Here is a 57,552-nt window from a genome sequence, read left to right as displayed (position 1 = left end):
CGAAGTTCGACGAGCATCCTGCCGTTCACAAAATCCTCGCGGACAGTCAGAACAGGCCCGGCGCGTTTGGCGTTGCAATGGATAAGCTGTCACCGCAGACGATAGCGGAGATAAAGACCGGCAAGGTTCATAGAGTTTTGCCAGGAGGTTCGCATGACTGATCAAAAACAGATCGATTCAGCCGACCGCACGCCGTTGAGGGTGCTGGATGGAATGATCGCCTCGCTCAAGCCGTATAAGCATGACGAATGCATTCCGTGTGGTGCTGTGATTAAAATGGGCTTCTTTTTTGACGCGTTCGGCCGTCACCGCGACCACGACGATCCATCAACGTCCCGCTATTCGAACATCTGCCGCCTTTGGGAAGCGCATCGCGATAACCTTGATACGCGTCGCAAAGACATGCCCAATCAGTTTTGGTACCCCTTCTACTACTCCGGCCTCGGCACCGAACTGAACAAAGACGCTGCGAACAGCGACATCATCTCTGCAGCCGCCAAAACCGCAACCGCTGTCGGCAAATCAACGATCCAATCGGCAAAAAGCACAGCGCAGAAGGTGGTGGGCGTCGACAAGCTGCTCGACCTGAAGAAGGTGCCCGCGACGACCGCGAAGAAAGCGGCAATCGAGGCCTTGGACGAGATGTCGTTTCGCCCTGTTGTCAAGGCCTATGCCGACGTCATCGCCGAGGCTAAGAAGACACCTGCCAAGCTTGGCCGCGTATTGACGCTGGCCCGGGAAGACCGCTGGGTCACGCGCGGTAAAGCCGCGGTTAGGGCCACGCTGTTCGAGCTGAAGAAGAACCCGCTGAAAGCAGGTTGGGCAGTAGCGAAAGGCGTATTCGTCGGGGTCGCGATGGATTCCATTCCACAAGTACGCGACAACGCCGCGGTCTCCCGTCTATTTGGTACGGGTGTTGAAGACCGTTTGCGCGCGGCGTTGACCCAGTTCGAAAAGGCCTACCGCGACGCGAAGACGAAAATGTCAAAGGTGCAACGCATCGAGGTCTCGGTGTTTGGCGCCGATAGGGGGAGCGTGCTGGCGCGCGTCTTCGTGAATGAACTGGTGCGCAAGTACAAGCGGCGCCGCGACGACGATCTGGCGATCGAAGGCGACATGATAGAGATCAGGTTCCTCAGGCTGCTGGACGATGTGTCTTCTATCATGGCCGAGAACAAGCTGCTGGAGTTCATGCCGCTCGTCAGCATGGTCAAGCAGAATTACGGCGACCGACCACTCACTGTGCCGCAGGCGGTGCAAAAGTGCGTGCACTTTGCGGCCGCGCACGAATTGCGCTTTTATCAGCGGCTCGACAGTCTTGAGAAGACTCGTGGTGAACAGTATTTATATCCCGGCACCAGCGAAGACATCACCGGGGGTGCTCCCGCGGGGTCGATGGGCTTTCGTGCCGAGCTTCAGCGCGTCGCCTTGCGCGATATGCTGAACGAAGCACTGATGGCGGGCGCGGCAGTCGATATGATGGAATACTTATTCAAGTACAAAGGCCCTGCGTTCACAAAATTCACCCTCGCGTCCCCCATCTCCGACGGCAATACAACCTACAAGATCCCTGACCTGATCAACGCATACCGCGTCCTTGTACCGCGAGAGCAGGGCCTCAAATTCCAGCCGCACATGCAGGTTTTCCTGCGCTGGCTGGCAGCGCGGTACAAAGATCCTACGTTCCGCGCCACACTCACTTCTGTTCCCGATCAGAAGCTCGCCGCCTGGCGCGCATTGCTGGCCGAGCGTGAAGAGACCGCGCGGAAACTCCGCATGGAGCACGAGCGGCTGGCGAGCCTGCCAGCAAACGAGCGCGAGCGGCCCGCGAATCGCGCCATGTTCGACAGTCTTGTCGCGCACTACAAGGATCTGGAAGCGCGCCGACAACGTGATCTACTACCGACGGACGAAGCTATATCGAGGCCGGTCGTCCATGTATGGGAGCGCCTTGAGCGGGAGTCGGCGGAACTCCTCGAACGCATGGCGAAGCAGCCGGAACTCGAGGCGCGACTCAAGCGCATCCAGGCCCGGGAGGTGGGCGCGGATCTTCCCTACGACGCCGACGTTACGGGGGGCTGCGGAAGGAATCGTCCGGCATGAAATGTTGACGCCCGAGCAGGTCGCGCTCGTTGGTGCGTGGCAGGAGGGCCTGAGCGGTAAGAACCCGCTGCCGCCGGCGGTCATGACGCTTTTCGACCTGCTAGTGCATGACACCATGTTGACGAGTTGGCACGACCATATCTTGTCCCCCACGTTGTACTTTCAGACGCGGGCCACGGATATCTTTGCAAAGACCGACTTCAAGAAAGAGGCGAAGCATCGCGCCGAGGACGAGCGCAATGCGCAGCGCGTGGATCGAATGCCGACGAACGACGCGCGGGCAACTGGAACGTTTTGAATGATGATTGCCGGTGCGCGGTAACAGCCCCTTCACGGCATAGGGCCCGTTGGCACGAGCGTAGCGGGGCGTCGGGCCTCCGGGTCCCGCTATGCTGGTCTGCTACCAGGATTCACGATCCCCCGACGTGATACCCATCACTCAGCGTCTTCAAAAACGCAATGATGTCCTGAATATCCGCCTCGCTCATCGCAGGCTGATCGCCTGACTTGCGATCGAAAGGCGCATCCGAAGCATCCACGTTCGCGTGATACTGCGCGGGCAGATCGTTGTACTTCTGCACCTTGCCCGACGCATCGCGAGGATAGATTTTTTCCGGCGATGTATTGCGCAGATTGTAGAAGTCCATCACCTGCTTCAGATCGTGATACACGCCATTGTGGAAGAACACCTTGCGGTTCGCGACGTTGCGCAACGTCGGCGTGAGGAACATGCCGCAATACTGCGTTTCCTTTGCGAGGTCCTGACGAAACGGCCCACATACCCCCATATCGAAGAACTTCGGGTTCCTGTTTGCAGGAATGGCCGGATTGCGCGGCACGCCAAGCGCCTCGTATTGCGTATCGGTGAACACCGGCGGCAAGCCATCTTTGCTCGGCTGACTCAGATGACAGCCCGCACAGTTGGCCTTGTCCTTGTCGTTGAACAATTGCAGGCCGTGCAGCTCGGCATGCGTGAGGCGGGCTTTGCCTTCGAGCCAGTAGTCATACTTGCTGGTGAAGGCGTGAAATGACGGATCCTCGATCTGATAACGCCCTACTGCGAACATCGCTTCGGAGATCAGCAGGCTAGGGTTGGCCGCAATCGCCGGCCCGAACATCTGTTTGAACTGGTCGATGTACTTCGTGTGCGAGAGCTTCTGCGCGACGTCTTCCGGTGTCTTGTTGGCCATTTCGACCGGATTCGTCAACGGTCCAATTGCCTGGTCCTGCAAAGTATCGGCGCGGCCGTCCCAGAAGAGTCCGCCTTGCGGCACCATCGCCGGCGCGGCCGGCGCGGCGAGCGCAGTCTTTTGCGCGCGCTGCACGCCCGCGGCTTGCGAAGCCAGTTGCGTCAGGTCCACCGGCACGTCGGTGTCGCCCTGGTCGGGGCCAATGCTGAACGGCGCCTGACGGTACAGATAAGTGAGAGACGGCGGCGGACGATAACCGGCTTCGCTCATATGCGCGCCGCCGATCTGAACTGGAAACGCATTATCCGGCGCATACGAACGGTTCGGCGAGTGGCACGACGCGCATGACTGCGTGCCCGAAGCGGATAACGACTGGTCGAAGAATATCTCCTTGCCAAGCAGTGCAACTGCACTCAACGGCGCGCGCGCGGGACGCATCAGATGCACCGGCTGCGGATTCGCGCCGGTGATCTCTTCGACAACTGCGCCAAGCGCCGCCGGCATGCGCTCGGGATAGACAAGTGCATAAGCACCGAACGCAACGGCCGCGCTGACGATGCACGCAGCGGCCCACGCAACGACTCCACGCAATGAGTGGCGAGCGAGAACAGCAGCCGGTTCGCCGCCGGCTTGAAGTGTCGGCGGCACGGCGGCGTCTGAAGATTGGTTCATGACGATGGTGACGAAATAGTTCTTCGGAGGCGATGAAAAAACGAATCGAGCCAGCACACATGACTGGCTCGACGACCGGGTACGTTTCACGGTGAGCCGCGCGCTCCGTCAGGCAAGCGCGTTGGTCGGCGATGCGGGCAATGAGCGTCGCCCGCATCGTATCGACAAGCACGGTCGATGAGGGCCAACCATGAAGGCATGGCTCAGTCCCGCGCCGGACTCAGATAGCAGGCGCCGCCGACAGCTTGGTGCCGAGGTTCTGATCCAGATACAGCGGCGGATTGTTGCCCGAGCCAGCAAAGTCGAACATGTTCATCATGCTGCCCGCGCTTGCATCGAACGAACCACCGCCAAGGCGTTGACCGCCGAGCCAATTGTCCTCGATGAAGCGGACCACCGAGGCCTGCGTAATCGGCGTGTCGTCCACGAAGTTCGCCTTCGCCCACGGCGACACCACGATAAACGGCGTACGCGTGCCAGGACCACAACGGCCGTTCACTGCGCCGCCGTTCACGCCTTGCGGCTGCACCGCGCCCGCTGCCGTACATTGCCCCGCCGCGCTCAGGTTGTCGCTGCCCGCAACCGTCTTGCCGCCTGCCGATTGTGCAGTCGTCGAGTCAAACGACGAACTCGTCGGCGCTTTATAGCGGTGGTCGTACCAGCCGTCGGAATCGTCATAGGCGATGATCACAGCCGTGTTCTTCCAGTCGGGCTGCTGCTGCAGGAAGTTGATGACCTTCGTGACGAACGCCTGTTCGTCGATCGGATCCGAGTTGCCCGGGTGTCCGTCCTCTACAGCCGGCGCCTTCAGGAAGCTGACCGACGGATAGTTGCCCGCCTTCACCGCGGCGAAGAAATCGTCGGTGTCGTACTGGTGGTGAACCGGCGTTGCAGTGTTATCCAGCGGATCCGTGGCGCCGATCACAGCCGTCGACGAAGGACGCGTATGCGCGAGGTTCGCCGTGCTCGCGTAGTACTGGAACCACGCGTGGTGCTGCACGTAGTCGGTCTTCGTTGCGTTGAGGACCTGCGAGAACGTGGAGCGCGCACAACCGGTCGTGCCGTTCGCGTTGACCGTCTGCAGATTGAAGCCGCCCATGAAGCCGCCCCACGTGATGTTCTTTGCGTTGAGCAGGTCGCCGATATTCTTGTTGTTCGACGACATGGTGCCCGTCACCGTGCTGCCCGCCGCGATCGTGCAGACGTCGCCCGTAGGGTCGAGGTCGCCAATCATCGTAAAGCCGCCGGCCGAATCCGGAATCGCGTTGACTGACGTGCCGCCCGAAACGACCACACCGTTGTTCTGGCCGGAAACGACTTCGAGCGCGCCCGGTGTCGACGGACCGTACGTGTCGGTGTACGCGTTCTGATTCATCGCAAAGTGCTGCGCATAGTTCCACAGTGCGGTGACGGTGTTGCCGTCGAAGTAGCCGAGCACCTGGCCTTTCGTCGCGAATGCGCCGGTGCTGCCGGCGATCGTCGAGCCTGCGGCCGTAAAGAGCGGGAACGAGTCCATCGCACCGTTGTTGTACGCGAGCTGTTCGGCGGCGTACGCGTGATTCTGGCTCGACGTGTTCGCCTGCGAGCGATCGAGGCGGAACGGCAGCAAGTCCGCCGCGGGTAGCCCAAGGCCTGCAATCGTCACCGCGCCGACCGTGCGGCCCGCCGTATTCGGCGACGTGGAAAGCGCGTTCGGGTTCGTCGCGATCAGGTTGTTATTCGTGAGGTTATTCACCGTCGGCGTGCCCGCGGCTGCCGTGAATTGCGGCTCGCCGACCGGGTTCGACGCTTGCGGATAAGTCGCGAAGTAGTGGTCGAACGAGACGTTCTCGCCGAAGATCACGACGACGTGCTTGATCGGGGTGGCGGTTGCAAGTTGGTCCTGCGCGGTCACCGTTGCCGCTGGCGACGACGCAGTCGAATTGACGCTGTGATTGCCGCAGGCGGCGAGCGTGAGCAACGCGGCAAACGGGATAGGTAACAGGGTTCTGCGGAACATATGACAGGCTCCAGATTCGACGTCGCCGTTCAGCGTTTCCATTGATGCACGTGTGGAGTTCGCTGGGGATGTTGTTTATTGGAAATGGTGTTGTGCCTGTCGACACCGGCATGCGGCAAGCCGACAGGCTGCGCGCATTGAAGCACCCGATGATTAAGTTTTAAGGGCGCGCATATTACGTCTGCTCTCGATGGACATTCAATTACATAACCGTTGCTGACGCCGAGCTAACAGTCGTGCGGCGAACGGAACACAAGACTGCTTGCGCAAGCCCTGCGGCACGACGAATGCTGCGAGAAGCGAACGCACTTCGCGCGGCAGGGCGCCTTTGGGCCAGTGTGCCGCGACACGTTACCTTTCCGAGGACTTTGCCATGACAGTAAAGCTCAAACCGGTTGCGCAGCAGGTCATCGTCATTACAGGTGCGACGAGCGGAATCGGTCTTGCGACCGCGCGCCTTGCCGCCAGCAGGGGAGCACGGCTGGTGCTGGTCGCGCGCGACGAGGAAGCGCTACGCACGCTCGCCACCCAACTCGCAGACCAGGGCGCGCTCGTTGAGTATGCAGTCGCCGACGTCAGCAATGCCGGGCAATTGCAGGCAGCGGCGGAAAAGGCGATCGCGCGTTTCGGCGGGTTCGACACGTGGGTCAACAACGCGGGCGCTTCGATCTTTGGACGTTGCGCCGACGTGCCCATCGACGAACAGAAGGAGTTGTTCGAGACGAACTTCTGGGGCGTGGTGCAGGGCTCGATGATTGCGCTCGCGCACCTGAAGCAGCGCGGCGGTGCGCTCGTCAACCTGGGCAGCGAACTGTCCGATATCGCCTTGCCGCTGCAAGCCGCTTACGTCGCTTCGAAGCATGCAGTGAAGGGATACACCGACGCCTTGCGCATGGAATTGATCGAAGAGCGCGCGCCGGTTTCTGTCACGCTGATCAAACCGTCCGGCATTCATACGCAGTTCGTCGAGCACGCTCGTAATCATCTCGACGTGCAGCCCAAATTGCCGCCTCCGGTCTATGCACCGGACATCGTCGCGAGGGCGATTCTGCATGCGGCGAGCACGCCGGTTCGCGATCTATACGTGGGCGGCGCATCGGCAGCCATGGTGACGTTCGCGCGTCGGGCGCCGAATCTGTATGACCGTGTGATGAGCCGCTTCGGCATAGCATCGCAACGCACCGACGAACCGCCGCGCACCCCAGCCGGCAATCATGGTGCCGACGGCGCATTGCGCGAGCGTTCGGGACAAAAGCGCAAAGTGCTGGAATCGAGCCTGTATACGCAGGCTTCGATGCATCCGCGGCAAACCGCATTGCTTGCCGCCGGCGCGGCTGCGGTATGGATGCTTGCGCGTTACGCGAGGTCCGCGCATGCCGGACGCGCGTAAGCGGCGTGCGGCACCTGTGATTCACATAGCGGGACAAAAGGGGAGCGCCGCACTGGCACCAAAGCAGTGCTGATGCAGTGCAGGCGCAATCCTTCGTCGTCCGATGCAATCGGGCAGAACGCCGTTCAACCCGCTAGTTCAACTGTTGAGTGCTCAGCCTCCGCCGCCGTTCGGAGTGGCTACAGTCAGCTTGTTGGACACCGATTTGACACCAGCGACGTTCTTTGCCACGTCCTCGGCCTGCGGAATCTGGGCGCCGTCGGGCACCGATCCCGTCAACGTGACCGCGCCGCCGCGAGCGCGAACGTATACGTTCGACACGTCGAAACCCTGAGTTCTGGACAACGCCTTGCGCACGTCGAGACCGAGTTTGCGGTCCGCTTTTTTCACTGTTTTCGTGCGAGAAGTGCTCGACGCCGTCGTGCCCGAGCCGGTGGCATCGCTCGTTTGCGCATAAGCGCTTGACGCAGTCGCAAGACACAGTGCAATGCCGAGCGCCTTCAGAAGATTGACTGTTTTCACGTTTTCTCCGTCCTTGAAAAGTTAATGTCGCTTCGTTGCATGCAAAAAAACCCACGCCTGTGAGCGGTTTTCTACTCACTGGGAGCATCCTGTGTTATCGAAAAGAGCCTTGCGTTGGCGCTCCCGGCGCGCTTAAACAATAGTCCAGCACACGCGCTCATGCTGGAAAAGCTGACTATGGCGCGAACTGGTGTACATCTGGCAGCAAGATGCGCTCACACGTGCGAATCGCATACGCCACTTCGCCGCGCACGAGCGCGAGCCGGCTGCATCAATCGTCGCAATTGGACGCAGCAGTACGCGATACGCAGTTTGGCATTAAGCTCTGAATGCGAGCCGTGCATGGCATCGCGCGGCATCCGCGGCAGTGAACGATGCGTTGGGAACAACCCTGAACACGATTGCCAACTTAAGAGGAGTTAGCCATGAAGCGCATTGCCATCAAAGAGATCATACTCCGCCTTGCAGCATCCGCTCTGATAGCGGGAGGTATGCCGCTCGCCGCCGCGCAAACCACGACCGACACTGGCGCGCAAACTGCTCAACCCGGTGCGACGGACACCGCCAAGCCGACCAAGGCCGAGCGCAAAGCGGCGCGCAAACAGGCGCGCGCAAAGAAGAATGCCGAGCTCAAGAAGCTCGAAGACGCGGGCTATCAGCCATCGCGCAACGATCCTAACTATCCCAACGATCTGCAGAAAGCGCAGAAAAAGGCCGGCATCGGCACGGGCGCGAGCCAGTAAGCATTAACCCGTAGTCCTGGCAGCCGTGCGGTGCGATGGTGCATGCCGCACGGCGCAAACTTACGTCGCCACGGTGAGCGTCGGCCGGCGCCGCTCGCGTCGTTCAATGGCGGCATTCATTCATCGGATGGTCCGTCACATCCCCAGCCGGCGGGGACTTCACGTCATCGCCGCTGCGCCGGATGCAGGTTGGCGCGGGCCGGTACGCGGCTCATTCGAACTGCTGCGGCGCGGCATTGCTGCGTACTTTCCACACATCGCGCATTTGCCGCCAAAAAGCCTTCATTTGGCTTGGAACGACATCGCGCGCCACTGCGGCGAATACCGTCCAAACGCCTGACCAGCAAGGCTTTCCACGTCGCGCGACAATGCGCATGCGACATGGGTGTCGTATTTCCACATGTGCTTGTCGCAAATAGTCGGCTAGGCGTACTTTTTTCTGGCAACTATGTATGCACAGCGCGGACGCACGTCCGCCACGCAGCTTTGCATGGGATCAGAGCATGTGCTTCGCACTGACTCTGGCCGACATAGGAGAGCATTCAATGAATTCCCCGAAGGTCGTGGTTGAAGGGCTGTGCAAGGTGTTCGGCACCAACCCGAAACAGGCGCTCGGCATGCTGGCAGGAGGCGCTACGAAAGAAGAAGTGTTCGCGCGCACCGGCCAGATTGTCGGCGTTCACAACGTATCTTTCGAAGTGAAGGAAGGCGAGATCTTCGTGCTCATGGGCCTGTCCGGCTCGGGCAAGTCGACACTGATTCGCCTCATCAACCGGCTGGTGGAGCCGTCGGCGGGCAAGGTGCTGATCGACGGGCGCGACGTGGCCAGCGTGCCGCGCAGCGAATTGACGGCGCTGCGCCGCAAGGACATGAGCATGGTGTTCCAGTCCTTCGCGCTGATGCCGCAACGCACGGTGCTCTCCAACGCGGCCTTCGGGCTCGAGGTCGCGGGCGTGGGCCGCAAGGAGCGCGAAGCGCGCGCGATGACCGTGCTCGAGCAGGTTGGCCTCGCGCCGTTCGCGCAAAAGCTTCCCGCGCAACTGTCGGGCGGCATGCAGCAGCGCGTGGGTCTCGCTCGGGCGCTTGCTGTGAACCCCTCGCTGATGATCATGGACGAAGCGTTCTCCGCGCTCGATCCGCTCAAGCGCAAGGAAATGCAGAACGTGCTGCTCGATCTGCAACGCGAGCAGCAGCGCACGATCCTGTTCGTGTCGCACGATCTGGAAGAAGCCATGCGTATCGGCACGCGCATCGCGATCATGGAAGGCGGCAAGGTGGTGCAGATCGGCACGCCACAGGAGATCATCACAAACCCCGCCGACGACTATGTGCGCGCGTTCTTCGAAGGCATTGACACGAGCCGCTATCTGACGGCCGGCGATCTGATGCAGACCGATGCCGTACCGCTGATGCATTCGCATTCGCCGCAGATCGACGTGTCGAGCGTGGCGGCCACGCTGAACGGCAGCGCCGAATACGCGTTCGTGCTCGACGGCGAGCGCAAGATTCGCGGCTTCGTGTGCCGCGACGAAACGGGCAACGCGTCCGCGAAACTGAATTACGTCGAGTGCATCCGACGCACCACGCCGCTAGACGATGTGGTCCAACGCGTGGTCGCGAGCCGCGCGCCCTTGCCGGTCGTCGAAGCGGACGGCTCCTACTGTGGTTCGGTCAACAAGACGAACGTGCTGCACGTTCTCACGCGCCATCGAGGTTCCCATGTCTGAAATCATTCCACTTGGCGCCTGGGTCGATCACGGCGTTCACTATCTGCTCGACCACGACGCAAAAACGTTCGATTCCATCGGCAAGATCATCGAGAACTTCGCGGCCATCGTCGAGCATGGTCTGCAAGCCGTGCCGATGTGGGCGCTGATGGCGTTCTTCGTCGGCATCGGTTTGTGGCGGGTGGGCTGGCGTTTCGCGCTCTTCACACTGCTCGCAATGCTGCTGATTTACGGCACCGGCTTCTGGGATCAGATGGTCATCACGCTCGGTCTCACGCTGTCATCCACTTTCATCAGTCTCGTGCTTGGCGTACCGCTCGGCATCTGGACCGCAAAGAGCCGTACCGTCGAAATGATGGTGCGCCCCGTGCTCGATCTGATGCAGACCATGCCGGCATTCGTCTATCTGATTCCGGCCGCAATGCTGTTCGGTCTTGGCCGCGTGCCCGGCATTCTGTCCACCGTGATCTTCGCAATGCCGCCCGCGGTGCGTCTCACTTCGCTCGGCATCAAGCACGTGAACCGCGAAATCGTCGAAGCAGGGCAGGCGTTCGGCTGCACGCCGTGGCAACTGCTCTACAAGGTGCAGTTTCCCAATGCGCTGCCGTCCATCATGACGGGTGTGAACCAGACCATCATGATGGCGTTGTCGATGGTGATCATTGCGTCGATGGTGGGCGCGGGCGGACTCGGCAACGACGTGCTCGCCAGTATTCAGCGGCTCGACATCGGGCTCGGCTTCGAAAGCGGACTCTCGGTCGTGATGCTCGCGATCATTCTGGACCGCATCACGGAGAGCTTTGGCCGCTCGCCCGGCATGGCACGCGCGCCGCTCTTCTCGGGCTTGCGCAATCTGATGAAGGTGCGCCGCGCGCCGACGGCGCAGCACAGCTGAGCCGCCTATGAAGCGCGACGCGATCACCCAGGTCGAGGCCCCGTCCGATTCCCCGCTCTCGCGGCTCGCGCACGTCGGCTTCCTGACGCTGCCGAACTTTTCGATGATCGCGTTCACGAGCGCGGTCGAGGTACTGCGCATGGCCAACTACGTGGGCCGTGCGGAGCACTACAAGTGGTCGGTCATCACGCCCGACGGCGAGCCGGCGCGGGCCAGCAACGGCATCACGGTGAGGCCCACCACGACGCTCGCGCAAGCCGGCATGCCGGACGTGCTGATCGTCTGCGCCGGCTGGCATGTGCGCGATTACGTGAACGACACGGTAATCGCGTTGCTGCGCGACGTAGCGGCTCAGGACATACCGCTTGGCGGCATCTGCACAGGGCCGTATGCGCTGCTCGCGGCGGGCTTGCTCGACGGGTATCGCTGCACCGTGCATTGGGAAGACATGTCGCCGCTGCACAAGACCTACCCGGACGTGCGCTTTGCGGATGAACTCTTCGTGATAGACCGCGATCGCATGACGTGCACAGGCGGCACCGCGCCGCTCGATCTGATGCTGAACCTTGTCGGCATGCGCCTTGGCCACGCGGTCGCAGCGCAAGTGTCCGAGCAGTTCATCGTGGAGAGAATTCGCGGCTCGACGGACTACCAGCATATTCCCGTCGATGCGCGTGTCGGCTTCACGCGCGCGGAACTCATCGAGGTCGTGCGGCTGATGGAGGCGAATATCGAAGAGCCGTTGTCGCTCGACGAACTCGCGCGGCTCGTGCATCTGTCGCAACGACACTTGCAGCGCATGTTCAAGATGTTCCTGAGCGTATCGCCGACGCACTATTACCTGACGCTGCGCCTGCGCCGCGCGCGTGAACTGCTGCGTAACACCGACGCTTCCATTGCGCGCGTCACAGCCGTTTGCGGGTTTCATTCGCCATGCCATTTCAGCAAGGCGTATCGCGCGCAGTTCGGTCATGCACCGAGCGTGGAGCGGCGGTTGTCCGCATGACAGAACGCACCAAAGCAACAACTTACCCTGAGACCCTGAGGAACCGCCATGAAACGTTTGTGGGCTGCGTCGTTGTGCGCGTTGTCTGTGTTGTCCGTTACTTCTGTCCTTGCTGCGGAACCGGCCGCGTGCCGCGACGTCCGCTTTGCCGACGTCGGCTGGTCTGATATTGCGGCCACCACCGGGCTCGCGTCGACGATACTCGAGGGACTCGGCTACAAGCCGACCAAGACGATCGCTTCAGTACCCATCACTTTTGCTGGTGTAAAAAGCAAGCAGATCGACGTGTTCCTCGGTTACTGGTCGCCGACCATGGACCCGATGATCGATCCGTTCAAGAAGGCGGGCCAGGTGAATGTGCTGCCCACGCCGAATCTGACGGGCGCGAAGTACACGCTGGCGGTGCCGGATTATGCGTACCAGGCGGGCATCAAGACGTTTGCCGACATCTCGAAGAACTACGACAAGCTCGGCGGCAAGATCTATGGCATCGAGCCGGGTAACGACGGCAATGCGCTCATCAAGAAGATGATCGACAGCAACCAGTACGGGCTCGGCAAGTTCAAACTGGTGGAGTCGAGCGAGGCGGGCATGCTGGTCGAAGTTAACCGCGCCATCCGCGATAAAAAGCCGATCGTGTTCCTCGGCTGGGAACCGCATCCGATGAACGTGCAGATGAAGATCGACTACCTTTCCGGCGGCGACGACGTATTCGGCCCTAACTACGGTGAAGCGAAAGTCATGACAGTTACGCCAACCGATTATTCGACGCGCTGCCCGAACGTCGCTAAGCTCGTGTCGAATCTGCATTTCACGACCGACATCGAGAACCACGTGATGGTGCCGATCATGAACAAGACGGACCCGAACAAGGCAGCGCGTGAGTGGCTGAAGGCCAACCCCGCGGTACTTGACCAGTGGCTCGCGGGCGTCAAGACATTCGACGGCAAGGACGGCTTGCCGGCAGTGAAGGCGTATGTAGCAGGCAAGTGATGGATGAGTTTTCGCGCCGCGTCGCCCGGCGCGAAAACTCGCGCGGCGGCATTCAACTGATTCAACTCATGAGCCGCATCATGATGCAAAGCCAGTGATTCAACCCATGAATCACGGGATCGAATTAAAAAAATCGCAAATAAGGCTACAAATAAAGTCGCGAACAGCAGCCCTTGAATCAAGGCATCAAATCGCCTGGGCCCGCCCCGGGAACGTCTCGTCGTAATCCGCACCGTATTCCGCTTCAGCTGCCGTGCCGCGCTGCTCGCGATACATCATCGGCGGCAAGCCGAATTGCTTGCGGAATTCGCGGCCCAGATGCGACGCATCGGAAAAGCCGCAGCTCGACGCAATGTCGGCCACTGTCTTGTCCGAACTCGTCAACAGCCACGCGGCGGTGCGCAGACGCACCTGCTTGGCGTAAGCCTGCGGCGCCTTGCCGGTTTCGGCCTTGAAAAGCCGCTCCAGTTGACGCGGCGACAGGTCCAGCTTGCGCGCCAGTTCCTCGAGAGAGAGCGAGCGTCCCACGTGCTGTTCCATCAGCAGAATCGCGCGCTTGACCTTCGGATGCGTGGCGGGCGCGAGTCCCGGCGGATGCGGCTGCGGCGCGTTGCCTTTCTGCATGTCGTCGACAAGCAGAATGCGCAGCGCCTTTTGCACGGTCGCGGTTTCGAAGTGGCGCAGCAGAATGGCCGCTGCCACGTCGATCGAAGCACGCCCGCCGGAACATGTAATGCGCCGCCGGTCGATCACGAACAGCCGGTCGGCGACCAGCGCCTCTTCATTGACCGACGGAAAACGTTCGATGAAATCCCAGTAGTGAAACCAGCTCACGCAAATGCGATATCCGTCGAGCACGCCCGCGCGCATGAGCGAGAACACCCCCGTGCACATGCCGACGAGCGTCGCATCGGTCGCGGCCGCGCGCCGGATGAAAGCGAGCGTCGCGTCGCTCGCAGCCGGTCCCGAATGCAGCAGTCCGCCCACCACGACGACGTAATCGAACGGCTCGGCGGTCTCGAACGTTTCCCACGGCGTGATCTGAATCCCGCAACTCGCACGCACCGGTGCAAGGGTTTCCCCTATGACGCTCCACGAGCAGCGCACAGGTTTGCTGAAGTCACCTTCGTCCGCGGACAGACGCAGCAGGTCGACGAAACCCGAGAACGCCGTCAGCGTGAAGTTCGGCAGAAGAATGATGCCGAAGCGGATGCGCTGCTTCGGCGCACCGTCGATGGATAGAAGGGGAAGCGGTTCAGCGGAGTTCATGCAATGCAGCCGGAACGAGATAAGGGTTGAGTCAAGCATAGCACCGGGGCGCTGCGCGGCATGCATCGTAATGCGACCGACCCGGCAACTGCAACCGCATTCGCCGGCAGCCCTGCAGCGCCTGTCGAAAATGCGTCAGAAGCCTTCGCAAATACGCCGCAGCCCTTGGCGAGACAGGCGCTTGACGCCACTATCCCACTGTCATGCCGTTTTTATTCTATCGGTTCAATTTGACGTGCGGTGCAATAGGGCCTGTATCAAGGTAAATCCCGCCACCCAGCTATTGCAACGCACAAGGCACGCCATGAACGTCAGCGTCTTCGATCTCTTCAAGATCGGTATCGGTCCTTCAAGCTCGCACACGGTCGGGCCGATGATCGCTGCTTGCCGTTTCGCGTCGCACATCGAAGATGCGAATCTGCTTGCCTTCGTGCGCCGCGTGAAGGTCGAATTGTTCGGTTCGCTCGGCGCGACCGGCAAAGGCCACGGCACGGACAAAGCGGTGCTGCTCGGGCTCGAAGGCAATCTGCCCGAACTGATCGACCCGGACGTGATCGAGCCGCGTCTTGCCGCGATTCGCGAGACGAAGCAACTCGCGCTGCTCGGCAAACACACGGTCAAATTCGACGAGCGCGAGCATCTTGGCTTTTTCCGCAAGCTGATGCCGGGCGCCCCCGGTTCGAGCATCGTGCATCCGAACGGTATGCGCTTTCAGGCTTTCGACGAAAACGGGCAACTGCTCGTCGAAAAAGAGTATTACTCGATTGGCGGCGGCTTCGTCGTGAACCGCGAGGGCGACCGCGTGAATGGCGTGCGCGCCGGCACCGAAGTGCCGTACCCGTTTCGCACCGGCGACGATCTGATGCGCGTGTGCCGCGAGACGGGTCTTTCCATCGCGCAGGTCACGCTGAAGAACGAATGCGCGGCGCGGCCCGAAAGCGAAGTGCGCGAGGGCCTGCTCGCGATCTGGCGCACGATGGCCGCCTGCGTCGAACGCGGCTGCAAGGTACGCGGCGAACTGCCGGGCCCGATGCACGTGAAGCGTCGCGCCGCCGATCTGTGTGCACAGTTGCGCTCACGCTCCGAAGAGTCGCTGCGCGATCCGCTTTCAATGCTCGACTGGGTGAACCTCTACGCAATGGCCGTGAATGAGGAAAATGCCGCGGGCGGGCGCGTCGTCACGGCGCCCACCAATGGCGCGGCCGGCGTGATTCCCGCAGTACTGCACTACTACGTGAAGTTCATGCACGCGTCGAATGACGAGGGCATCGTCAACTTCATGCTGACCGCTGCCGCGATCGGCATCATTTATAAAGAAACCGCTTCGATTTCAGGTGCCGAAGTGGGCTGCCAGGGCGAAGTGGGCGTCGCCTGTTCGATGGCTGCCGCGGCGCTCGCGGCCGTGATGGGCGGCACGCCTACGCAAGTGGAAAACGCCGCCGAAATCGGCATGGAGCACAACCTCGGCATGACCTGCGACCCCGTAGGCGGACTCGTGCAGATTCCCTGCATCGAGCGCAATGCAATGGGCGCGATCAAGGCGATCAACGCGGCGCGCATGGCGATGAAAGGCGACGGACAGCACTACGTGTCGCTGGATAACGTGATCAAAACCATGCGCGAAACCGGCGCGGACATGAAGACGAAATACAAGGAGACGTCGCGCGGCGGCCTCGCCGTGAACGTCATCGAATGTTGAAGCACATTGCATATTTTATGAAGCACCTGGCAGCAAGCACCGACAGTACCCACAAGGATCAATGATGAGCCGCTATTCGATATTCAGCCTCTTGCGCAACGGGATGTCGTATCACGAGAATTGGGAGCGACAGTGGAAGAGTCCCGAGCCCAAACGCGAGTACGACGTGGTGATCGTCGGTGGCGGCGGGCACGGTCTCGCCACCGCCTATTACCTCGCGAAGGAACACGGCGTGCGCAATGTCGCCGTGCTCGAGAAAGGTTGGATCGGCGGCGGCAATACAGCGCGCAATACGACCATCGTGCGCTCGAATTATCTGTGGGACGAGTCGGCTGCACTCTATGAAAAGGCCATGAAACTGTGGGAAGGTCTCTCGCAAGATCTGAACTACAACGTGATGTTCAGCCAGCGCGGCGTGATGAACCTCGCGCACACGCTGCAGGACGTGCGCGACACCGAGCGCCGTGTGAATGCGAACCGGTTGAACGGCGTGGATGCGGAATTCCTCACGCCGGCGCAAATCAAGGAACTCGAGCCGACCATCAATCTGAACAGCCGCTATCCGGTGCTGGGCGCCTCGATCCAGCGCCGCGGCGGCGTGGCGCGGCACGACGCGGTGGCTTGGGGCTTCGCGCGCGGCGCGGACCAGGCAGGCGTCGACATCGTGCAGAACTGCCAGGTAACGGGTATTCGCCGCAACGGCAGCCAGGTGACGGGCGTGGACACCACCAAGGGTTTCATCAAGGCAAAGAAAGTGGCGATCGTGGCGGCGGGCAACACGTCCACGCTTGCCGATATGGCGGGCGTGCGCCTGCCGCTCGAAAGCCATCCGTTGCAGGCGCTCGTGTCGGAGCCGATCAAGCCGGTGGTCAATACGGTGGTGATGTCGAACGCGGTGCATGCGTATATCAGCCAGTCCGACAAGGGCGATCTCGTGATCGGTGCGGGCGTCGACCAGTACACGGGCTTTGGTCAGCGCGGCAGTTTCCAGATTATCGAAGGCACGCTCGAAGCCATTGTCGAAATGTTCCCGGTGTTCTCGCGTGTGCGAATGAACCGTCAGTGGGGCGGCATTGTGGACGTATCGCCCGACGCGTGCCCGATCATCAGCAAGACCGACGTGAAGGGTCTTTACTTCAATTGCGGTTGGGGCACGGGCGGATTCAAGGCGACCCCGGGTTCGGGTTGGGCCTATGCGTACACCATCGCCAAAGACGAGCCGCATGAACTGAATGCGCCGTTCTCGCTGGAGCGCTTCTACACCGGCCACCTCATCGACGAACACGGCGCCGCCGCCGTCGCCCACTAACGCACTAGAGCCAGAGAGAGACACAACCATGCTGCTGATCGAATGCCCCTGGTGCGGGCCACGCGCCGAAACCGAATTTTCCTGCGGCGGCGAGGCGGACATCATGCGTCCGCTCGACACCGAAAAGCTCACTGACAAGGAATGGGGCGACTACCTGTTCATGCGCAAGAACCCGCGCGGCGTGCATCGCGAGCAATGGATGCACACGCAAGGCTGCCGCCGCTGGTTCAAGGCGCAGCGCGACACGGTGAGCTACGAGATCCAGGGTTACGAGACGTTTGATCGTCCGCTGCTGACGATGGATAGCAACGACGGCAACGCACAAGAGGGCAAGAAGCAATGAGCCAGAAAGACCGACTCCCGAATGGCGGGCGCATCAACCGCGCATTGCCGCTCACGTTCACGTTCAACGGCCGTCAGTATCAGGGCTATCAGGGCGACACGCTCGCTTCCGCGCTGCTCGCGAATGGCCTGCATTTCGTGGCGCGCAGCTGGAAGTATCATCGGCCGCGCGGCATTGTTACCGCGGGTGTGGAAGAGCCGAATGCCGTCGTGCAACTCGAAACCGGCGCATACACGGTGCCGAATGCGCGCGCGACTGAAGTCGAGCTGTATCAGGGGCTCGTCGCGAGCAGTGTGAATGCCAAGCCGAACATCGAGAAAGACCGCATGGCGGTCAATCAGAAGATCGCGCGTTTCATTCCCGCGGGCTTCTACTACAAGACCTTCATGTGGCCGCGCAGGCTCTGGCCGAAGTATGAAGAAGTGATCCGCGACGCCGCGGGTCTCGGCAAGGCGCCTGAGCAACTGGACGCGGATCGCTACGACAAGTGTTTCGCGCATTGCGACGTACTGGTAGTGGGCGGCGGGCCGACGGGTCTCGCGGCCGCGCATGCAGCCGCGTTGTCGGGCGCGCGCGTGACGCTCGTCGACGATCAGCCGGAACTGGGCGGATCGCTACTGTCGTGCCGCGCGGAGATCGACGGCAAGCCGGCACTGCAATGGGTGCACAAGATCGAAGACGAACTGCGGCAAATGCCTGACGTGAAGATTCTTTCGCGCAGCACGGCGTTCGGCTATCAGGATCACAACCTCGTGACGGTGACGCAGCGCCTGACCGACCATTTGCCTGTGTCGCAACGCAAGGGCACGCGCGAGCTGATGTGGAAAATCCGCGCCAAACGCGTGATTCTCGCGACCGGCGCGCACGAGCGGCCCATCGTGTTCGGCAACAACGATCTGCCGGGCGTGATGCTCGCGTCGGCCGTGTCGACGTATCTGCATCGTTATGCGGTGCTGCCGGGCCGAGATGCAGTGGTTTTCACCAACAACGATGACGGCTATCAGTGCGCGCTCGACCTGAAGGCGGCCGGCGCACAGGTGACGGTTATCGATCCGCGCGCGGGCGAATCGAAGGGCACGCTGCCGGCGCTCGCACGCCGCTATGGCGTGAAGGTGATCAGCGGCGCGGTCATCACGGCGGCGCACGGCAAACTGCGCGTGGCATCAGTGGACGTCGCTTCGTACGCGAACGGCCAGGTCGGCGCGAAGCAAAGCGAATTGTCCTGCGATCTGCTCGCGATGTCCGGCGGCTGGAGCCCCGTGTTGCATCTGTTCGCGCAATCGGGCGGCAAGGCGCATTGGCATGAGCAGAAGGCCTGCTTCGTACCGGGCAAGGCGATGCAGCCGGAGACGAGCGTGGGCGCCTGCAACGGCGATTTCACGCTGGGCCAGGGCATTCGCTTCGCCGTCGATGCGGGTGTGGAAGCCGCGCGCGCCGCGGGCCATATCGTCAAGCGGCCGAATGCGGTGCAGGTCGCCGAGATCAGCGAAGCGAAGATGCAGCCGCTTTGGCTCGTCGGCGGACGCGAGCTCGCCACGCGTGGGCCCAAGCAGTTTGTCGACTTCCAGAACGACGTCTCCGCCGCGGATATTTTCCTTGCCGCGCGCGAAGGCTTCGAGTCGGTCGAACACGTCAAGCGTTATACCGCGATGGGCTTCGGCACCGATCAGGGCAAGCTTGGCAATATCAACGGCATGGCGATTCTCGCGCAGGCGCTCGGCAAGACAATTCCCGAGACCGGCACGACGACGTTCCGCCCGAACTACACGCCGGTTACATTCGGCACGTTTGCGGGACGCGAGCTCGGCGAGTTTCTCGATCCGGTGCGCAAGACGGCGGTGCACGAATGGCACGTTGAAAACGGCGCGGAATTCGAGGACGTCGGCAACTGGAAGCGCCCCTGGTACTTCCCGAAGAAGGGCGAAGACCTGCATGCGGCGGTTGCCCGTGAATCGCTCGCGGTGCGCACGAGCGTCGGCATTCTGGATGCGTCCACACTCGGGAAGATCGACATTCAGGGTCCCGATTCGGCAAAGCTGCTGAACTGGGTCTATACGAATCCGTGGAGCAAGCTCGAAGTCGGCAAGTGCCGGTATGGTCTGATGCTCGACGAAAACGGCATGATCTTCGACGACGGCGTGACGGTGCGCCTCGGCGAGCAGCATTACATGATGACGACCACCACCGGCGGCGCAGCGCGCGTGCTTACCTGGCTCGAGCGCTGGCTGCAAACCGAATGGCCGGACATGCGCGTGCGCCTCGCGTCGGTGACGGATCACTGGGCGACCTTCGCCGTGGTTGGGCCGAATAGCCGCAAGGTGTTGCAGAAGGTATGTCACGACATCGACTTTGCGAACGCAGCCTTTCCGTTCATGAGCTATCGCGAAGGCACGGTCGCCGGTGCAGCCTCGCGCGTCATGCGCATCAGCTTTTCGGGCGAACTCGCGTATGAAGTGAACGTGCCGGCGAACGTGGGCCGCGCGGTGTGGGAAGCGTTGATGGCCGCGGGCGCCGAATACGACATCACGCCGTATGGCACCGAGACGATGCACGTGTTGCGTGCGGAGAAGGGCTACATCATCGTCGGTCAGGATACCGACGGTTCGATGACGCCTTACGACCTCGGCATGGGCGGACTCGTCGCAAAGTCGAAGGACTTCCTCGGCAAGCGTTCGCTCACGCGTTCGGACACTGCAAAGGCCGGACGCAAGCAACTCGTTGGGCTGCTGGCGGACGATCCGTCGTTCGTGATACCGGAAGGCTCGCAGATCGTCGCGGGTCCGTTCCAGGGCGATATGGCACCGATGCTTGGCCATGTCACGTCGAGCTATTTCAGCCCGATTCTGAAGCGCTCGATTGCGATGGCAGTCGTCAAGGGCGGTCTCGACAAGATCGGCGAAACGGTCACGATTCCGCTTTCCAGCGGCAAACAGATTGCAGCGAAGATCACCAGCTCGGTGTTCTACGACAGCGAAGGAGCGCGTCAACATGTGGAATGAAACTAAAACGGCGGCGTCGGTCGTGGATCGCGCCGTCGGCAGGCAAACGGGCGTGTGGCAGGAGTCGCCGCTTGTAGGCGCGGATGCCTTGCTGAAGAAACATCAGGCGACGGCAAGCGCCGCATTCAGGCTCGCCGAGCGACCGTTTCTCGAACTCGTCAATGTGCGCGGCGATACGCGCGACGCCGCGTTCGTCCAGGCAGTGCAACAGGTACTCGGCTGCAAGCCGCCGGAAAAGCCGAATACGATCGCGCGCGGCAATGGCTACGACATGCTGTGGCTCGGTCCCGACGAGTGGCTTGTGCGCTCGGCAACGGCACATGACGCGTCGCGTACCGCGCCGTTGCAAGCGGCGTTCGGCACTGCATTTGCAGGGGTATTTGCGTCGGCGGTGGATATCGGCAGCGGCTATACGGTGCTCGAAATCAGCGGCACGCGCACGCGTGAAGTGCTGTCGCGCGGCTGTCCGCTCGATCTTCATCCGAAGCTGTTGGGCGAAGGGCAGTGCGCGCAAAGCCACTATTTCAAGGCGTCGATCACGCTCGTGCCCACCGGCGCGGATAGTTTCGACATCGTGGTGCGCCGCAGCTTCGCGGACTACTTCGTGAAGATCATGCTCGATGCAGCCGAGCCGCTGATGTCGTGACGCGGCGAGCGGTGTTTCCATACACCGCTCGCGGCTTTCGCGCTGCGGGACTCACATGACGTCGACCCGTATCTTTACCGCGCGCCTTACCGAACGCGCGTGCCAACAACGCGATGCCGATGCTGCGCTTGCGCTGCTCGATCAGAGCATGCTGCTGCGGCACCGGCGTATCGCGCTGATCCGCTATCTGCTCGCGCAGCAACTCGGCGCACCGTTGCAGGAGCGGCATCATCAATATGTGCAGAAGATCGCCGCGCGGCTGAGCGCGGAGGCGCTCGCGCGCATTGCAAGCGCGGCGCGGGCGCGCTTGCATCGGTAACGCCGGTAGCGTCGCTGGTATTTGCACTTCGCGGCTGCGGGAACGGCGCCTTCGTTCCATCCGGATGGCGTATTCCTTCTATGTGGCCGTTTTATGTCGGCGTCTACTGAATGAGCTGATCCGAACATCACTCGCGGCCGCCGCCGCATCATTCAGGGGATGCCATGCCTATCGCTTCTCAGCCGCGCGCCAGTGCAGCGGCACGACTCGAACGTCTGCCGTTCTCCGGTTATCACCGGACCATCTTTATCATCATTGCCATTGCGTTCTTTTTCGATTCCGTCGATCTCGGCACGATGACCTTCGTGCTGGGCTCGATCAAAACGGAATTCGGTCTGTCCACTGCAACCGCGGGGCTCGTCGCGAGCGCGAGCTTCTTCGGCATGGTGGGCGGCGCGGCGGTGGCGGGCCTGCTTGCGGATCGCTTCGGGCGTCGCCCGGTTTTTCAATGGAGCATGGTGCTGTGGGGCGTTGCATCGTATCTATGTTCGACTGCGCAGAGCGTAGAGGCGCTGATTTTTTATCGCGTGCTGCTGGGTTTCGGCATGGGCATGGAGTTTCCCATCGCGCAGACGCTGCTGTCGGAATTCGTACCGGCTTCCTCGCGCGGACGACTGATCGCGCTGATGGACGGCTTCTGGCCGCTCGGTTTCATCACGGCGGGTGTGGTGTCGTACTTCGTGCTGCCGTCCTTCGGCTGGCGCACGGAATTCGCGTTGCTCGCTATTCCCGCCGTGTTCGTGCTGATCGTGCGGCGCGTCGTGCCGGAATCGCCGCGCTGGCTAGAACATCGCGGACGTCTTGGCGAGGCCGACAGGATTCTCACCGAAGTCGAGGCGAAGGTGATGAAGGCAGCGCGGCTGACGCACTTGCGCGCGCCTGTCATGCTCGCCGAACCGGCAGCGGCCAAAGGTGCCGGCGCGTTTCGCGAGATATGGAGTGCGGCTTACCGGCGCCGCACGATCATGGTGTGGACTTTGTGGTTCTTCGCGCTGCTCGGCTTTTACGGCTTGACCTCGTGGCTCGGCGCGTTGATGCAGCAGGCGGGCTTTGCAGTGACGAAATCGGTGCTGTATACCGTGCTGATTTCTCTCGGCGGCATTCCCGGTTTTATCTGTGCCGCGTGGTTAGTGGAACGTTGGGGGCGCAAGCCGACCTGCGTTGCGTCGCTGGCGGGTAGCGCTGTGATGGCCTACGTGTATGGGCAAACCGCGCTGCACGCGCAAACGCCCACGCTGTTGATTTGCGCCGGACTGGCGATGCAGTTCTTCCTGTTTGCGATGTGGGCGGTGCTTTACACCTACACGCCGGAGCTGTACGGCACCGGAGCCCGCGCAACCGGTTCTGGCTTCGCGTCAGCGATTGGACGCGTGGGCTCTCTGATCGGACCGTATGTGGTAGGCGTCGTGTTGCCGATGTTCGGACAGGGCGGCGTATTCTCGCTCGGCGCGATGTGCTTTGTGATCGCGGCCGCGGCTGTGTGGATACTCGGCATCGAAACACGCGGGCTTGCACTGGAGACGCTCGTATCCGAAGCAGTGGAGAGTGATGCGCACGGTGTGCTCAATCCCGCGCGCGAATGAGAGTTCGCATAGGTGCGGCCGGCGCCGGCTGCACCCTTTCATGGGCACCGTGAAGGCGAATTACTGTTGGGTCGCAACCAGGGCCGACATGATCCGATACGCCGCGCTTACGCGGTCCTCTATCGGGAAGTTTTTGTTGGCGAGCAGCACGACGCCCACGCGCCTCGCCGGAACAAATGCGACGTAGGCGCCAAAGCCATTCGTCGAACCGGTCTTGTTGATCCACACATCCTGCTGGGGCGGCAGCGGTGGCTCGATTGCCGTGGCCGGCGTCGGCGTAATGGCCATGGAGGGCGCATTGCCTTCATGCAAAGTGTCCAACGTTACCGGATATGCGTATTGCTCCCATATCAGATCTTGTGTGAGCGCGCCGGCCTTGAAATAGCCCGTGTGCGTGGCTGTGATCGCGTGCTGAAGCATGCTGTCCACGTGTATCAGGTTCATGTTCGCCTGAACGAAGCGGACCATGTCGGCAGCGGTGGTTCGCACGCCATAGGCTTCGTCCGCGAGAACACCGCCTTTCATGCGGATCGGCGCACCGTCTTTCGTATAGCCTTGCGCATAGTCGGACATTTTCGCGGCAGGAACGCGAACGTAACTGCTGTTCATGCCGAGCGCAGGAAACATGCGCTGCTCAATCAAGGACGCATAGTCCTGATTCATGCTTTTCGCCGCGATCAGGCCCAATGTACCGATGCCCGGGTTTGCATAAGTGCGGTACGTGCCGGGCGCGTAGGCGGGTTTCCATGCGCTGAAGTACTGCAGCAACTGAGCGTTGTCGTGAATGCCGTCCGGCACCTGAAGCGGTAGACCGCCAGGCGTGTGCGTGCCCAGGTTCAACAGACTCACCTTGCCGAATGCAGTACCCCGCAATGACGGCAGATAATGTTGCGTGTCATCGGATAGATTCAGTTTGCCGTTCAATCGCGCATACTCGGCGAGCGTCGCAGTGAACGTCTTGCTGACCGAGCCGATCTCGAACAGCGTGCGCTGCGTGACTGGCTTGTCCGTTTCGGTCGACGCCACGCCATAGTCGAACACATACGTCTTGCCGTTGGCGATCACGCCGATTGCCATGCCCGGCACGTGGTGTTTCTGCATGACTGGCGCGACTGTCGAGTCCACGACGGCTTTGATCGCACTTTCCGTATCATTTGCTGCGTGACATGTCGTGGCAATTGCGCTTAAAGCAAAGACGGCACTCGCCATCCGGCTCACGGCTATTAACTTCATTCCAGCGTTTTCCTTCAATTTGTTGTCGGCGGGTGGGCTGATGCGGCACTATCCGTGTTTCGAGCCGCGATGACAAACTAGAAAAACTTGCGAGAAGGGCAAGAAAAAATGATGGGCACAGAGCGCTCCCCGCCCGAGAACACTATGCAAACATGACTTCGCAAACTAGACCGTGGCCCGCTCATGCTTTCTGGAGGGCGCGCCATTGGCGACGAAATAAGGCGTGTCCACGCGCGCCAGTGGCTCGCGTCCGCGGATCCGGTCGGCGATTTTTTCGGCCAGCATGATGGTCGGCGCGTTCAGGTTGCCTGTGGTGATGCGCGGCATAATGGACGCGTCGACCACGCGCAGTCCCTGCATGCCATGCACGCGTCCCTCGTTGTCCACTACGGCCATGTCGTCGTAGCCCATCTTGCACGAGCACGAAGGATGAAACGCCGTCTCCGCGCGCTCTCGCACAAATGCGTCGAGTTGCGCGTCGGTAGTCAGTTCTGCGCCCGGATTCAGCTCGCGTCCGCGATAACGTTCCAGCGCCGGTTGCCGCATGATCTCGCGCGTGATGCGAATGCCGTCGCGGAACTCGCGCCAGTCGAGCGGATCGGCCATGTAGTTGAAGAGAATGCTCGGGTGCGCCGCCGGATCGCGCGAGGTGAGCTTTACGCGACCACGGCTCGGTGAGCGCATCGAGCCGACGTGCGCCTGGAAACCATGCATCCTGATTGCATTGGAGCCGTTGTAGTTGATCGCCACCGGCAGAAAGTGATACTGGATGTTGGGCCACAAATCGTCGTCGCGTGTACGGATAAAACCGCCCGCTTCGAACTGATTGCTCGCGCCAATGCCTGTACCGTTCACCATCCATTCGAGCCCAATTGCCGGCTGATTCCACCACTGCAACGCCGGGTAGAGCGAGACCGGCTCCTTGCATTCGTACTGGATATACATTTCCAGATGATCCTGCAGGTTTTCGCCGACGCCAGGCAGATCGTGCACGAGCGGAATGTCCAGTTCGCGCAGCCACGTCGAGCGCCCCACGCCCGAGCGTTGCAGCAATTGCGGCGAGGCAATGGCACCGCTGCACACCAGCACTTCGCGGCGCGCATGCGCGTTGACGGAAGCGCCGCCATGCAGATACGCGACGCCAACCGCGCGTTTGCCGGAGAACAGCACGCGATCGGTCAACGCGTGAGTGACGATGGTCAGGTTGGAGCGCGCTTTCGCACGGTCCAGGTAGCCGCGCGCGGTGCTCGCACGCCGGCCGTTCGCCGTAACTGTGCGATCCATCGGGCCAAAGCCTTCCTGCTGATAGCCGTTCAGATCGTCGGTGCGCGGAAAGCCCGCCTGCACGCCGGCCTCGACCATGGCCGCGAACAGCGGATTATTGCCGGGCTTGCTCGTGGTCACGTGGACGGGACCGTCGCCGCCGTGGTATGCATTCGGACCTACGTCGCGCGTCTCGGCCTTGCGGAAATACGGCAGGCAGTCCAGATAAGTCCAGCTTTCGAGGCCGCGGAGCTCGGCCCAGCCGTCGTAGTCGAGCGCATTGCCGCGGATATAGCACATGCCGTTGATGAGCGACGAGCCGCCCAGTCCCTTGCCGCGGCCGCATTCCATGCGGCGGTTGTTCATATGCGGCTCGGGGTCCGTTTCATACGCCCAGTTGTAGCGGCGCCCTTGCAGTGGATAGGCGAGGGCGGCGGGCATCTGCGTGCGGAAATCGAAGCGGTAATCGGGACCGCCCGCTTCGAGCAGCAGCACGGTCACGTCGGCGTCTTCGGTGAGACGCGACGCCAGCACATTGCCGGCCGAACCCGCTCCGACGATGATGTAATCGTATTCGTTCGAACTCATGACAGCGCTCCTCAGAACACCGGTTGATAAGCACCGAGCTCGACCTGCACGGACTTGATGCGTGTGTAGTGCTCAAGCGTGGTGATGCCGTTTTCGCGGCCCACGCCGGACTGTTTATAGCCGCCCACCGGCATCTCAGCGGGCGACTCGCCCCACGTATTGATCCAGCAAATGCCTGCTTCCAGCCGATGAATCACGCGATGCGCGCGCGACAGGTTCTCTGTGACGACACCTGCGGCGAGACCATACGCGGTGCGATTCGCGCGCTCGATTACTTCATCTTCGTCATCGAACACGAGGATGCTCATAACCGGACCGAAGATCTCCTCGCGCACGATGCGCATGTCGTCGCGGCAGCCTGCGAACACGGTAGGTTCGACATATTGACCTCGGCCGAAATGACCTTCAGTCAGACGCTTGCCGCCCGCGATCAAACGCGCGCCTTCCTGTGTGCCGCTTTCGATGTAGCCGAGCACCTTCTGCAATTGCGCCGCGCTTGCTAGCGGACCAAAGTTGGTAGTCGCCTCCGTCGGCGAGCCCACGCGAATGCGCTTCACGCGTTCGAGCACGAGAGCCTCGAAGCGCTCGACCACATTGCGCTGCACGAACACGCGTGTGCCGTTCGTACAGACCTGTCCCGAGCTGAAGAAGTTGGCGCTCATCGCGATGTCCGCGGCACGTTCGAGATTGGCGTCTTCGAAAATTAGCAACGGGGACTTGCCGCCCAGTTCCATCGTCACTTCCTTCAGCGACGACGCGCCCGCCATCGACATCACTTTCTTGCCCGTTTCCACGCCGCCAGTGAACGAAATCTTGTCGATGTCAGGATGCCCAGCGAGCAATGCGCCCACGCGGCCGTCGCCTTGTACGACGTTGAACACGCCGGGCGGCACGCCCGCTTCGCTGTAGATTTCCGCGAGTTTCAAGGCCGTGAGCGGCGTGACTTCGCTCGGCTTGAAGATCATCGCGTTGCCTGCGGCAAGCGCCGGCGCCGACTTCCAGCACGCGATCTGAATCGGATAATTCCATGCGCCGATGCCCGCGCATACGCCGAGCGGTTCGCGCCGCGTGTACACGAACGACGATGGCCGCAGCGGAATCTGCTGACCTTCTATCGCGGTCGCGAGACCAGCGTAGTACTCGATCACGTCCGCACCCGTCACGATGTCCACCGCCAGCGTTTCCGCAATCGGCTTGCCCGTATCGCGCGTTTCAAGCGCGGCGAGCTCGTCGTTGCGCTCGCGCAGAATCTCCACTGCGCGACGCAGGATTCGGGAGCGCTGCATCGCTGTAAGCGCGGCCCACTCGCGCTGACCGTCGCGCGCGGATCGCACCGCGCGGTCGACGTCCGCGGCGCTGGCCTGCTGCACGACCGCGAGCGTTTCGCCGGTGGCGGGGTCGACGGTGTCGAAGGTTTCACCGCTGGTGGCGTCGACATAAGCGCCGCCGATATAGAGACGTTGCGTTGCGAATATCGCCATTGCTTGCTCCTTAAAGATATTCCCGGCTGCTGCGTGCTGCTGCGTGCGCTTTTATGAGGCTATTCGCGCGCCGCCAGCACCAGGTCGATGTATTCGTTGGCCACGCGCAGCGCCGCTTTCGTGTCGAACGGTTCGCCCGATAACGCGCCCCGCAGCCATAATCCGTCGATCAACGCTGCGAGACCGCTGGCCGCGCGCCGCGCTGCCGCACGCGGCAACGCTTTCGAAAAGTCCGCACACAGATTGGAGTTCAGACGGCGCGTGTTCACGTACTGCAGGCGCCGCAATTGCGGCTTGTGCATGCTCTCGGACCAGAATGCGAGCCACGTCTTCATGACGGGCGCACTGGTTTGTTCGGCGTCGAAATTGGCCGCGACCACCGCGCGCAGCTTCGAACGCGGGTCGGCCTTCGCCGCGCGCCGCCGGCGCGAGGTGGCTTGCCACAAATCGCGCAACACATGACGCATGGTGGCTTCGAGCAGACCGTCCTTGTCGCCGAAATAGTGGCTGACAATGCCGGTGGAAATGCTCGCGCGCTGCGCCACGGACGCCAGCGTGGCCCCGGCGAGGCCAGTCTGGTCGATGGTGAGCAGCGTCGCGTCGATCAGCTGCGCGCGGCGGATTTCGCGCATTCCGAGCTTGGGCATGGTGTTGATGTGAAGATTGAGCGACTCGCGGCCGGCAGTTAGTTCGCATGTCTGCGGCGCCATCCGATCCGGCCATGCTAGTTTTTTTATATTGAACGGTCAATCAATAAAAAGTTGCGCGGAAACCGTATGTCGGTTCCAGCCAAACCGGTGTCGCGTTCGGTACAGGTAGTCGGGCGCCGCGGGCGCTACGCTCGTTGAACGGGTGCGGCGCACACGCCGCGCACCGCTTACAGGACATGGAGACACTCAATGAGCAGCAATCGCGGCGTCGTCTATCTGGGGCAGGGCAAGGTTGAAGTGCAATCTATCGACTATCCGAAGATGGTCGACCCACGTGGCCGTGCAATCGGTCACGGTGTGATTCTGAAGGTAGTCAGCACCAATATCTGCGGCTCGGACCAGCACATGGTGCGCGGCCGTACCACCGCCGAAGTCGGCCTCGTGCTCGGCCACGAAATTACCGGCGAGGTGATCGAAGTGGGCCGCGACGTGGAAACGCTGAGCATCGGCGATCTCGTCTCTGTGCCGTTCAATGTGGCTTGCGGCCGGTGTCCGACCTGCAAGTCGCAACATACGGGCGTGTGCCTGAACGTGAATCCTTCACGCGCTGGCGGCGCTTATGGATACGTGGATATGGGCGGCTGGATCGGCGGCCAGGCCGAGTACGTGATGGTGCCGTACGCCGACTTCAATCTGCTGAAGTTTCCCGACCCCGCGCAGGCCATGGCGAAGATTCGCGACCTCACGTGCCTGTCCGACATTCTGCCGACCGGTTATCACGGCGCGGTCATGGCGGGGGTGAAGCCGGGTGCGACGGTTTATATCGCGGGCGCCGGGCCGGTCGGCATGGCGGCGGCCGCATCGGCGCGTCTGTTGGGCGCTGCGTGCACGATCGTCGGCGATATGAACGAGGCGCGCCTCGCGCATGCTCGCAAGATGGGTTTCGAAACGGTGGACCTGTCGAAAGACGCGACACTCGGGGAACAGATCGAGCAGATTCTCGGCAAGCCGGAAGTGGATTGCGCGGTGGATTGCGTGGGCTTCGAAGCGCACGGTCACGGCAGCAGCGGCTCGCACGAGGAGGCGCCGGCCACGGTGCTCAACTCGCTGATGGAAATCACCCGGGCCGCGGGCGCAATCGGCATTCCGGGCCTTTACGTGACCGACGATCCGGGCGCGGTGGATGCCGCCGCACGCAAGGGCAGCCTGAGCATTCGCTTCGGGCTCGGCTGGGCAAAGTCGCATTCATTTCATACGGGCCAGACGCCGGTGATGAAGTACAACCACAATCTGATGCAGGCGATCCTGTGGGACCGTCTGCCGATTGCGGACATCGTGAACGTGACGGTGGTGTCGCTCGATCAGGCGCCGGATGGCTATCGCCAGTTCGACGGCGGCGCGCCGCGCAAGTTCGTCATCGATCCGCACGGCCTTTTGAAGGCGGCGTGAGCCAGGCAGCACAGTAGAAGCTGGCAATAACAAAGAAACGCGTTGAACGGAAGCCCGTTCAACGCGTTTTTAACTGGTGAGGACGATAAAAGCCGAAGTAAGCAGCTGAAAAGCGCTTTTCAGGCCGCCAGAACCGGCGCCGAAGAAAGCGAAGGCGCCTGCTTGCGACGCTCACGCGTGGGCGCGGTGCCGAATGCGTCGCGATAGCTCTTCGAAAAGTGGCAGGCCGACTGGAAGCCGCAAGCCATCGTGATGTTCATGATCGACATATCGGTTTGCAGCAACAGTTCGCGCGCGCGCCGCAAACGCAGCGTCAGATAGTAGTGCGTGGGCGTCATGCCGAGATGCTCGCGGAACAGACGCTGCAACTGCCGTTGCGACATGCCGGCGAGCCGCGCGAGCTCCTCGCGCGAGAGCGGTTCCTCGATGTTGTTCTCCATGAGCGAAATCACTTCGAACAGCGACTTGTTGGCCGAGCCGAGTCGCGCGACGAGCGGCATTTTTTGTTGCGCGCTCGTATCACGCACATGCTCGACGATGAACTGCTCTGCGATCTGCGTGACGCGTGCGGTGCCGACGCGCGGAGCGATCAGGTTAAGCATCATGTCGAGCGGCGCGACGCCGCCCGTGCAGGTCACACGATCGCGGTCCACCACGAACAGTTCTTTCAGAAAGCGCGTGTCGGGAAACTCTTCCTTCAGCGCCGACATGTTCTCCCAGTGAATCGCACACGCGTAGCCCGCGAGCAGACCGGCGCGCGCCAGCGCATAAGTGCCGGTGCACAGGCTGCCGAGCACGCAACCCATGCGCGCGAAACGGCGCAAGGCCGACAGATGCGCGGGAGTGGTCGCGCGCTGCACGTCAATGCCGCCGACCACGAAGACGATATCGGGCTGGCCGACGCATTCGACCGGACCCGTATCCACGGACAGTCCATTGCTAGCGGTCACCGGGCCGCCCTCGGGACTCACGATCGACCAACGATAAAGCGTCTGTCCCGTCAGATAGTTCGCCATGCGCAGCACTTCGATCGCATTGGTGAAGGCGATCATCGTGAAGTTCGAGACGGGCATGAAGGCGAAATGCGACAGTGACGCCGTACGATCGGTGGACATGGTGAGGATTGATTCCTTCGAATCTATAGTGTCGCGTCGCTGTGGGGAGCAGCGACTCATGTAATTTTGAGTACTAGCGCAACTAGCATGCCATCAGGCTAAACCCTCGGTCGTCGCTGCCCGGGCGTCAATGGCGCTGGAAATAGTGGCGCAAGCGGCACCAGAACAGCGCCGGGGCCATTCAGAACCGCACCGCAAGTGCGCATTGCGTTCAGCTGCAGTGCAGCATCGCTATTTCGGCGAACGATCGTGCGACCCGGTTTCGTGCTCATTCGCCAGGTGCCGTATTCATGCGCATCTTCTGGTTAACCAGCGGTGTTTATAGGCCCGTTAAACGGCCTCCGCCCGCGGCGCGAGCGCGACTTGTCCAAAAAGGTCGTCTATGGCGGAAAAGGCAAAGAATGCGTCTGAATTCATAAATTGACGCGCGATGCAAGCGTCAAGAATAGACGTACGCAATCCGGCGGCGGGAGGGCAGAAACAACCGCCCGTCAACGCTTCCGGCGCCTAACGTCAACGACTCCACGGACCTTCCATGTCGAACCCGAATCCTTTCTTCGAAGAATCGCTCACCGCGCGCGACGCGGCGGTACGCGGCGCAATTTTGAAAGAACTCGAACGCCAGCAGTCGCAAGTCGAACTGATCGCGTCGGAAAACATCGTGTCGCGCGCGGTGCTCGAAGCGCAAGGCTCTGTTCTGACCAACAAGTATGCGGAAGGCTATCCGGGCAAACGTTACTACGGCGGTTGCGAATATGTCGACGAGATCGAGACGCTCGCGCTGGATCGCATCAAGCAACTCTTCAACGCGAAGTTCGCCAACGTGCAGCCGCATTCGGGTGCGCAAGCCAATGGCGCGGTCATGCTCGCACTGGTAAAACCGGGCGACACGGTGCTCGGCATGTCGCTCGATGCCGGCGGCCACCTCACGCACGGCGCAAAGCCGGCGCTGTCCGGCAAGTGGTTCAACGCGGTGCAGTACGGCGTGAATCGCGACACGCTGCTGATCGACTACGAGCAGATCGAAGAACTCGCGCAGCAGCATAAGCCCGCATTGCTGATTGCCGGCTTTTCCGCATATCCGCGCGCGCTGGACTTCAAGCGGCTGCGCGCGATTGCCGACAGCGTGGGCGCAAAACTGATGGTGGATATGGCCCACATCGCCGGCGTGATTGCGGCGGGACGTCATGCGAATCCAGTCGAGCATGCGCACGTGGTCACGTCGACCACGCACAAGACCTTGCGCGGCCCGCGCGGCGGGTTTGTGCTGACGAATGACGAAGACATCGCCAAGAAGATCAACTCGGCGGTGTTCCCCGGCCTGCAAGGCGGACCGCTGATGCACGTAATCGCCGGCAAGGCGGTCGCGTTCGGCGAGGCGCTGCAACCGGGCTTCAAGACCTACATCGACAGCGTGCTGGCCAACGCGCAGGCGCTGGGCGAAGTGCTGAAAGCAGGCGGCGTGGATCTCGTGACAGGCGGCACCGACAACCATCTGTTGCTGGTCGATTTGCGCCCGAAGGGTCTGAAGGGCAACCAGGTCGAGCAGGCGCTGGAGCGCGCCGGCATCACCTGCAACAAGAACGGCATTCCGTTCGATACGGAAAAGCCGACGGTCACCTCGGGCGTGCGCCTCGGAACGCCGGCGGGCACGACGCGCGGCTTCGGCGTGAATGAGTTCCGCGACGTGGGCCGTCTGATCGTGGAAGTGCTGGACGCGCTGCGCGATCATCCCGAAGGTCATGCAGCTACCGAGCAACGCGTGCGTCGCGAGATCTTCGCGCTGTGCGAGCGCTTCCCCATCTACTAAGAACGCCTGGAGCAAACGATGAGCAATCTGCACGAAAACAGCATCATCATCGACGGTTTGAACATTTCGAAGTTCGAGCGCTCGGTGTTCGAAGACATGCGCAAGGGCGGCGTGACCGCAGTGAACTGCACCGTGTCGGTGTGGGAGAGCTTCCAGAAGACGGTCGACAACATTGCCGAGATGAAACAGCAGATCCGCGAATATGGCGAGATCCTCACGCTCGTGCGCACGACCGACGACATTTTCCGCGCCAAGAAAGAGAACAAGACGGGCATTATTTTCGGCTTCCAGAATGCGCACGCGTTCGAGGACAACCTCGGCTATATCGAGGCATTCAAGGATCTTGGCGTGAACGTGGTGCAGCTTTGCTACAACACGCAGAACCTTGTCGGCACGGGTTGCTATGAACGCGACGGCGGCCTCTCGGGCTATGGCCGCGAAGTGATTCAGGAGATGAACCGCGTCGGCATCATGGTCGATCTGTCGCATGTGGGCGGCAAGACTTCGTCCGAAGCGATTGCGGCTTCGAAAAAGCCCGTGTGCTATTCGCACTGCTGCCCGTCGGGTCTGAAAGAGCATCCGCGCAACAAGAGCGACGAGCAACTCAAAGAGATTGCAGATGCAGGCGGTTTTGTCGGCGTGACGATGTTTGCGCCGTTCCTCAAGCGCGGCGCCGACGCGACTGTCGAAGACTATATCGAGGCGATCGAGTACGTGGTCAATCTGATCGGCGAGGACCAGGTCGGTATCGGCACCGACTTCACGCAGGGTTACAGCACCGAGTTCTTCGACTGGATCACGCACGACAAAGGCCGTTATCGCCAGCTGACGAATTTCGGCAAGGTTGTGAATCCGGAAGGCATCCGCACCATCGGCGAGTTTCCGAATCTGACCGCCGCAATGGAGCGCGCGGGCTGGAGCGAGACGCGCATCAGGAAGATCATGGGCGAGAACTGGGTGCGGGTATTCGGCGAAGTGTGGAAGGTCTGAGCTTTTACGTCATTCAGCAAACGAAATCACCCTATAAAAAGCGGAGTCTCCACATGCAACCCCAACTGCCTATCGACGTCGATCCGAACACCGGCGTCTGGACCACCGACGCGCTGCCGATGCTCTACGTTCCGCGTCATTTCTTCACGAACAACCATACCGCCGTAGAAGAGGCGCTCGGCGTCGACACGTATGCCGAGATTCTTTACAAGGCCGGCTACAAGTCCGCGTACTTCTGGTGCGACAAGGAAGCGAAGCAACACGGCATTGCCGGCATGGCGGTGTTCGAGCATTACCTGAAGCGCCTGTCGCAGCGCGGCTGGGGCATCTTCACGATCGCTGAAGCCGACCCGTCCACCTCGCATGCGCGTATCGAGTTGCACCATTCGTCGTTCGTGCTTGCGCAGCCGGGTAAGGTCGGCAAGCTCTGCTACATGTTCTCCGGCTGGTTCGCAGGTGCAATGGATTGGGTCAACGACACCGCGCCCGATTCGTCGCGCAAGGGCCCGCCGTCGAAATCGCGGGAAGCGCATTGCGCGGCGGAAGGCCACGAGCATTGCGTGTTCGAAGTGTCGCCGCTCGCGGCATAGCACTACCAGTCATATCATTCCGAGGTCGATCGCAATGCGTTACCCGAACCTTTTCAAGCCTCTCACGCTGAACAAGCTGACCTTGCGCAACCGCATCGTCAGTACCGCGCATGCAGAGGTGTATGCGGAGCCGGGCGGCCTGCCTGGCGACCGTTATATCCGCTACTACGAAGAAAAGGCCAAGGGTGGTGTGGGCCTCGCGGTGTGCGGCGGCTCTAGCCCCGTGTCGATCGACAGTCCGCAGGGTTGGTGGAAGTCGGTGAATCTGTCGACAGACAAGATCATCGATCCGCTGTCGCGCCTTGCAGAAGCGATGCATGCACACGGCGCGAAGATCATGATTCAGGCCACACACATGGGTCGCCGCTCGGCGTTTCATGGCGAGCACTGGCCGCATCTGATGTCGCCGTCCGGCGTGCGTGAGCCGGTGCATCGCGGCAATGCGAAGATCATCGAAGTGGAAGAGATTCGCCGCATCATCAGCGACTTCGCCGCAGCCGCGAAACGAGTGAAGGACGCGGGCATGGACGGCGTCGAGATCTCTGCGGCGCACCAGCATCTGATCGATCAGTTCTGGAGCCCGCGTACCAACTTCCGCACCGACGAATGGGGCGGCTCGCTCGAAAACCGTCTGCGTTTCGGCGTGGAAGTATTGAACGCCGTGCGCGAAGCAGTAGGTCCCGACTTTTGTGTGGGCTTGCGCATGTGCGGCGACGAGTTCCACGAAGACGGGCTCGATCACGAGCAACTCAAAGAAATCGCGCAGGCGATGAGCGAAAGCGGCCTGATTGATTATCTCGGCGTGATTGGTTCGGGTGCGGATACGCACAACACGCTCGCCAACTGCATGCCGCCGATGGCGTTGCCGCCCGAGCCGTTCGTGCATCTGGCAGCCGGCATCAAGTCGGTCGTGAAGATTCCGGTCATGCATGCGCAGAGCATTCGCGACGCGGGGCAGGCCGAGCGCCTGCTCGCAAGCGGCATGGTCGATCTGGTCGGTATGACTCGCGCGCAGATTGCGGATCCGCATATGGTCATCAAGATCCGCGATGGCCGCGAGGACGAAATCAAGCAATGCGTCGGCGCGAACTACTGCATCGACCGCCAGTACAACGGACTTGACGTGCTGTGCGTGCAGAACGCAGCGACCTCGCGCGAGGCGACCATGCCGCACGTGATCACGCGTACGAACGGGCCGAAGCGCAAAGTGGTCGTGGTCGGCGCGGGGCCTGCGGGGCTGGAGGCGGCTCGCGTCGCGAAGTCGCGCGGACACGACGTCGTGCTGTTCGAGAAGAACGACTATGTGGGCGGCCAGATCATGCTCGCGGCAAAAGCGCCGCAGCGCGAACAGATGGCAGGCATCGTCCGCTGGTTCGACATGGAAACGAAGCGCCTTGGCGTGGACCGGCGCCTCGGTGTCGCCGCCGACGAAAAGACCATCATGAGCGAGAAGCCGGACATCATCGTACTGGCGACGGGCGGGTCGTCGTTTACTTCGCAAGTTGCGGCGTGGGGTGTCGACGAAGGTCTCGCGGTCAGTTCGTGGGACGTGCTCTCGGGCAAGGTCGAGCCCGGCAAGAATGTGCTCGTCTATGACGGTGTCAGCACGCACGCGGGTGCGGGTGTTGCGGATTTCATCTCGAGCCGTGGTTCGAACGTGGAGATCGTCACGCCTGACGTGAAGGTGGCCGACGATGTAGGCGGCACCACGTTCCCGATTTTCTACCGGCGTCTCTATGCACAAGGCGTCATTCACACGCCGAATTACTGGCTCGACAGGGTGTACGAAGAAGACGGCAAGAAGATCGCCGTGATTCGCAACGAATACACCGAGGAGCAGGAAGAGCGCGCGGTGGACCAGGTGGTGATCGAAAACGGCAGCACGCCGAACGACGAGTTGTACTGGAAGCTCAAGCCCGAGTCGGTGAATCGCGGTCAGGTGGACGTGCACAAGCTCTTTGCGTCCGAGCCGCAGCCTTCGCTCTCGGAGCAGCTCGGCAATGGACGCTTCCTGCTGTTCCGTGTCGGCGACTGCATTTCCATGCACAACATCCACGGCGCGATCTACGACGCGCTGCGCCTTTGCAAGGACTTCTGAAGATGAGCCCCGTATCTGTCATCACCGTGCTGTTGTGGTTGTCGATGGCGGGTCTGGCGTTTGCGCTCGCAAAGCGCGCCGCTTATTGGCGCGAGGGTCGCGCTACGGCGGCGGGCGCGTACGGCTGGGCCAATCTGCTGTCCATTCCGAAGCGCTATTTCGTCGACCTGCATCATGTGGTTGCGCGTGATCCGTACATTGCGAAAACGCACGTCGCGACGGCGGGCGGTGCGATCCTCGCGATGGCGCTCGTGTTCGTCAACTACGGTCTTGCAATCTACTCGCCGTGGCTCGACAAGCTGATCTTTCTCGCCGCGCTCGTGATGCTGGTGGGCGCCGTATTCGTCTGGCGCCGTCGGCATGGCCCGAAGGCGGTGCCCGCGCGGCTCTCGCGTGGTCCGTGGGATCACTTGCCGCTGCTGCTCGGCTCGTTCGCGCTTGGCCTCGTGCTGTTCGTCGCGCTGCCGGCTTCCGCGATGTCGGGGGCGCTTGCCATCATCGTCGCGCTGCTGATCGCAGTGGGCGCATTCACGATGACGTTCGGCGCCGCGCGTGGCGGTCCGATGAAGCATGCTCTCGCGGGTCTTCTGCACCTCGCGTTTCATCCGCGCCAGGAGCGCTTTGCCGAGCGTAACGATAAGGACGTAGTGCCCCCCACTGCGCTGAAGGTCCCGCTTCTCGACGCGAAAGAATATGGCGTGGGTAAGCCGGTGGAATTTCGCTGGAACCAGTTGCTCAGTTTCGATGCGTGCGTGCAATGCGGCAAATGCGAAGCGGCATGTCCCGCCTTCGCGGCTGGTCAGCCGCTCAATCCGAAGAAGCTGATTCAGGATCTGGTGACGGGTATGGTGGGCGGCACCGACGCGCAGTACGCGGGCAGCCCCACGCCGGGCATTCCCGTGGGCAAGCACGCCGGCGGCCCGCAAAAGCCCTTGATTTCCAGCATGATTGAAGCGGAGACGCTGTGGTCATGCACGACCTGCCGCGCTTGCGTGCAGGAGTGTCCGATGCTGATCGAACATGTCGACGCAATCGTCGATATGCGCCGCAATCAGACGCTGGTGGAAGGCACGGTCCCAGGCAAGGGGCCCATCACGCTCGCGAATCTGCGCGAGACCGGCAGCTCCAACGGCTATGACATCGGCGCGCGTTACGACTGGGCCGTCGATCTGCAGGTGCAGGTCGCGCAGCCGGGGCGTCGCGTGGATGTACTGCTGATCGCCGGAGAAGGCGCGTTCGACATGCGCTATCAACGCACGTTGCGTGCCCTCGTCAAGGTGCTCAATCGCGCGGGTATCGACTACGCGGTGCTGGGCGGCGTGGAAACGGATACCGGCGACACCGCCCGTCGGCTTGGCGACGAAGCCACCTTCCAGCAACTCGCCCGCAAGCTGATCGGCACGCTTTCGCAGTACTCGTTCGGCAAGATCGTGACGGCCGACCCGCACGTGTTGCACAGCCTGCGCAACGAATATCGCGCGTTAGGCGGCTTTTATGAGGTGCAGCATCACACAGCGCTGATCGATGAACTCGTTGCGAGTGGCAAGCTGTCACCGCGCGCGGCTGCTGCGTATGCGGATCGCAAGATCACTTATCACGATCCATGCTATCTCGGCCGCTACAACGGCGAGACCGAGGCGCCGCGCCGCGTGTTGAAAAGCATAGGCATCAAGGTGGTCGAAATGGAACGCAACGGCATGCGCGGGCGTTGCTGCGGTGGCGGCGGCGGCGCACCGTTGACCGACATTCCCGGCAAGCGGCGCATTCCCGACATTCGTATCGACGACGCGCGCGGCATCGGCGCGGAGATTGTCGCCGTAGGTTGCCCGAATTGCACGGCGATGCTCGAAGGCGTGGTCGGACCGCGTCCCGAAGTGCTGGACGTCGCCGAACTGGTTGCAGCGGCGCTGGAGTAACGCGATGAACACAATCAAACGAATCGATCCGCGCCGGCCGTTCACGATCACGGCGGATGGCCTGAGGCGCATTACGTTGGGCGCGACCGGCGTGGCGGGCGCAATGGATTTCGCCACGGCAGGCGCGGCGCATCGTGAACAGCCGAAGCCGCGCCGCACCACGGCCGCCGCGCAGCATGTGATGCTGGTTGCGGCGCACGCGGACCGCGGTGCGCTCGACGATCACGCGCGCCAGACGCTCGCGGCCGCCGCATTGATTGCGGACGCAACGACTGAGATCGTGCTGCTGGTGTTCGGCGAATTCGCGGGCGACGCTGCCGCGCTCGGTGCCGACAAGCTGATCGAGCTACCCACGTTCGATCGACGCAAGTTCGCACCTGTGGATGAACTGAATGCGCTTGCCGCGTGCGTCGCGGCCTATGCACCCATCCATGTGTTCCTGCCGGACAACGCGACGGGCGACGGCGACCTTGGCCGCCGCTATGCAGCCGCCGCGAATGCAAGCGTGGCGACGCATGTGGTCGAGATAGACGCGTCACACGTGGCGGTTTATGTGCATGCAAATACAGCATTCGCTTCGCGTGCGCTGCCCGAAGTGATTTTGCTCGCGCCGAATGCGGTCGATCCGAAACTGCCGTTCGTCGGCGCAGGAGAACGCGTGGCGTGGCGCTTCGACGGCGAGTCCGCCACCGCGCAAGGCAAGGCACGCGATCTCGGCATCGAGGAGATGGACGCGGCGCAGCTCGCGCTGGAGGAGGCGGATTTCATCGTTTCGGCCGGCAACGGCGTGAGCGACGTGCCGGCATTCGAGCGCCTCGCGGCCACGCTGGGCGCGGCGATCGGCGCGAGCCGCGTGGCCGTCGACGACGGCAAGTTCACACGCGACAAGCAGATCGGCGCGACTGGCAAGACGGTTGAGGCGAGCGTGTATATCGCCTTCGGCATTTCCGGCGCAGTGCAGCATTTGCAGGGTATCAAGGATTGCCGGCATGTGATCGCGGTGAATCTCGACGCAAGCGCACCGATTGCGAAGCGCGCGAACCTCACGGTCATTGCGGACGCGCAGGAAACCATCGCGGCACTGAACGATGCGGCCGCCGCGGCGCGTTCGGCACGCGGTACAGGTGCTGCGTTACTCAATTCGAAGGCAGTCGCGGAAGGGGCACTCGCATGAAAATCGCCGTACTCGTTTCCGTCGGGCGACATCCCGTGAGCGGGGTTGCACGTTACAGCCGCAACGACGCCGCCGCCTTGACGCTGGCTTTGTCGCTCGCGAAGGAGCACAACGCGACGCTCGACGTGCTGCATGCGGGCGACCCGGCAAATCCCGCGTTGCAGGAATATCTGGCGCTCGGCGCGCGCTCGGTGGAAGTGCTGGCGGTTGCAGATATAGGCGATGGCCAACCGGACGCCTCCGCGCCGCTCGCCGCGCGCCTGCACGGCTACGACCTCGTGCTGACCGGCACGCGCGCCGAAGGCGCATTCGACAGCGGCATGCTGCCGTATCGCGTGGCCAATGCGCTGGGCGTTCCGCTTGCCGGCGCAGCTGTTGACGTGACGTTGAAGGACGGTTGCGCGCAAGTGCGCCAATTCATGCCGAAGGGTCTGCGCAGGCGCGTCGAGGTGCAATTGCCGGCGCTGATCGCCGTGCATCCAATGGCCAATGCCACCCCGACCTATGCCTATGCACGGCTTCGGGAAGGCACGATTCGCCCGGTCACGAGCGGCGCGCAGAACCCGCGCACCGCCGCCACCGAGCCCGCATGGACGATTCGCCCGGCGACCGCCAAACCCGTGCGTCTTGCCGCCGCTGAAAAGCGCTCCGGCCATGCCCGGATGCTTTCGGCGACCACGACGGAAAGCCGCGGCGGCAGCGTCGTAATTGAAGGGAGTTCCGTCGAAAAAGCACAAGTGATTCTCGCGTATTTGCGCGAGCATCAACTCGTGGATTACTGATTCCCGGTTCAGGCGAGCATGCGGCCAGGAGGGCCTGGCGCGACGCCAGACGTGACACGCAACGGAGCACACAATGAAAGTTTCCGCAGACGTTCGCGCAATGATCGAACGCCGCCAAAAGAATTACACGCTGGAAGCGCCGTTCTATACGAGCGAAGAGATCTTCGCGCTCGACATGGATGCGATCTTCCGGCAGCACTGGATCCAGGTCGCGGTGGAGCCGGACGTGCCCGAACCGGGCGACTACATCACGGTTGAAGTCGGTCACGATTCCATTCTGATCGTTCGCGACGACGACATGCAGGTGCGGGCATTCCACAACGTGTGCCGCCATCGCGGCTCGCGCCTGTGCAATACCGACAAGGGCTCGCTTGGCAACATTGTGTGTCCGTATCACAGCTGGACGTATAACCTGAACGGCGACCTGATGTTCGCCGAGCACATGGGCGATCAGTTCGACCGTTGCAAGCACAGCCTGAAGAAAGTGCATGTTGAGAACCTCGCGGGCCTCATCTTCATCTGTCTTGCGGACACCCCCCCGGCGGACTTCTCCGTGATGCGCGCCGCGATGGAGCCGTACCTGCTGCCTCATGATCTCGCCAGCTGCAAGATTGCGGCCTCGATCGACATCATCGAGGAAGGCAACTGGAAGCTGACGATGGAGAACAATCGCGAGTGCTATCACTGCGTCGCGAACCATCCGGAGTTGACCATTTCGCTTTACGAGTATGGATTTGGCTATCAACGCACGCCGGCCAACGAAGAAGGCATGGCGGCCTTTGAAGAGACGGTTGCGCGGCGCACTGCGCAATGGGAAGCGATGAAACTGCCGTCGGCGGAAATCGAGCGGCTCGCGGATCTCGTCACCGGTTTTCGCACGCAGCGTCTGCCGCTCGATCGTGACGGCGAGTCGCAGACACTCGACGCAAAAGTCGCATCGAAGAAGCTGCTCGGCGGTTTCGAGCAGGCTGATCTCGGCGGGCTGTCTTTCTGGACGCAGCCTAATTCATGGCATCACTTCATGAGCGATCACATTGTGAGCTTCTCCGTGATCCCGCTTTCGGCAGGCAAGACGCTCGTGCGCACGAAATGGCTCGTGCACAAGGACGCGCGCGAAGGCATCGACTACGACGTGAATAACCTCACGGCTGTATGGCGCGCGACCAACGATCAGGACCGCACGCTCGTCGAATACTCGCAACGCGGCGCATCGAGCAGCGCCTATGAGCCGGGTCCGTATTCGCCGTTCACGGAAGGTCTCGTCGAGAAGTTCTGCGAGTGGTATATCGGCCGCATCGCGGATTACAGCAATGCACCGCAAACGCACGATGTCACGCCGGGCAATCACGGCGAGAAAGTCGTGTCGTTCGTGCGCTGAGCACACGAGCGCAACAGGAGCGGGAGAAAACAATGATGCGCGATCAGGCGACGTTCCAGCCGGGCGGTAAGCCGGGCACCGACGCTGCAATAAGCCGTGTTACACAGCCGCGCTTCTGGAGCGCGTTGCCGGCGCAGTGGAACTGCGATCTCGACGACACGCTTATGTGCTGCCACATCCGGCAAGAAACGCATGACGTGAAGAGCTTTTTCTTCCGCGCGCCGACTGAAAGGGCGTTCGTGTTCGAACCGGGGCAGTTCATCACGCTCGAGCTCGATATCGACGGCGAGTCCATCAACCGCTGCTATACGATTTCGTCGTCGCCCACGCGGCCGCACACCATTTCCATTACGGTGAAACGCGTGCCGGGCGGCAAGGTGTCGAACTGGCTGCACGACAATTTGCAAGTGGGCGGCGAGGTACGAGTGCTCGGACCAGCCGGGGAATTCACCTGCGCCCGCCATCCGGCGCGCAAGTTCCTGTTTCTGTCGGCAGGCTCTGGCATTACGCCATTGATGTCGATGAGCCGCGCGCATCACGAACTCGGCGAAGACAGCGACATTGTATTTGTGCACAGCGCCCGTACTCCCGACGACATCATCTTTGCACGCGAGCTTGACCTGATCGCGTCGAATCACGCGCATTTCCGCACGGCGTTTGTGTGCGAACGTGTCGGCGCGCGCACCAATTGGCCTGGTGTGACGGGTTTTCTGACGTTGCCCTTGCTCAAGCTGATTGCACCTGACTTTCTCGAGCGCGAGATCTTTACCTGCGGCCCCGCGCCTTATATGCAGGCGGTGCGCAATCTTCTGGACGAGGGCGGTTTTGACCGCAGCCATTATCACGAGGAAAGCTTTTCGTTCGAAACGGTCAGCGAGGTCGCCGCGCAACTGACGACAGCTCACGTTGGCGAAGTGATGCAAGCCGCGCCGGAACCAGTGACTGCGGATAGCTTCGTAGAGGCGCGGGAACAGGCGCCGGCTTTCGAGCCCGCTCCCGCCGCGCCCGAAATCGAAACGCGCTACAAGGTGAGCTTTACGAAGAGCAATCGGGAGATCGAATGCGGCAGCGGCCAGCACGTATTGGACGCCGCCAAAAAAGCGGGCGTGCGTTTGCCTGCATCGTGCACGCAGGGTATGTGTGGCACGTGCAAGGTCAAGCTGGTGTCGGGCGAAGTAGCGATGAAACACGCGGGCGGCATTCGTCAGCGGGAAATCGATCAGGGCATGGTGCTGCTTTGCTGCAGTAAGCCGCTTAGCGATCTCGTGGTCGAGAAGTAACCCGCACGAGCGTCAGAAAACGAGTTGCTGCGAGGCGCGTAGCAGGACCATGAGGCAGGTCGCGTGCGGACAACTGCATGTCGCAAAACAACGTTACTTGGCAATTCTGGCTGGCGATTCTAAATGCTCATTGGGTGGTTTGTGGAAGTGAACGGGAGAATGGCGATGAGACTGATCAGAAAGATATTGGTGTTGAGCACCCTGAGCGCGGCGCTGGCGGCAAGCAGCGTGAGCGTTTCGGCGGACACGAAGCCGACCATCAAGATCGGTTACGTGGAAGGCTGGGATGACAGCGTCGCGACGTCCAACGTGGCCGCGCGCGTGATCGAAAAACGTCTCGGCTATCAGGTGCAACTCGTGCCGGTCGCGGCCGGCGTGATGTGGCAGGGCGTGGCGCGCGGCGACCTGGACGCGACCTTGTCCGCCTGGCTACCGGTCACGCATGGCGCGTACTGGAATAACTTCAAGGACAAGGTGGTCGACCTTGGGGCAAACTTTAACGATGCGAAGATCGGTCTGATCGTGCCGGACAACCTGGACGTGAAGACGGTGGGCGATCTGGAAGCGAAGAAGGCGGAATTCGGCTCGCGCATCGTCGGTATCGACGCCGGTGCAGGCGTGATGCAGAAGACCAGCGAAGCAATCAAGGCGTACGGACTCGACTACAAGCTCATGCCGAGCTCAGGCAGCGCAATGACCGCTGAACTCGCGCGTTCTGAAGCGGCCAGCAAGCCGATTATCGTGACCGGCTGGAAGCCGCACTGGATGTTCGCCAAGTACAAGCTGAAGTTCCTCGAAGATCCGAAGAAGGTATTCGGTGAAGCGGAGCACGTGGACACTGTTGTGAATCCGGAACTGGCAAAGAAGGCGCCGCAGGTTGTTTCGTTCCTGAAGAAATTCCAGTGGAAGCCGGGCGAGATCGACAGCGTGATGCTCGCGACGCAAAACGGCGAAAAGCCGACTGCTGCCGCAGATGCGTGGATCGGTTCGCATAGCGATCGGGTGGATAGCTGGGTGAAGTAAGGCTGCTTTGTCCACTGGTGAATACGACATGAAGAAACGCCGCTTTTTTCAAAGCGGCGTTTCTTTTTTGTGGTCTTCGAATTCCCCGTACTTATTGCAGCACTATTGCAGTACGACAGTCCTGTCGCCATTGATAAACACGCGCCGCTCGATAAACGCCTTTACCGCGCGTGCGAGCGTGATGCACTCGACGTCGCGACCGGTGGCGAGCAGCCGCTCGGGGCTGTACGAATGATCGACACGCTCTACCTCCTGCTCGATGATCGGACCTTCGTCGAGATCGTCCGTCACGAAGTGCGCGGTCGCGCCGATCAATTTGACGCCGCGCGCATGAGCCTGGTGATACGGCTTCGCGCCCTTGAAGCCAGGCAAGAACGAATGATGAATGTTGATTGCACGCCCAGCGAGCGCGCGGCTCGTCTCGCCGGAAAGTATCTGCATGTAGCGCGCGAGAATCATCAGTTCAGCACCGGACGTTTCGAACAGATCCAGCAGACGCGCTTCCTGCTGCGGCCTGGTCTCGGCCGAGACCGGCAGATGATGAAACGGCAAGCCATGCTGCTGAGCCAATGGTTCGAGGTCGCGATGGTTCGAGCCGATGCCGACAATGTCCATTTTCAGCTCGCCCATGCGCCACCGGAACAGCAGGTCCGCGAGACAGTGCTCCAGCTTCGACACCATGATCAGAACTTTGGGTCGCGTGCCGACGTCATGCATCGCCCATGTCATACGAAAGCGTTCGGCAATGGACGCGAATTCGCGTTTCAGCGCCGCGATATTCAGGGTCTCCGTGCTGTCCACGCCATGAAAAACGCAGCGCACGAAAAAGCTTTCGCTAAGGTCGTCGTCGAAAACGGTGAGTTCGTCGATATAACAATGATGCCGGTCGAGAAAGCCGACGACGGCGGCAACCTGGCCCGCGGCGCTCGGACACGCAACGGTGAGAACCAGTTGATCAGGACGGGAATCGGCGGACATGCGCTCTCCACAAAGACGATAGGTTCATGCCGCGGGGCGCGGCATGTATCGTCGCAGTAGAGCAAATTGGCGCGCGGCGCGGATAGAAGCGAATCGCCGCAGCGATGGAACGGGAGCGTCAGACGGTTATTCCGCGTCGAGCCCGCATTCGCCCAGCAGCCATTGGCGGAAAGCGTCGACTGCGGGCGTGGCCGCGCGTTGCGTGACCAGCATATAGCCGCGCTCGGTGACGACCGGGACATCGAACAGTTCGACCAGTTGCCCCGTTGCAAGCAATTCGTCGACCAGCGGCGCCCAGCCGAGCGCAACACCTTGCCCCATGATCGCCGCATGAGCAACCAGTGTAAAGCTGTTGAACGTGATGCCCCGATGTGCAGCGGGCGCGGTAAGGCCATGCGCCGAGAACCAGTCGGCCCATGATAGCCACCGCGCGGGCTGCGTGGGCTCGAGATGGAGCAGCGGCAGCGCAAGCAGTTCCGACGGTGAGGCAAGCGGTGGATGCGCGGCGAAAAACGCGGGACTGCATACCGGCGTCACGCGTTCCGGAAAGAGCTTGATCACGCTGCGCGCGTTCCAGTCCGCATGTTCGTCGCCGAATGCAATCGCCACGTCCGCCTGGTCGTGCGACGGCTCGAACACGCTTTGGGAGGTGATGATCTTGACGTCGACATCGGGCATCAGCGCCTTGAATTGCGAAAGCCGGGGCATCAGCCAATAGGTTGCGAAGCCGAAGTCCGTGGACAGCGTGAGCGTTTGCGGCGTGCGGCGCGCGCGGATTTCGGCGGTGGCGCCGCGGATGGTATCGAGCGCATGACGCACTGCCTCGAAGAGCCGCTCGCCGTCTTCCGTGAGTCGCACGCCACGATGCCCTCGTTCGAAAAGCGGCGCGCCCAGCGTCTCTTCCAGTTGCACGATGCGCTGGCTCACGGCCGGCTGCGTGGAGCCCAGTTCGCGGGCGGCCGCGGTGAAGCTCGCAAGACGCGCGGCGGATTCGAACATCGTCAACGCCTGCATTGGCGGCAAGCGGTCCAGCCTCGACATAACGCCCCCTTATAGCCACATAACGAATTGCCGTCTTCACAGTGCCAAATTGACCGGCAATAGTGATGTTCATGCCGGGCACGAGCCGCTGGCTTCGCATTCAACAGCGTGAGCGATTGCGGTTCCCGTTGCAGTCGCACCGGCACGAGTACTTGCACTGACATTCATGATTTTATTCGAGGCGCGCTCCAATGCTTGACAGCAAAAAGAATATTCTCATTCTGATGGCCGACCAGATGACCCCCTTCGCGCTCGCCGCGTACGGACACCAGCTGACCAGAACGCCGAACCTCGACCGTCTGGCGAGGCAGGGCGTGGTTTTCGATTCCGCTTATTGCGCGAGCCCTCTGTGCGCGCCGTCGCGCTTTTCGTTTCTTTCGGGCAAGCTGCCGTCTGCAATCGGCGCCTATGACAATGCAGCGGAATTTCCGTCGCAAACGCTGACATTCGCGCATTACCTGCGTGCCGAAGGGTACCGCACGATCCTCTCCGGCAAGATGCATTTTTGCGGCGCGGATCAGTTGCATGGTTTCGAAGAGCGCCTCACTACCGACATTTATCCTGCGGACTTCGGCTGGACGCCGAACTGGGAAGACTTTCAAACGCGCCCTACGTGGTATCACAACATGAGCTCCGTGATCGACGCGGGCCCATGCGTGCGCACGAACCAGTTGGATTTCGACGATGAAGTGACGTTCACGACGCGCCAGAAGCTCTTCGACATCGCGCGGGAACGTCATGCCGGAAAGGACGCACGGCCGTTCTGCATGGTCGCCTCGCTGACGCATCCGCACGACCCGTACGCAATTCCGCAAAAGTACTGGGACATGTACGAGGACGAAGATATCGACATGCCCAGGCATCGCGATTCATTCGACGAAGCCGATCCGCATTCGCAGCGCTTACGCCACGTTTGCGAAGCCGATCGCACGCCGCCCACGGAGCAGCAGATCCGCAATGCACGCCGCGCCTATTACGGGGCAATCTCCTATGTCGACGATCAGTTCGGCGCGATTCTCGAAGCGCTTGAGCAGGCGGGGCTTGCGAACGATACGATCATCGTCGTCACTTCCGATCATGGTGAAATGCTCGGCGAGCGAGGACTCTGGTACAAGATGACGTTCTTCGAAGGCGGTTGCCGGGTGCCGTTGATCGTGCATGCACCGCAGCAATTCGACGCGCATCGCGTGCAGGCTTCGGTGTCGCATCTCGACCTGCTGCCCACACTCGTCGAACTGGCGCGCGGTGAAACGCCGTCGGCATGGCCCGATTCGCTCGACGGACATAGTCTCGTGCCGCATCTTCAGGGCGCGCACGGTGGTCATGATGAAGCCATCGGCGAGTACCTTGCTGAAGGTGCAATTGCGCCGATCGTGATGCTTCGGCGCCGGCGCTTCAAGTTCATTCACACGCCGGCTGACCCCGACCAGCTCTACGACGTGCAAGCCGATCCGCTCGAGCGCGTGAATCTCGCGTTCAAAGCTGAATACGCCACCGAAGTCGAAGCGTTCCGCAACGAAATTGCCGCTCGCTGGGATCTCGCCGCGCTGCACAAGCAGGTGCTCGAAAGCCAGCGCCGCCGCCGCTTTCATTTTGCTGCGACCACGCAAGGCGCGGTTGCGTCGTGGGACTGGCAGCCATTGGTCGATGCTAGCCAGCGTTACATGCGCAATCACATCGACCTCGATACGCTGGAGGCCATGGCGCGCTTTCCAGCTGTCGCGCACTGATCGGTTCCACAGGACAGCCGCGTCCCATACACGCTCACGATTCACCCACCCACAGGAAGCCGCGATGATGAACAAGCTATTCAAACAGGCGATATCCGGCGTAGCGCTGCTATGCGCGGCCGCGAGTTTTGCATCGGCCGCCGAGCCGCAATCGTGCATGCAGGTCAATATGGCAGGGCCCGGATGGACCGATATCGACGCAACGAATGCGATGACCGGCGTCGTGCTGAAAGCGCTCGGCTATAAGCAGAAGGTGGCGAATCTGTCGGTGCCCATTACGTATCAGGGCCTGAAAAAAGGGCAGATCGACGTGTTTCTGGGCAACTGGATGCCCGCGCAGGCGCCGGTCGTAAAACCTTTCGAGGAGGAGAAGTCGATCGTGGTCGTTCATCCGAACCTGAGCAACGCCAAGTTCACACTGGCGGTGCCCGACTACGTGGCGGCCGCAGGCGTCCACTCGTTCGCCGACCTCGCGAAGAATGCCGATAAGTTCGACAGCAAGATCTACGGCATTGAACCGGGCGCGCCGGCGAATCAGAACATCAAGAAGATGGTGGACGACAAGGCGTTCGGACTCGACAGCTGGAAGGTCGTGGAATCGAGCGAGACCGGCATGCTGACGCAAGTGGAGCGTGCCGTGCGCGAGAAAAAGTGGATTGTCTTTCTCGCGTGGGAGCCGCATGTGATGAACACCAAATTCAAACTGACGTATCTGGACGGAGGCGACAAGTACTTCGGCCCGAACTACGGCGGCGCCACCGTCAATACCGTGGCACGCACCGGCTATGCGGAGCAGTGTCCGAACGTGGGCCGTCTCTTCAGGCAGCTTACTTTTAACGTCGACCTGGAAAACGGCGTGATTACCGAAGTACTCGAAAAGAAGACCAGTGTCGATGTCGCCGCAACCGAAGCGCTCAAGCGTCATCCCGATCTACTCAAATCGTGGCTTGACGGCGTGAGCACGGCGAGCGGCGGCAATGGCTTGCAAGCCGTTCAGACTGCCCTTGGCGTGAAATAAAAAGGCAATTGCAATCGTAAGGTCGCGAGGCGACAGATTCATGTCGCATCCGATCGATTCGCCGTAAATCTGGACCCGTATTCTTGACTCGTCGATGCCCAGCCTGGCGGAATTTTATGCACGACAAGTAAAAGCCAGGCTCCATTGACCGGTCTCAGCCGGTTTCGAACTGCCCGTCCCGCGAGAAATGCCGCGCGCCTCACAACAGCGCGGCAGGGATCGCTTCATCCAACGAATTGCGCAGTCACAGAGCAGGGGAGAATCAGATGAAGAAGAGAAATACCGTCAGTCTTTCGGGACTCGCTATTGCAGCGAGCGCCGCATTTGCGCCCACGGCTGTCCACGCACAAAGCAGCGTCACACTGTACGGCATTGTGGATGCCGGCATCACCTACGTGAATAATGCCGGTGGCTCACACCAGGTCAAGTTCGACGACGGCATTTCATACGGCAACCGTATCGGCTTCAAAGGCACCGAGGATCTCGGCGGCGGCTTGCAGGCGGTATTCGTACTGGAGTCGGGTTTCCACCTGGGTAATGGGCAGTTGGGATTCGGTGGTGCGGAATTCGGCCGCCAGGCGTATGTCGGACTGAAGAACAGTTGGGGTACCTTGTCGTTTGGTAATCAGCTCGACATGACCGAAGAATTCGCCTACCTGTACAACATTTCCGCGTGGGCGAGCGGCTACGCGATCCACCAGGGCGACTTCGACCGCATGAACGGCGACCGGCTGCCCAATTCCGTCAAGTTCCTCTCCAACGATATATCGGGCTTTTCTTTCGGTGGCATGTACTCGTTCGGCAACACGGCGGGCGACTTCCATCAGAAGAGCGCATGGAGTGTGGGTGCGCGTTATGAGCATGGTCCCTTCAACATGGGCGCCGCCTATACGCAGTTGAACAATCCGTTCGGCATTTACGCATTCGATCCGTACGCGATGATCGGCACGCGTACTTTCCTCGGCAGACCGACCGTTTCTGTCGATCCTGCAACCGGGGCGGTAACAGATCTGTACAGCTCGACTTCGTTTCCAGTCGACAAGCAGGGCGCGTTTGCGGTCGGCGCCGCCTACACGATCGGCAATGTGATGCTGAGCGGCAACTTCACTTACACGACAATCAAGGGCCTCGGCCAAACGTCGCATATGCAGGTATATGAAGGCGGCGCTTCGTATACTTTCACACCGGCGTTGATGCTCTACGGCGGCTATCAGCACACGCGGTTTGAAGGCAACCACTGGAACCAGGGCTCGCTCGGGCTTCACTACCTGTTGTCCAAACGTACGGACGTGTACATCTCCGGCGATTACCTCCGCGCATCGGATGGCGTGAATGCGGTGATTGGCTATAGCTTTACGCCGTCGTCCACCAGCACGCAGGCCGACGTGCGTATCGGTATGCGTCATTCGTTCTAAGCTTTCGCAGCGGACTTCCGCAACGCGGCTGCGCTTCTCGACCGAGGTGCCTGGCGGCGTGTGGGATGCACTGATCACGCGGCGCGCCGATCTGGCCGTGGGCGCGGTCGGCGAGCCGCCGCGCGCGGCGGAAACGCGTCACCGGCGTGCGCGAGCATACGCGATGTTATCTCGCGTGGCGCGAGGATAAATGCGGGCACGCGTTGGATTGGTGGGTCGAGCAACTGGATAAGGAGGATCTGGTCAGGAGGTTGTTCGATTGCGTGGACCGCGGGTCTGACATGGCCGACCGCACTGTTCATCCCCGCTTCCCTTATAATCCGGCATGACCTCATCCGTTTCCCCCGCAGCAAGCTTACGCGCGGCGCCATCGGGCGCCCGTCTCATCGGTTCGTCATTCGCCCATAGCTCAGTGGGGCATTCGTCATCCACGCACGTGGAATGTACGCGCTATGAGCCGCACCTGGCGGTTGCATGAAAATACCCAAACGGCTCGCGCCACTCCTCGAAGAAGGGCTCATCGACGAAGTTGTCGGCCAGTTGATGAGCGGTAAAGAGGCGACGGTCTACGTCGTGCGCAGCGGCGACTCGACGCGTTGCGCAAAGGTCTACAAGGACGCGAAGCAGCGCAGCTTTCGCCAGGCCGCGTCGTATCGCGACGGCCGCAAGGTCAAGAACAGCCGGCAGGCGCGTGCGATGGAAAAGGGCACGCGCTACGGCCGTCAGATGCAGGAAGCGTCATGGCAGAACGCCGAAGTCGACGCGCTGTTCCGGCTCGCGAACGCAGGCGTGCGCGTGCCGCAGCCCTATATCTGTACAGATGGCGTGTTGCTGATGGAACTCGTCGTCGACGCGCTGGGCGATGTCGCGCCACGCCTGAACGACGTCGATCTGACTGAATCACGCGCGCTTGAACTGCACGCGCTGCTGCTCAACCAGGTGGTGCGGATGCTCTGCGCGGGGGTGATACACGGCGACCTGTCCGAATACAACATTCTGCTGGCAGCGGATGGGCCGGTTATCATCGATTTGCCACAAGCCGTTGACGCAGCCGGCAACAACGATGCGGCCTCCATGCTCAAGCGTGACGTCGACAACCTGGCCGCGTACTTCGGACGATTCGCACCACAACTACTCACCGCAAGTTATGGTGCCGAGATCTGGACTCTGTTCGAAGCGGGGCGGCTGCATGTGGACGCCGAATTGACGGGCCGCATAGAAGTCGACGCGCGGCCTGTCGATCTCGATGGTGTGCTGCAGGAGATCGAAGCGACACGCCTTGAAGAAGACGAACGATTGCGGCGACAACAGGAACTGAGTTCGGGCTAGAAACTGCGTTCGATGTCGCCGGAAATAGTACTGAAGCGTAGGACTTCGTGGCACCTCACTTCGCTTCTGAGCTAACGATCAAGCAGGGCTCTCATGCGTTCGCCTCACCAGCGGTAAAACCGCGGCCAGGTCTCGACACTGCCGTCCGTATTCACCGCCTGATAGGCCGGATGCTGCGCTCCTGTAGCACATGCATGGTTGGGCAGGATGCGTAGACGCGTCCCAATTGGAAGCCGCTTCTCGATCTCGTGGTCTGGTGTGCCGGTTCGGGAAATGATGCCGTGCTCCTGGTTCGCGCCACTCATCATGTACTCGCGCAGCACCTCGCCGTTTTCCAGACAGACCAATCTGTAACCAAAGTCCTGTTTCTGACGCTGCGTGCCGCGGTCGCGGCTCATTGCCATCCAGCCCGCCCAGCAGACCGTTCATCGCTCCGCGGCAGCTCGTGATCAACTGCAGCACATCATTGCAGCCGCCTTCCTGCTCGAGCGCGCGCTCAATAGCTTCCACCTGGTCCTTGATGCGACGCACACGATCGAGCAGATTCTGTTTCTCGCGAATCGTATGGCTCACCCGTAAGCTCCCGGCTATATAGGGTAGGGGGACGCTAACATAAACTAGAGCCCTTTTTCCGTCTGTCGCCTATTCTTGGTTTTTTGAGCCGCTTTTGCCGGAACACCTCATGACCGCTCGTTTGAATGCAGCTTTCACTGCGTTGTTTGCCGCCGCCCTGTTTGGCGCGACCACGCCACTTGCCAAGATTTTGCTGGGAACATTGTCGCCTTTCATGGTGGCGGGGCTGTTCTACCTGGGCAGCGGAGTCGGGCTCGCGCTGACGCTGCTGATCCGGCATTTTCGCCGCAGCGCACAGCAGAGAAAAGATGAAGGCCGCATTCAGATGGCCGAAGTGCCCTGGCTGGCGGGTGCGATCCTCGCGGGCGGCATTGCGGGTCCCGCGCTGCTGATGCTCGGTCTGGCCAGTACGCCCGCGGCAACGGGTTCACTGCTGCTGAATCTGGAGGGCGTGTTCACGGCCGTCATCGCGTGGGTCGTATTCCGCGAAAACGTCGACTATCAGGTGTTTCTTGGCATGGTCGCGATCGTGGCAGGCGGCGTGCTGCTTTCGTGGCAGCCCGGCGCTAACGGAATTCCCGCGGGCGCCATACTGGTTGCGGGTGCCTGCCTATGCTGGGCAATCGACAACAACCTCACGCGCAAGGTCTCGACCAACGACGCCACCGTCATCGCATGTCTGAAGGGGCTGGTAGCAGGCGTCGTCAATCTTGGTATCGCTCATCTGATGGGCGACCGGTTCCCGGACGCGTTGCACATGGTGTCGGCGATGGTGACGGGATTCGCCGGATACGGCGTGAGTCTCGTGCTTTTCGTCATTGCGTTGCGCAATCTGGGCACTGCCAGGACGGGCGCCTACTTTTCCGTCGCACCGCTTTTTGGCGTCGCGCTGTCAGTGGTCTTGTGGCCGGAGATGCCGTCCATTCTGTTCTGGTGTGCCGCTCTACTCATGGGCATTGGCGTCTGGCTGCATCTGCGGGAACGCCACGAACACCGTCATACGCACGAACAGTTGGCGCACACGCACCGGCATCGTCATGACGAGCACCATCAGCATGAGCACGATTTCGATTGGGATGGAACGGAGCCGCACGCACATCCGCACGTTCATATGCCGATCACTCATACGCACGCGCATTTTCCGGATATTCACCATCGTCACTCGCATTGATCGGGAAGCCTTGGAACACGGCGCTTGTTGATCAATCTGTTCGAAACGGCCGTGGTGCAGGCATTGGGCCACCCCGCGCGAGCATGTGTGACGGCGGCGTTCTGCGGAAAGGCGCTGGCCGTCGAGCACGACGCCGGATGCAAAACGCGAGTCGCGCGGCCTTCCAACTAGTTCGGATCCACGCCGGTGGCCACGCCGAACGAAGGCCGCTTGCGGCGCGCGAAATAGGAACCGACGACAACGAGGGTCACCGACACCGTGAACCAGAACTGAAATTGCGAACCGGGATTGAACGCTTGCGAAACCAGCACCGCGACGAGCGCAAGCAGCGCCACCCAGTTCGAATACGGATAGAACCAGGCCTTGAAGGCCGATGGATCGCTGCGCTCCTGCTTTGTCTGCCGCCGCATAGCGAGGTGCGCGACGATGATGAAGATCCACACGATCATGACGAACGCGCCGCTGCTCTTCGCCAGCATGAGGAAGAGGTCGCCGCCGCTCACGAAGTGGACGGCCAGGATCATCACGCAGATCGCGAAGCACAGGGCGAGCGCATTGATCGGCACGCCTTTCGAATTGGTCCGCGCAAACAGCGCCGGTGCGTGACCGCGCTGGCTGAGCGAGAACAGCATGCGCGAGTTGGAAAACAGAAACGAGTTCATCACCGACATGAACGACACGAACAGCACGACCTTCATCGCGATGGCGGCGCCGGTGAAGCCGGCCGTGCTGAAAAGGGAGACGTATGGCGATTTCAGGTTGGCCTTGTCGGTCCACGGCACGCAGAGGATCAGGATCGACACCGAGCCGATGTAGAACACCATCACACGCACGATGACGCTCTTGACGGCCTTGACGACGTTCTTGCGCGGGTTCTCCGATTCACCTGCGGCCACCGCTGCGATCTCGCTGCCGCCCAGCGAAAAGATCACGACGATGATGCCGGCGAGCACGGGCGAAATGCCCGTCGGCATGAATCCGCCGTGCTCCGTCAGGTTCACCAGTCCGGGCGCGGGAATGTTCGGCTGCAGCCCCAGCAGGATCGAAATGCCGAGCGCCATGAAGATGACGATTGTCGCGATCTTCGCAAACGACAGCCAATACTCGGCCTCGCCGAACGAGCGCACGGAATACGCGTTGCTTGCGATCAGCGTCAGCAGCATGAAGAGCGCGCCACCCCAGACCGGCAGCCACGGCAGGAAATCGTGCAGAATAGCGCCGAGCAGAATCGCTTCGAGCGTGATGGTCATCATGGACTTGAACCAGTACAGCCAGCCGACTGCATAGCCGGCCCACTCGCCGAGATAGGCGCTGGCATACGTGGAGAATGAGCCGCTGTCGGGATTGCGGGACGCCATCTCGCCGAGCATGAACATGACCAGCGTGACTATGATGCCGCCCACAATGTATGACAGGATCGCAGCGGGTCCTGCGATCGCGATGATGGCGCCCGACCCGACGAATAGGCCCGCACCGATCACGCCGCCTAGCGCGATCATTGTGATGTGCCGCTGCTTGAGGCTCTGCCTCAATCTGTTGTCCTGCATCTCCTGCGTCCTCTTTTCTTTTGTGAAGGGCGGCGGCCGATGCCGGTCAGATGTGTGCTCTGACGAAAACGACTGCCCGGTCCAAAATTGTGGGCAACTATTCGGGTCTTCGCAAACGACATCTGCTCACTATGTCTTGCGGTTTTCTCATCAGCGAAAGCGGTCGGGGCTTTGACCCGTCAAGTTATGTCGTCCGTTGGAACGAACGGTCATGGGCCACAAGGACAACACCATGTCCGCTAAGCGCGTTGCCTTCGTCACTGGCGGCATGAGCGGCGCGATCCATGCGGCTGCGCCATTCAACTCAGTCTCGTATCCAACACGCTCGATGAAGGCCAGACGGTTGGCGAAAGGGACGTCTGCGCGAAGGGCAAGTGTCCAGCGCGAAATCGAGGATTGATTTTCGGCCTTTTCAGATGCTGTAACACCGAAGTTTGGCCCGGTGGTCACGTGTGTAGCCTCATAGGGGCTCCCGCGTTTGATCTGGTCCGCCACGTCGAAGTCAATCGGAAAGAGCAGGGACTTCCCTTCGTCCTCGACGACCAGCCGGATGGAATTCACCGGCACACCTCGCAATCGGCGTCACCCCGACACCTTGTGAATCTGCGATTCGCCACCCGGTCTATAGGGAGAAGGGGGCATCCGCTTGCCCTGTGCGTTGGATCGCGCGCAGGCAGGCCAGTGGGCCGCCCTGGACAATCTGCGCCGCGCACGCAAGCATCAGGTTGACGGGAAGTCCAAAGTCTTCGACGAGATAGCCGCGCTCGCAGAGTCCGCCGAGCGCTGTCGCGGTGCACGGCACGCGCTCTCGCAGTGCGCTCAGATCGTCGCGATAAGCCCATATCGGCTTTCCGAACGCGGCGGCAAACCCGATCTCGAACGCGGTTCCACTGTCCGGCTCGCCCACGCCGCGGAAGTCGCCGACATTGGCCATGACGTCTTCAGGCGTGAAACCGAACTCCGCCACAGTCGCGCGCACTTTTTCGAGCTCGGGCGCGGCTTCTTGCTGCCTCGTTTGCGCGATCAGTTTTTCAAGCTGCTCCTGTTGGCGAGCAGTCCTTTGTAACGTGTCATTGTCTTGAGTTTCCGTTGGGAATGGTGGACGATTCTACCAGGCGCCAACTGCTGTGAAGTGCCCGACCGGGCTTGTGCGAATTGCTATGGTGGTTCCGGTCGTTCCGAGCGGCACCTCACCTTCAACATCTGCAGTCTCAATCATCGATGAAAAGAATTTCTGTCCGCCGCTCGAGCGTTCACGGTCGCGGCGTCTTCGCGCTGCGGCCGATATTCGCCGGCGAACTCATCCTCGAGTACACGGGCACGGTGATGAGCTGGAAGCGAGCAGTAAGTCGCCATCGCCGGTTCGGAGAGCAGGGCCATACCTTTCTCTTTGGACTTGCCGACGGACGGGTCATTGACGGTTCACTCGGCGGCAACAGCGCGCGTTGGCTCAACCATGCCTGCGTCCCGAACTGCGAGGCCGTCGAGGAACATGGAAGGGTCTACATTCACGCGGTGTCGGATATCGAGCCCGGCGACGAGCTCTTCATCGCATACGGACTCACCACAGAAGGCCGCGCCTCGGCAGCGGTACGGGCGCAGTACGCATGCCGTTGCGGTCACCGTTGTTGCCGCGGAACGATGCTGGCTGAGGTGCGACGCGCGCCCAGGCAGTACGGTTGACGGCGCGGCGCCCTAGATCAAGGGGGCGTTATTACGAACGCCGACGGATGGTTGCCGGCAAGCCAGCCAGGTACCCGGCCCTTGGTCGCGATCGCCGTTCGTCGGCCATAGCTCAATGGTCGGTCGGGCGAGCAGATTCCGGGCGCACTGCCTCAACGCGACCCAAAGGGGACGGCCAGCTTTCCGCGAAGCGGACATCCAGCGGTCCTGCTAGGCCCCGTAGAAGCAGTAGAACCGCTCGATTGGGGCTTCGACCGCAAGCGCCTGAAGCGGGAAGCTACACACCAGATCTTGAAAGTTTGCTACGCACGATAGCCGTCGTATGAAATCTTCCACGACGCCGACTCTGACCGCGCCATGGCGATCCAGAAATTGCCCCCACAGAGGCATGTTGCGGAACCGCGATTCGGCAACCTTGGCGCTCGCAACGTATTCATCTGGAAAGCACCGTTGATAAGCGAGTAGGTTATAGAGCCACGAAGTTCCGGCAACGTGCGTCGCTTCTTGCTGGTTGTGCCTTACGTGATCGAAAAGCGAGCGGAGTTCCGCAAGCCGCACAGGTAGACGGTCGATGCTCAAAGGAGAAACTGCCGCTGGCTCAATATTTTCGAAGTGGATACGCACGCATTCCGCATCCTGCATGGCGTATGAAAAGCAACCGACCGTGGCAACCGTGGACTGCGTCTGGGTAACGTCAGTTCTCGCAAGATAGAAACGGTATGTCCAATCGTACAAGTCAACGGATTCGCTCAAGCCGTCCGCATAGCACCGCCAGATCGGATGATGTTGATCAAAGGCCCGACCGAGCGCGAAGCGAACGTAGATATTCGTATAGTCGAG

Annotated in this window: 49 protein-coding genes and 3 pseudogenes (2 of these 52 running past the window's edge); 35 read left to right on the top strand and 17 right to left on the bottom strand. The window is 61.3% G+C overall.

The genetic code is table 11. The features are described from left to right. The 3 genes in view from A3AC_RS0124895 to A3AC_RS31115 are tightly spaced (at most 1 nt apart) and all read left to right on the top strand, a layout consistent with a single transcriptional unit that may run on beyond the window. Positions 1-161, top strand: the final stretch of a protein-coding gene (locus A3AC_RS0124895; RefSeq protein ID WP_332261495.1) for a hypothetical protein. It extends 535 nt beyond the left edge of the window; only the last 161 of its 696 coding nucleotides appear in the window; its start codon lies off the left edge, out of view; its stop codon occupies positions 159-161. Further along, positions 154-2,103, top strand: coding sequence for a DUF2235 domain-containing protein (locus A3AC_RS29515; protein ID WP_232231985.1), 1,950 nt, complete (start codon positions 154-156; stop codon positions 2,101-2,103). The genes A3AC_RS0124895 and A3AC_RS29515 overlap by 8 nt, the downstream gene beginning before the upstream one ends. 1 nt (position 2,104) lies before the next feature. Beyond that, a complete protein-coding gene (locus tag A3AC_RS31115) occupies positions 2,105-2,401 on the top strand; it encodes a hypothetical protein (RefSeq protein WP_232231984.1) in 297 nt (98 codons plus the stop codon). Between the two features lie 112 nt (positions 2,402-2,513). Here A3AC_RS31115 and A3AC_RS0124885 read toward each other — a convergent pair whose 3' ends face one another. Further along, entirely contained in the window at positions 2,514-3,965 is a 1,452-nt protein-coding gene (locus A3AC_RS0124885) for a cytochrome-c peroxidase (protein ID WP_025602170.1), read from the bottom strand. A gap of 220 nt (positions 3,966-4,185) precedes the next feature. Continuing rightward, positions 4,186-5,964, bottom strand: coding sequence for a phospholipase C (locus A3AC_RS0124880; RefSeq protein ID WP_025602169.1), 1,779 nt, complete (start codon positions 5,962-5,964; stop codon positions 4,186-4,188). 373 nt (positions 5,965-6,337) lie between these two features. Here A3AC_RS0124880 and A3AC_RS0124870 point away from each other — a divergent pair, with 373 nt between their 5' ends. Beyond that, the gene (locus A3AC_RS0124870) at positions 6,338-7,354 is read left to right on the top strand and encodes an SDR family oxidoreductase (protein ID WP_025602168.1); all 1,017 of its coding nucleotides are present in this window, start codon (positions 6,338-6,340) and stop codon (positions 7,352-7,354) included. Positions 7,355-7,507: 153 nt separating this feature from the next. On the opposite strand, the gene A3AC_RS0124865 is transcribed toward A3AC_RS0124870, so the two are convergent. Continuing rightward, positions 7,508-7,876 (bottom strand): BON domain-containing protein, encoded by a 369-nt coding sequence (locus tag A3AC_RS0124865; RefSeq protein WP_025602167.1) that lies wholly within the window; start codon positions 7,874-7,876, stop codon positions 7,508-7,510. A gap of 425 nt (positions 7,877-8,301) precedes the next feature. On the opposite strand from A3AC_RS0124865, the gene A3AC_RS0124855 reads away from it, so the two are divergent. From A3AC_RS0124855 to A3AC_RS0124830, 6 genes are all read left to right on the top strand, one after another. Further along, on the top strand, positions 8,302-8,619 hold the full coding sequence (locus A3AC_RS0124855) for a DUF4148 domain-containing protein (RefSeq protein ID WP_025602166.1): 318 nt from the start codon (positions 8,302-8,304) through the stop codon (positions 8,617-8,619). Positions 8,620-8,725: 106 nt separating this feature from the next. Further along, positions 8,726-8,959 (top strand): hypothetical protein, encoded by a 234-nt coding sequence (locus A3AC_RS30565; RefSeq protein WP_156924666.1) that lies wholly within the window; start codon positions 8,726-8,728, stop codon positions 8,957-8,959. 205 nt (positions 8,960-9,164) lie between these two features. Then, positions 9,165-10,346 carry a quaternary amine ABC transporter ATP-binding protein gene (locus A3AC_RS0124845; RefSeq protein WP_025602164.1) on the top strand — a complete coding sequence of 394 codons (1,182 nt, stop codon included), beginning with the start codon at positions 9,165-9,167 and terminating at the stop codon, positions 10,344-10,346. Next, positions 10,339-11,241, top strand: a complete 903-nt coding sequence (choW, locus tag A3AC_RS0124840; protein ID WP_025602163.1) for a choline ABC transporter permease subunit — start codon at positions 10,339-10,341, stop codon at positions 11,239-11,241. Before A3AC_RS0124845 ends, choW begins: the two co-directional genes overlap by 8 nt. A gap of 7 nt (positions 11,242-11,248) precedes the next feature. Further along, positions 11,249-12,247: a GlxA family transcriptional regulator gene (locus A3AC_RS0124835; RefSeq protein WP_025602162.1), complete on the top strand. Its 999-nt coding sequence runs from the start codon at positions 11,249-11,251 to the stop codon at positions 12,245-12,247. Between the two features lie 48 nt (positions 12,248-12,295). Then, complete coding sequence (locus tag A3AC_RS0124830) at positions 12,296-13,240, top strand: choline ABC transporter substrate-binding protein (protein WP_025602161.1); 945 nt, start codon at positions 12,296-12,298, stop codon at positions 13,238-13,240. A 186-nt stretch (positions 13,241-13,426) separates the two neighbouring features. Here A3AC_RS0124830 and A3AC_RS0124820 read toward each other — a convergent pair whose 3' ends face one another. After that, entirely contained in the window at positions 13,427-14,509 is a 1,083-nt protein-coding gene (locus A3AC_RS0124820) for a GlxA family transcriptional regulator (protein WP_025602160.1), read from the bottom strand. Between the two features lie 304 nt (positions 14,510-14,813). On the opposite strand from A3AC_RS0124820, the gene A3AC_RS0124815 reads away from it, so the two are divergent. The 7 genes from A3AC_RS0124815 (at position 14,814) to A3AC_RS0124785 (ending at position 23,407) form a co-directional block, all read left to right on the top strand. Then, a complete protein-coding gene (locus tag A3AC_RS0124815) occupies positions 14,814-16,208 on the top strand; it encodes an L-serine ammonia-lyase (protein WP_025602159.1) in 1,395 nt (464 codons plus the stop codon). Positions 16,209-16,272: 64 nt separating this feature from the next. Beyond that, the gene (locus tag A3AC_RS0124810) at positions 16,273-17,517 is read left to right on the top strand and encodes a sarcosine oxidase subunit beta family protein (RefSeq protein WP_025602158.1); all 1,245 of its coding nucleotides are present in this window, start codon (positions 16,273-16,275) and stop codon (positions 17,515-17,517) included. A 28-nt stretch (positions 17,518-17,545) separates the two neighbouring features. Then, a complete protein-coding gene (locus A3AC_RS0124805; protein WP_025602157.1) occupies positions 17,546-17,860 on the top strand; it encodes a sarcosine oxidase subunit delta in 315 nt (104 codons plus the stop codon). Then, a complete protein-coding gene (locus A3AC_RS0124800) occupies positions 17,857-20,859 on the top strand; it encodes a sarcosine oxidase subunit alpha family protein (RefSeq protein WP_025602156.1) in 3,003 nt (1,000 codons plus the stop codon). The genes A3AC_RS0124805 and A3AC_RS0124800 overlap by 4 nt, the downstream gene beginning before the upstream one ends. Continuing rightward, positions 20,849-21,505, top strand: coding sequence for a sarcosine oxidase subunit gamma (locus tag A3AC_RS0124795; protein WP_025602155.1), 657 nt, complete (start codon positions 20,849-20,851; stop codon positions 21,503-21,505). Before A3AC_RS0124800 ends, A3AC_RS0124795 begins: the two co-directional genes overlap by 11 nt. A gap of 55 nt (positions 21,506-21,560) precedes the next feature. Further along, entirely contained in the window at positions 21,561-21,824 is a 264-nt protein-coding gene (locus tag A3AC_RS0124790; protein ID WP_025602154.1) for a hypothetical protein, read from the top strand. 164 nt (positions 21,825-21,988) lie between these two features. Continuing rightward, positions 21,989-23,407: an MFS transporter gene (locus A3AC_RS0124785; protein WP_025602153.1), complete on the top strand. Its 1,419-nt coding sequence runs from the start codon at positions 21,989-21,991 to the stop codon at positions 23,405-23,407. Positions 23,408-23,467: 60 nt separating this feature from the next. On the opposite strand, the gene ampC is transcribed toward A3AC_RS0124785, so the two are convergent. From ampC to betI, 4 genes are all read right to left on the bottom strand, one after another. Next, entirely contained in the window at positions 23,468-24,640 is a 1,173-nt protein-coding gene (gene ampC, locus A3AC_RS0124780) for a class C beta-lactamase (RefSeq protein ID WP_025602152.1), read from the bottom strand. A 165-nt stretch (positions 24,641-24,805) separates the two neighbouring features. Further along, the gene (betA, locus tag A3AC_RS0124775; protein WP_025602151.1) at positions 24,806-26,491 is read right to left on the bottom strand and encodes a choline dehydrogenase; all 1,686 of its coding nucleotides are present in this window, start codon (positions 26,489-26,491) and stop codon (positions 24,806-24,808) included. Positions 26,492-26,502: 11 nt separating this feature from the next. Next, positions 26,503-27,972 carry a betaine-aldehyde dehydrogenase gene (gene betB / locus A3AC_RS0124770; protein WP_025602150.1) on the bottom strand — a complete coding sequence of 490 codons (1,470 nt, stop codon included), beginning with the start codon at positions 27,970-27,972 and terminating at the stop codon, positions 26,503-26,505. A gap of 59 nt (positions 27,973-28,031) precedes the next feature. Continuing rightward, the gene (gene betI, locus A3AC_RS0124765; protein WP_025602149.1) at positions 28,032-28,619 is read right to left on the bottom strand and encodes a transcriptional regulator BetI; all 588 of its coding nucleotides are present in this window, start codon (positions 28,617-28,619) and stop codon (positions 28,032-28,034) included. Between the two features lie 252 nt (positions 28,620-28,871). Between betI and fdhA the strand changes: the two genes are divergently transcribed. After that, positions 28,872-30,071 carry a formaldehyde dehydrogenase, glutathione-independent gene (gene fdhA / locus A3AC_RS0124760; protein ID WP_025602148.1) on the top strand — a complete coding sequence of 400 codons (1,200 nt, stop codon included), beginning with the start codon at positions 28,872-28,874 and terminating at the stop codon, positions 30,069-30,071. Between the two features lie 119 nt (positions 30,072-30,190). Here the strand turns inward: fdhA and A3AC_RS0124755 are convergent, their stop codons facing one another. Next, positions 30,191-31,186: a GlxA family transcriptional regulator gene (locus tag A3AC_RS0124755; RefSeq protein WP_025602147.1), complete on the bottom strand. Its 996-nt coding sequence runs from the start codon at positions 31,184-31,186 to the stop codon at positions 30,191-30,193. A gap of 535 nt (positions 31,187-31,721) precedes the next feature. Here A3AC_RS0124755 and A3AC_RS0124750 point away from each other — a divergent pair. The 10 genes from A3AC_RS0124750 (at position 31,722) to A3AC_RS0124705 (ending at position 44,227) form a co-directional block, all read left to right on the top strand. Then, a complete protein-coding gene (locus A3AC_RS0124750; protein WP_025602146.1) occupies positions 31,722-32,996 on the top strand; it encodes a serine hydroxymethyltransferase in 1,275 nt (424 codons plus the stop codon). A gap of 18 nt (positions 32,997-33,014) precedes the next feature. Further along, the gene (locus tag A3AC_RS0124745) at positions 33,015-33,986 is read left to right on the top strand and encodes a dipeptidase (RefSeq protein ID WP_025602145.1); all 972 of its coding nucleotides are present in this window, start codon (positions 33,015-33,017) and stop codon (positions 33,984-33,986) included. A 53-nt stretch (positions 33,987-34,039) separates the two neighbouring features. Further along, a complete protein-coding gene (locus A3AC_RS0124740; protein ID WP_025602144.1) occupies positions 34,040-34,576 on the top strand; it encodes a DUF5943 domain-containing protein in 537 nt (178 codons plus the stop codon). A 34-nt stretch (positions 34,577-34,610) separates the two neighbouring features. Continuing rightward, on the top strand, positions 34,611-36,674 hold the full coding sequence (locus A3AC_RS0124735) for an NADH:flavin oxidoreductase (RefSeq protein WP_025602143.1): 2,064 nt from the start codon (positions 34,611-34,613) through the stop codon (positions 36,672-36,674). Positions 36,675-36,676: 2 nt separating this feature from the next. Next, positions 36,677-38,590: a (Fe-S)-binding protein gene (locus tag A3AC_RS0124730; RefSeq protein ID WP_025602142.1), complete on the top strand. Its 1,914-nt coding sequence runs from the start codon at positions 36,677-36,679 to the stop codon at positions 38,588-38,590. 4 nt (positions 38,591-38,594) lie between these two features. Then, complete coding sequence (locus tag A3AC_RS0124725; protein WP_025602141.1) at positions 38,595-39,764, top strand: electron transfer flavoprotein subunit alpha/FixB family protein; 1,170 nt, start codon at positions 38,595-38,597, stop codon at positions 39,762-39,764. Then, positions 39,761-40,546 carry a drug:proton antiporter gene (locus A3AC_RS0124720; protein ID WP_025602140.1) on the top strand — a complete coding sequence of 262 codons (786 nt, stop codon included), beginning with the start codon at positions 39,761-39,763 and terminating at the stop codon, positions 40,544-40,546. The genes A3AC_RS0124725 and A3AC_RS0124720 overlap by 4 nt, the downstream gene beginning before the upstream one ends. Positions 40,547-40,619: 73 nt before the next feature. Next, positions 40,620-41,924 (top strand): aromatic ring-hydroxylating oxygenase subunit alpha, encoded by a 1,305-nt coding sequence (locus tag A3AC_RS0124715; RefSeq protein ID WP_025602139.1) that lies wholly within the window; start codon positions 40,620-40,622, stop codon positions 41,922-41,924. Positions 41,925-41,956: 32 nt separating this feature from the next. Next, positions 41,957-43,204: a hybrid-cluster NAD(P)-dependent oxidoreductase gene (locus A3AC_RS0124710; protein WP_035475800.1), complete on the top strand. Its 1,248-nt coding sequence runs from the start codon at positions 41,957-41,959 to the stop codon at positions 43,202-43,204. A gap of 165 nt (positions 43,205-43,369) precedes the next feature. After that, positions 43,370-44,227 (top strand): glycine betaine ABC transporter substrate-binding protein, encoded by an 858-nt coding sequence (locus A3AC_RS0124705; protein WP_025602137.1) that lies wholly within the window; start codon positions 43,370-43,372, stop codon positions 44,225-44,227. Between the two features lie 102 nt (positions 44,228-44,329). Here the strand turns inward: A3AC_RS0124705 and purU are convergent, their stop codons facing one another. Further along, positions 44,330-45,205: a formyltetrahydrofolate deformylase gene (purU, locus tag A3AC_RS0124700; RefSeq protein WP_025602136.1), complete on the bottom strand. Its 876-nt coding sequence runs from the start codon at positions 45,203-45,205 to the stop codon at positions 44,330-44,332. Between the two features lie 126 nt (positions 45,206-45,331). Further along, on the bottom strand, positions 45,332-46,246 hold the full coding sequence (locus A3AC_RS0124695; RefSeq protein WP_025602135.1) for a choline sulfate utilization transcriptional regulator: 915 nt from the start codon (positions 46,244-46,246) through the stop codon (positions 45,332-45,334). Positions 46,247-46,437: 191 nt separating this feature from the next. On the opposite strand from A3AC_RS0124695, the gene betC reads away from it, so the two are divergent. The 5 genes and pseudogenes from betC to A3AC_RS0124670 all read left to right on the top strand — a co-directional run bounded on the left by betC (position 46,438) and on the right by A3AC_RS0124670 (position 51,738). Further along, the gene (gene betC, locus A3AC_RS0124690) at positions 46,438-47,976 is read left to right on the top strand and encodes a choline-sulfatase (protein ID WP_025602134.1); all 1,539 of its coding nucleotides are present in this window, start codon (positions 46,438-46,440) and stop codon (positions 47,974-47,976) included. Between the two features lie 64 nt (positions 47,977-48,040). Then, on the top strand, positions 48,041-48,994 hold the full coding sequence (locus tag A3AC_RS0124685; protein WP_035475797.1) for a choline ABC transporter substrate-binding protein: 954 nt from the start codon (positions 48,041-48,043) through the stop codon (positions 48,992-48,994). Between the two features lie 266 nt (positions 48,995-49,260). Next, a complete protein-coding gene (locus A3AC_RS0124680) occupies positions 49,261-50,409 on the top strand; it encodes a porin (RefSeq protein WP_025602132.1) in 1,149 nt (382 codons plus the stop codon). Between the two features lie 22 nt (positions 50,410-50,431). Further along, positions 50,432-50,738, top strand: a pseudogene (locus tag A3AC_RS31110) (hypothetical protein); the annotation flags it as partial. A gap of 145 nt (positions 50,739-50,883) precedes the next feature. Next, the gene (locus tag A3AC_RS0124670; protein WP_025602131.1) at positions 50,884-51,738 is read left to right on the top strand and encodes a PA4780 family RIO1-like protein kinase; all 855 of its coding nucleotides are present in this window, start codon (positions 50,884-50,886) and stop codon (positions 51,736-51,738) included. A gap of 104 nt (positions 51,739-51,842) precedes the next feature. On the opposite strand, the pseudogene A3AC_RS0124665 reads toward A3AC_RS0124670, so the two are convergent. Beyond that, positions 51,843-52,151 (bottom strand): annotated as a pseudogene (locus tag A3AC_RS0124665) (DSD1 family PLP-dependent enzyme); the annotation flags it as partial. A gap of 1 nt (position 52,152) precedes the next feature. After that, positions 52,153-52,311: pseudogene (locus A3AC_RS30240) on the bottom strand (metal-sensing transcriptional repressor); the annotation flags it as partial. 109 nt (positions 52,312-52,420) lie between these two features. Between A3AC_RS30240 and A3AC_RS0124655 the strand changes: the two are divergent. Further along, a complete protein-coding gene (locus A3AC_RS0124655) occupies positions 52,421-53,482 on the top strand; it encodes a DMT family transporter (protein WP_025602128.1) in 1,062 nt (353 codons plus the stop codon). A 167-nt stretch (positions 53,483-53,649) separates the two neighbouring features. On the opposite strand, the gene A3AC_RS0124645 is transcribed toward A3AC_RS0124655, so the two are convergent. The 3 genes from A3AC_RS0124645 to A3AC_RS30235 all read right to left on the bottom strand — a co-directional run bounded on the left by A3AC_RS0124645 (position 53,650) and on the right by A3AC_RS30235 (position 56,008). After that, positions 53,650-55,029 carry an amino acid permease gene (locus A3AC_RS0124645; protein ID WP_025602127.1) on the bottom strand — a complete coding sequence of 460 codons (1,380 nt, stop codon included), beginning with the start codon at positions 55,027-55,029 and terminating at the stop codon, positions 53,650-53,652. 150 nt (positions 55,030-55,179) lie between these two features. Then, on the bottom strand, positions 55,180-55,590 hold the full coding sequence (locus A3AC_RS0124640; RefSeq protein ID WP_198018034.1) for a hypothetical protein: 411 nt from the start codon (positions 55,588-55,590) through the stop codon (positions 55,180-55,182). 61 nt (positions 55,591-55,651) lie between these two features. Next, positions 55,652-56,008 carry a nucleoside 2-deoxyribosyltransferase gene (locus tag A3AC_RS30235; protein ID WP_232231983.1) on the bottom strand — a complete coding sequence of 119 codons (357 nt, stop codon included), beginning with the start codon at positions 56,006-56,008 and terminating at the stop codon, positions 55,652-55,654. A 242-nt stretch (positions 56,009-56,250) separates the two neighbouring features. Between A3AC_RS30235 and A3AC_RS0124630 the strand changes: the two genes are divergently transcribed. Next, entirely contained in the window at positions 56,251-56,712 is a 462-nt protein-coding gene (locus A3AC_RS0124630; RefSeq protein WP_025602124.1) for an SET domain-containing protein, read from the top strand. 210 nt (positions 56,713-56,922) lie between these two features. On the opposite strand, the gene A3AC_RS0124625 is transcribed toward A3AC_RS0124630, so the two are convergent. Beyond that, positions 56,923-57,552, bottom strand: the 3' portion of a protein-coding gene (locus tag A3AC_RS0124625; RefSeq protein WP_025602123.1) for a hypothetical protein. Its footprint extends 90 nt past the window's final position; 630 of the gene's 720 nt are visible here — the last part of the coding sequence; its start codon lies beyond the right edge, outside the window — the gene reads right to left on this strand; it ends in the stop codon at positions 56,923-56,925.

The organism is Burkholderia sp. WSM2230, assembly GCF_000472445.1.
Classification (GTDB): Bacteria; Pseudomonadota; Gammaproteobacteria; order Burkholderiales; family Burkholderiaceae; genus Paraburkholderia.
Note: the sequence above shows the minus strand (reverse complement) of the source record. Positions and strands in the feature narration are given on the sequence as shown.

Excerpts from the sequence above, each read along its gene's own strand:
- ampC (WP_025602152.1), bottom strand. The coding sequence starts at position 24,640 with ATGAAGTTAATAGCCGTGAGCCGGATGGCGAGTGCCGTCTTTGCTTTA.
- A3AC_RS30565 (WP_156924666.1), top strand. The coding sequence starts at position 8,726 with ATGGCGGCATTCATTCATCGGATGGTCCGTCACATCCCCAGCCGGCGG.
- choW (WP_025602163.1), top strand. The coding sequence starts at position 10,339 with ATGTCTGAAATCATTCCACTTGGCGCCTGGGTCGATCACGGCGTTCAC.
- A3AC_RS0124855 (WP_025602166.1), top strand. The coding sequence starts at position 8,302 with ATGAAGCGCATTGCCATCAAAGAGATCATACTCCGCCTTGCAGCATCC.
- A3AC_RS0124810 (WP_025602158.1), top strand. The coding sequence starts at position 16,273 with ATGAGCCGCTATTCGATATTCAGCCTCTTGCGCAACGGGATGTCGTAT.
- A3AC_RS0124835 (WP_025602162.1), top strand. The coding sequence starts at position 11,249 with ATGAAGCGCGACGCGATCACCCAGGTCGAGGCCCCGTCCGATTCCCCG.
- A3AC_RS0124830 (WP_025602161.1), top strand. The coding sequence starts at position 12,296 with ATGAAACGTTTGTGGGCTGCGTCGTTGTGCGCGTTGTCTGTGTTGTCC.
- A3AC_RS29515 (WP_232231985.1), top strand. The coding sequence starts at position 154 with ATGACTGATCAAAAACAGATCGATTCAGCCGACCGCACGCCGTTGAGG.
- A3AC_RS0124730 (WP_025602142.1), top strand. The coding sequence starts at position 36,677 with ATGAGCCCCGTATCTGTCATCACCGTGCTGTTGTGGTTGTCGATGGCG.
- A3AC_RS0124755 (WP_025602147.1), bottom strand. The coding sequence starts at position 31,186 with ATGTCCACCGATCGTACGGCGTCACTGTCGCATTTCGCCTTCATGCCC.
- A3AC_RS0124845 (WP_025602164.1), top strand. The coding sequence starts at position 9,165 with ATGAATTCCCCGAAGGTCGTGGTTGAAGGGCTGTGCAAGGTGTTCGGC.
- A3AC_RS0124670 (WP_025602131.1), top strand. The coding sequence starts at position 50,884 with ATGAAAATACCCAAACGGCTCGCGCCACTCCTCGAAGAAGGGCTCATC.
- A3AC_RS0124715 (WP_025602139.1), top strand. The coding sequence starts at position 40,620 with ATGAAAGTTTCCGCAGACGTTCGCGCAATGATCGAACGCCGCCAAAAG.
- A3AC_RS0124710 (WP_035475800.1), top strand. The coding sequence starts at position 41,957 with ATGATGCGCGATCAGGCGACGTTCCAGCCGGGCGGTAAGCCGGGCACC.
- A3AC_RS0124885 (WP_025602170.1), bottom strand. The coding sequence starts at position 3,965 with ATGAACCAATCTTCAGACGCCGCCGTGCCGCCGACACTTCAAGCCGGC.
- A3AC_RS0124750 (WP_025602146.1), top strand. The coding sequence starts at position 31,722 with ATGTCGAACCCGAATCCTTTCTTCGAAGAATCGCTCACCGCGCGCGAC.
- purU (WP_025602136.1), bottom strand. The coding sequence starts at position 45,205 with ATGTCCGCCGATTCCCGTCCTGATCAACTGGTTCTCACCGTTGCGTGT.
- A3AC_RS0124735 (WP_025602143.1), top strand. The coding sequence starts at position 34,611 with ATGCGTTACCCGAACCTTTTCAAGCCTCTCACGCTGAACAAGCTGACC.
- A3AC_RS0124720 (WP_025602140.1), top strand. The coding sequence starts at position 39,761 with ATGAAAATCGCCGTACTCGTTTCCGTCGGGCGACATCCCGTGAGCGGG.
- betA (WP_025602151.1), bottom strand. The coding sequence starts at position 26,491 with ATGAGTTCGAACGAATACGATTACATCATCGTCGGAGCGGGTTCGGCC.
- fdhA (WP_025602148.1), top strand. The coding sequence starts at position 28,872 with ATGAGCAGCAATCGCGGCGTCGTCTATCTGGGGCAGGGCAAGGTTGAA.
- A3AC_RS0124725 (WP_025602141.1), top strand. The coding sequence starts at position 38,595 with ATGAACACAATCAAACGAATCGATCCGCGCCGGCCGTTCACGATCACG.
- betC (WP_025602134.1), top strand. The coding sequence starts at position 46,438 with ATGCTTGACAGCAAAAAGAATATTCTCATTCTGATGGCCGACCAGATG.
- A3AC_RS0124705 (WP_025602137.1), top strand. The coding sequence starts at position 43,370 with ATGAGACTGATCAGAAAGATATTGGTGTTGAGCACCCTGAGCGCGGCG.
- A3AC_RS0124740 (WP_025602144.1), top strand. The coding sequence starts at position 34,040 with ATGCAACCCCAACTGCCTATCGACGTCGATCCGAACACCGGCGTCTGG.
- A3AC_RS0124680 (WP_025602132.1), top strand. The coding sequence starts at position 49,261 with ATGAAGAAGAGAAATACCGTCAGTCTTTCGGGACTCGCTATTGCAGCG.
- A3AC_RS0124820 (WP_025602160.1), bottom strand. The coding sequence starts at position 14,509 with ATGAACTCCGCTGAACCGCTTCCCCTTCTATCCATCGACGGTGCGCCG.
- A3AC_RS0124785 (WP_025602153.1), top strand. The coding sequence starts at position 21,989 with ATGCCTATCGCTTCTCAGCCGCGCGCCAGTGCAGCGGCACGACTCGAA.
- A3AC_RS0124805 (WP_025602157.1), top strand. The coding sequence starts at position 17,546 with ATGCTGCTGATCGAATGCCCCTGGTGCGGGCCACGCGCCGAAACCGAA.
- A3AC_RS0124685 (WP_035475797.1), top strand. The coding sequence starts at position 48,041 with ATGATGAACAAGCTATTCAAACAGGCGATATCCGGCGTAGCGCTGCTA.
- A3AC_RS0124655 (WP_025602128.1), top strand. The coding sequence starts at position 52,421 with ATGACCGCTCGTTTGAATGCAGCTTTCACTGCGTTGTTTGCCGCCGCC.
- A3AC_RS0124795 (WP_025602155.1), top strand. The coding sequence starts at position 20,849 with ATGTGGAATGAAACTAAAACGGCGGCGTCGGTCGTGGATCGCGCCGTC.
- A3AC_RS31115 (WP_232231984.1), top strand. The coding sequence starts at position 2,105 with ATGTTGACGCCCGAGCAGGTCGCGCTCGTTGGTGCGTGGCAGGAGGGC.
- A3AC_RS0124800 (WP_025602156.1), top strand. The coding sequence starts at position 17,857 with ATGAGCCAGAAAGACCGACTCCCGAATGGCGGGCGCATCAACCGCGCA.
- A3AC_RS0124745 (WP_025602145.1), top strand. The coding sequence starts at position 33,015 with ATGAGCAATCTGCACGAAAACAGCATCATCATCGACGGTTTGAACATT.
- A3AC_RS0124880 (WP_025602169.1), bottom strand. The coding sequence starts at position 5,964 with ATGTTCCGCAGAACCCTGTTACCTATCCCGTTTGCCGCGTTGCTCACG.
- A3AC_RS0124630 (WP_025602124.1), top strand. The coding sequence starts at position 56,251 with ATGAAAAGAATTTCTGTCCGCCGCTCGAGCGTTCACGGTCGCGGCGTC.
- A3AC_RS0124815 (WP_025602159.1), top strand. The coding sequence starts at position 14,814 with ATGAACGTCAGCGTCTTCGATCTCTTCAAGATCGGTATCGGTCCTTCA.
- A3AC_RS0124645 (WP_025602127.1), bottom strand. The coding sequence starts at position 55,029 with ATGCAGGACAACAGATTGAGGCAGAGCCTCAAGCAGCGGCACATCACA.
- betI (WP_025602149.1), bottom strand. The coding sequence starts at position 28,619 with ATGCCCAAGCTCGGAATGCGCGAAATCCGCCGCGCGCAGCTGATCGAC.
- A3AC_RS0124790 (WP_025602154.1), top strand. The coding sequence starts at position 21,561 with ATGACGTCGACCCGTATCTTTACCGCGCGCCTTACCGAACGCGCGTGC.
- betB (WP_025602150.1), bottom strand. The coding sequence starts at position 27,972 with ATGGCGATATTCGCAACGCAACGTCTCTATATCGGCGGCGCTTATGTC.
- A3AC_RS0124870 (WP_025602168.1), top strand. The coding sequence starts at position 6,338 with ATGACAGTAAAGCTCAAACCGGTTGCGCAGCAGGTCATCGTCATTACA.
- A3AC_RS0124695 (WP_025602135.1), bottom strand. The coding sequence starts at position 46,246 with ATGTCGAGGCTGGACCGCTTGCCGCCAATGCAGGCGTTGACGATGTTC.